This is a genomic window from Robbsia andropogonis, assembly GCF_000970345.1.
Classification (GTDB): Bacteria; Pseudomonadota; Gammaproteobacteria; order Burkholderiales; family Burkholderiaceae; genus Robbsia; species Robbsia andropogonis.
In genome coordinates, this window is sequence record NZ_LAQU01000028.1 from 1 (window position 1) to 57,671 (window position 57,671).

Here is a 57,671-nt window from a genome sequence, read left to right on the forward strand (position 1 = left end):
GATCATCGTGTGCCTGATCGTATACGCCTTGCTGGGGCTGGCAGGTGACCTGATCGTTCGTTGGCTCGAAAACGGCTGCTGGACTGGCGTCCCGCGTTCGACGGCGGCTGACCGGAGACGGGGCGCAGATCGGCGCGTTGGCGCAATCGCCATTGCCTCTGCCGCTTGCGCTCCCTTATGACGAAGTGCGGATGACACGAGAACCGATGGAAAACGATGCGTTGAACAACGTCGATCATTCCGGTCACGGCAACGTGGTGCGAACCCGCGCGCTCAGCCGACGCTTCGGCGAGCGGAAGGTGATCGACCGACTGGATCTCGACATCGCCGATGGCGAATTTGTCGCCTTGGTTGGACGTTCCGGCTGCGGAAAAAGCACGTTGCTGCGCGTATTGGCAAAGCTCGACGAGGCGGACGGTGGCGAAGTGATGGTTCCGGAACGGCGCGCCGTGGCGTTTCAAGCCCCACGCCTGATTCCCTGGCTCAAGCTGGCGCGCAATGTTGCACTCGGTGACGTGGGTAAAGGTAGCGCTTTGGAGCACCGTCAGCGCGTGGACGCGGCCCTTGAGGAAGTGGGGCTGGCGCAGCGGGGGGATGCCTGGCCGCGTGTGCTGTCCGGTGGTGAAGCGCAACGCGCATCACTGGCGCGGGCGCTACTGCGTCAACCGAAACTCCTGCTGCTCGACGAGCCGTTCGGCGCACTCGATGCACTGACCCGGCGCAACGCGCAGCGCCTTGTAAGCCGACTATGGCGCGCGCATCGATGCGCGGTCCTGTTGATCACGCACGATATCGATGAAGCGCTGTTGCTGGCGGACCGGGTTCTGGTCATGGAAGCAGGGCGTATATCGCACGAAGTGCAGGTTGATCTTGGACCCACCGAAGCGCGCGATATGACGGCGCCGCGCTTTGGTACACTTCGTCGCACCTTGCTGGATCGGCTAGGTGTGGAAGAAAAACCAGGAGGCGGATATGGTCAAGCTGCGTGATGGCGTGTCGGATACAACGATTATCGAACGTACCCTCTTGGACGCCGATGCTGATGTGCGGACGGCCATGGTGTCTGCTGCCAATGCATCGGCGATTGGCGGAGCGCCGGAAATCCGCCCGCCCGGATCGACTTCCTTTCGTGCATTCGTCGAGACGTTGACGCGGATTGTCACCACCGAAAATGCGGCACCGACGGTGGCCATGGAAGCGGCTGCTGTTGCCCGAGGCGAAGCCGCACTGCTTGCGCGCTGTACCGACGCGTTACGTCGTTTGATTGCCGTCGATGACTGGCTGCCCGACGCTTATGCGCAGCCCTCGGCCGATCGGTATCAACAGTTTCTGCTTTACCGTGATCCGGCTGCGCGATTCTCGGTGGTCAGTTTTGTATGGGGACCGGGGCAGCGCACGCCTATTCATGACCATACGGTCTGGGGTTTGATCGGCATGCTGCGCGGCGCGGAAGCCTCCGAGTCTTTCGCTCGCACGTCATCCGGCGCCGTAGTCGCTACCGGCCACGATGTGATCCTGCGACCGGGCACGGTGGAAGCCGTGTCGCCGACGATTGGCGACATTCATCGGGTATCCAATCTTTACCAAGATCAGACGTCGATCAGCATCCATGTATACGGTGCCGATATCGGACAAGTCGCCCGATGGGTGTATCCGGAAGACGGTGGGGCACCGAAGCACTTCATCTCGGGCTATTCCAACGGGACGTTGCCGCCGTTGCTTGATACCCTGTGAGGCGATGGTGCCCCGTATCAGCTAGCGCACTTCGAGACACCCCATCACGCACCGCTCGCACGCCCCGGCGACATGCCAGAACGTCCGGGCGGCGATTCCTGGTAGTGGCAGGTCAGGGATTGGTGCCGATGACCTTCGCCGGACCGGCTTCCACGTGCGCGGATTGCGGGGCCGGCATCGTCAAGCCCTTCGTCGACGTGGTGACCGGCACATCCGGCATGGTCGCGGCGGCGGTAGGTTGGGCTGGTGGCGCTTTCATCTGACGCACTGCCGAGGCGGCTTCCGGTGCCAAATTCTGGCCATCCAGGTGCAGCTCGAATGACACGCGCTGCGCCTTCTGACCTTGCGCCACGTCCGCGTGCAATTCGCTGAGGCGGCGTTCATACCAATTCGTCACGCACGCCGCGTCGCGGCAATTCTTTTGCCGCCATTGCCATTGGGCGACCCGGCTGTCTTCCAGCGCCTGGCGATCCGGAGTGACATCCAGCGCATGCTTGTAGGCAGCGGCTAGCTGGTCATCGAGTCGTGACAAATAGGGCGTCTCGCAGACGACCTTTTCCGAGAATGATTGGCCTTTTTTGCAGTCAAAACTGGCTGCATGAGCCGAGATACTGGCCCCGGCGGCCAGAACCAACGCGGCGCCCACGGCGCGGCGAATCAGGGCACCGCCGGCGGCGGGCGAGCGAAAGAGAGTCGAGCGTTGCACTTTGGGTCCTCGTTTTCGAATGGAGCGCGATGCTGCCGAACAATCTTCGCTGCCCGGGCTGTCATTCCATCGGCGGATCACTGCTGTCTTTTGTCCAAGTCCTTACCAATACTTTCCTCTAGTAACAGGCACGAGCATGGCCGCCCTGCACGCGCCGCCGCGCGGCGTGATAATGGTGCAAGTCTTTTCGCAGTGCGTGCGGCGGTCGCCATCATGCGTCGCCGCCCGTGCATCATGCCCATCGGAATGAAGGAGGTACGCAGATGCCAACCGGACACACCAGACCTGGCTACGACAAGCCGCTATATATCCTGCCGTTTGACCATCGCTCGTCTTATATCTTGGGTATGTTTGCGCTGAAACCGCCTCTCACCGCAGCGCAGCATGCGAAGGTGTCGGATAGTAAGCAATTGATTTACGAGGGATTCAAGGCTGCATTGCAGCAGGGCGTGGACCCCAAGGCAGCCGGCATCCTGGTGGACGAGGAATTTGGTGCCGAGATCCTGAAAGATGCGGCAAGGCGCGGATTTCTCACCGCCGTATCGACGGAGCGAAGTGGAAGTGAGGAATTCGACTTCGAATATGGCGACGATTTCGGTGCGCACCTGGATGCGGTCAAGCCCACCTTTGCAAAAGCGTTGGTACGCTATAACCCCGAGGGCGACGCGGACATGAACGCGCGCCAGACAGTAAGGCTGAAGCGGCTCTCGGATTTCTGCATCGAACGCGGATTGCCGTTCATGTTCGAACTGTTGGTGCCGCCGACGGATGCGCAATTGGCCTCCGTCGGCGGCGACAAGGAAGCATTCGACGTCAAGCTGCGCCCGAGGCTGATGCGCGATGCCATCGAACGCTTGCAGGATGACGGCGTCGAGCCGGCAATCTGGAAGATCGAGGGACTCGATACGAAAGAAGATGCGGCGATGGTCGTCAAGGCGGCGAGACGCGACGGCCGCGACAAGGTCGGGTGCATTGTCCTAGGGCGCGGCGCGGACGCGAAGAAAGTGGTTTTCTGGCTTACCACCGCGGCGGCAGTGCCGGGATTTACCGGGTTTGCCGTCGGACGCACGAGTTTCTGGGATGCCGTGGATGGTTATGAGAAGCGGTTGCTGTCCCGCGAAGACGCCGCCGCCAGCATTGGTACCCAGTATCGTGAATGGGTAGCCGCGTTCGAGTCGGCGGCAAAGTAGTCACTTAAATTTTCTGGCACATCTCTTTTGCGGGCACCGTATCGTCGGTCAGGCGGCGGACGATACGGGCCGGGACGCCCGCAACCGTGCAATGCGGTGGTACGGCGGACAGCACCACGCTGCCGGCGGCTACCTTGGCAAACGCCCCGATCTCGATGTTTCCCAGCACCGTGGCACCGGCCCCCAACATGACTCCGTCCCTAACCTTCGGATGCCGATCGCCGCATTCTTTTCCCGTGCCACCCAAGGTCACGTTCTGCAGGATCGACACGTCGTCGCCAAGCACGGCGGTTTCGCCGATGACGATGCCCGTGGCATGGTCGAGCATCACGCCGGATCCTATCCGTGCCGCGGGATGGATATCGACGCCGAACCGCATCGAGGCATCATTGGTCAACGTCAGCGCAAAACCCGATCGGCCTGCATGCCAGAGACGATGCGCAACGCGCTGTATCTGCAGACCATGGAAGCCTTTCTGATTCAGCACGACCTGGAGCGGGGAAGGTGAACTGGGATCGCGGCCGATAACGGCAGCGATATCGCGTGTTGCCGCTGCGAGAATCCCGCCGTCGGCCATCTCCGTGACAAACAGTTCACGCAGCGCCGTTTCCGGCAAATCGGAGGACGCGAGTCGTGCCGCCAATGAAGCGGCTAGCATATGCGCGGGCGTCGACCATTGAAGGATGCGATGCGATAGTCTCATCGACAGCAATGGCTCCGCTTCAGCCAACGCAAACGCTTCTCCACGAATACGATCCCACATGAGGTCGGTATCGGTACGTCCGGGTGCATCGGGGCTAAGCGTGTCGTCGAGCGAGGGAGCAGTCATGAGGCGGCAGTGCGATAGGACCGGCGAGGCCGTATCTACGCATCTTTTGTTATATCGATAGCACGTATCGTCGCTTGTGTTGCGCGATGCGTCAATCGCCGGTTCGGCAACCTTGTTTGCAACAGGGTTGGACGGCTGCGTGTTGCTTCGGGACCGATGGGCTGACAGGCATCGAGAACGGACTCCCGGGTCAAGGCGCGGTGGCCGCTTCCAGCCACAAAAGGCCGCGCATCGCCTGTTCACGCGAGGCGCCACACATCGCCGCACTCGGTTGGAGCGATGCACAGACGGCGGGCCGTCGCGGATCACCGAAGATCATGCACCGTTCGGCGGCGTCGAGCTGCACGCAACGCACGCCTGCGGCCTTGCCGTCCGGCATGCCCGGAATGGGAGAGCTGATCGACGGCGCGGTGCAGCAAGCACCGCAATGATCCCGACAATTCATGGTGCGTGACAGGAAGGGTACCACTTTGACAGACCGACGCGCGGCGCTGGCAAGCGGCTTTTCTGGAAAAAGCGCTATTGTACCGGCAGGTTGCCGAGTGGGCGCATTCGCTGACGAACGACACCTTACGCTGCCTGCGTTACCCGCGCTGCGCGACCAGACGCGATACGGCATCGGCGGCACCACGGAGCGGCGCAAGATAAGTATCGATCAGTTCCTGCGCGTTTTTCCGTTGCGCATTCCCGCTGATATTCATCGCGGCGATGATGCGGTTCTGTCGATCGAGAATGGGCGCGGAGATTGAAATCAGGCCCGCTTCCAGCTCCTGGTCGACGATCGCCCAGCCTTGTTCGCGCACCTGGGTGATTTCGGCTTTTAGCGCCCCGGGGTCCGTTATCGTTTTTGGCGTACGCCGGGTTAATGTCGACGCCGCCAATCGGGCATCAATCTCGGCGTCATCCAGCCCGGACAACAGCACCCGGCCCATCGAACTGCAGTATGCAGGCAAGCGGCTGCCTATCGAAAGGTTGATCGTCATGATCTTCTGCATTGGAACACGCAGCACATACACGATCTCATGTCCGTCCAACACCGCCGCCGATGCACTTTCCCTGACGCTGGCGGATAACTGCTCGAGCACCGGCTCGGCCAGGTTCCAGAAAGGGAGGGATGTGAGAAACGTGAAGCCCAGTTCCAGGATCTTGGGCGTGAGGCGGAAAAGGCGTCCTTCCGTTTCCACATAACCGAGCGTATGCAAGGTCAATAGAATTCGGCGCGCGCCTGCACGTGTCAACCCGGTGGCTTCAGCGACATCCGTCAACGTTTGCGCTTGTCGCTCTGCATTGAAAGATCGGATCACGCTCAGGCCGCGGGCGAACGATTGCACATACGTATCGCCGGGGCGGTCCGCTTCGCGTGTCAGGTCCGGGGCGGCATGCTTGCGCGACGACATCGGGTATTCATTTGGCGCGGTGCGAGAAAAGTCTTCTGTCATAGTCATCGGACATCAGGAAGGGAGCAAAACGCGATAGAGAGGGTACTGCCACGGAAAAATGGACGCGTTACCGCGTGTTCTACAGGCCAGCGGGAGGGACATGTGAACCGTCCTCGCCAGATCCAGTATGCCGCTCAAACGTAACCAAGGGTTATCCCTTGTTGACCACGCAAGCAGGAGAAACCTAGTATGACCGCAAATGTTCGTTTAGCGAATGTATGTTCGATATGCGAACAAGTCAAGCCATGAAAACCCGAAGGTATCGGGTTAGGCGGCGCGAGGACAATGGGGTAAGCGCAAACGGACGAGTGGCGATGCCGGCATGGGTCCCATTTTCGGTATGAAGCGCGTCAATCGGGCGACACCGCCCAGACCGGCTGGGAGTGGCAGGACAGATGATCAATAAAATCTACGAAAGTGCGGCGGCGGCATTGTCCGATATCCGTGACGAATCGACAGTGATGATTGGTGGCTTTGGCAATGCCGGGATGCCGGCCGAGCTGATCGATGCGTTGATCGACCAGGGCGCGCGCGAACTAACGATCGTCAACAACAATGCCGGCAATGGCGACACGGGGTTGGCGGCGTTGCTGAAGGCGCGGCGGGTGAAAAAGATTATCTGCTCGTTCCCGCGTCAGACGGACTCTCATGTGTTCGACGCGCTATATCGCGCCGGGGACATTGAATTGGAATTGGTGCCCCAGGGAAATCTGGCCGAGCGGATTCGCGCGGCGGGGGCGGGCATTGGTGGCTTCTTCACGCCTACTGGCTTTGGCACAAAGCTGGCCGAGGGCAAGGAAGTCCGCGAAATCGATGGCCGCTCCTACGTTTTCGAGAGTCCGTTGCATGCGGATGTCGCGTTGATCAAGGCGTTCAAGGCGGACCGCTGGGGTAACCTCGTTTATCGGAAGACCGCGCGAAATTTCGGGCCGATCATGGCGGCTGCCGCGAAGACGGCCATCGTGCAGGTATCCGAGGTCGTTGAATTGGGGCAATTGGATCCGGAAGCGGTGGTGACGCCCGGCATCTTTGTGCAGCGTGTCGTGCAACTGACGCCGCGTCCGCTGTGACGCTGAAACTAGGAGAACAATGATGAAGCGACTCAGCCGAGACGACATGGCAAAGCGCGTGGCAGCCGATATTCCCGAGGGCGCGTATGTGAACCTGGGTATCGGTGTTCCTACGCTGGTGGCAAACCATTTGGCCGCCGACAAGGAAATTTTCCTGCACAGCGAAAACGGCGTGCTGGGCATGGGGCCGGCGCCGGCGGCCGGCGAGGAAGATGGCGACCTGATCAATGCCGGCAAACAGTATGTGACCCTGCTGCAGGGGGGATCGTTTTTCCATCACGCCGACTCGTTCGGCATGATGCGCGGTGGCCATCTGGATTTCTGCGTGCTGGGTGCCTTTCAGGTGTCGGAAAAGGGAGATCTCGCGAACTGGCACACCGGCGCACCGGATGCCATCCCTGCCGTGGGTGGTGCGATGGATCTGGCGCTGGGAGCAAAGCGCGTATTCGTGATGATGGAGCATTTCACGAAACAAGGTGAGAGCAAGGTCGTGGCACAGTGCGGCTATCCCGTGACGGCCGTGCATTGCGTCAGCCGTATCTACACGGATCTGGCGGTGATCGATGTCACCCCTGACGGACTGGTGGTGCGCGACCTTTTCACCGATATGCCGTTTGATGAACTGGTGGCAAAGACGGGCGTGCCGATGACCTACCAGCCGCAATCCTGAAACCGGAGCAGAGGATGAGTGAAGTCTTTATTTGCGATGCGGTGCGTACGCCGGTAGGTCGCTACGGTGGCGTGTTGTCATCGATTCGTGCCGATGACCTTGGCGCCTTGCCGCTGAAAGCACTGATCGCGCGGTTTCCCAACGCCGACTGGTCGGCAATTGATGATGTCATTTTCGGCTGTGCGAACCAGGCCGGGGAAGACAATCGTAATGTGGCAAGAATGTCCTCGTTGCTGGCGGGCTTGCCGCAAGCGGTGCCTGGGTCGACGATCAACCGTCTATGCGGTTCGGGCATGGACGCGGTAGGCACGGCAGCGCGCGCAATCCGTTCCGGAGAGGCAGACTTCATGATTGCCGGCGGCGTGGAAAGCATGAGCCGTGCGCCGTTTGTCATGGGCAAGGCGATGAGTGCGTTTTCGCGCAGTGCTGGTTTGGAGGACACGACAATCGGCTGGCGTTTCATCAATCCGCTGATGAAGCAGCAATACGGCGTGGATGCCATGCCGGAAACCGCCGAGAATGTGGCCGATGATTATAAAGTCAGCCGTACCGACCAGGATGCCTTCGCGGTGCGTAGCCAGCAGAAGGCCGCGGCCGCGCAGGCGGCCGGTTGGTTCGATGCCGAGATGATTCCGGTGGCCGTGCCGCAAAAGAAGGGCGATCCATTGATCGTCAATCGCGATGAGCATCCGCGCGAGACCAGCTTGGAAACGTTGGCGAAACTGAAGCCGATTGTTCGCCCTGACGGCACGGTCACTGCGGGCAATGCCTCGGGTGTCAATGATGGGGCGGCAGCATTGATCCTGGCTTCCGAATCTGCCGCGCGCAGACAGGGCTTCACACCACGGGCACGCGTGCTGGGTATGGCGAGCGCCGGTGTGGCACCCCGTGTGATGGGTATCGGTCCGGTTCCGGCTACGCGGAAGCTTCTGGCGAGGCTGGAAATGAAACACCATCTGTTCGATGTGATCGAGCTCAATGAGGCATTTGCCAGTCAGGGTTTGGCTGTGTTGCGGGAATTGGGTATTGCCGATGACGACCCGCGCGTCAATCCGCAGGGCGGCGCGATTGCGTTGGGGCATCCATTAGGCATGAGTGGTGCGCGATTGGTGACCACGGCGCTCCATCAACTCGAACGTACTGGCGGCCGTTACGCCTTATGCACCATGTGTATCGGCGTGGGGCAAGGCATCGCCATCGCAATCGAGCGGGTTTGATTGGATTGGGAAACACGGCTGATGGGCTGAGCGTTTTCCAAAATAAAAGGCGAGATATGCGGTTTCCGCATATCTCGCCTTTTACACAAATTGCAACTTACCATCACCACACATTAACACTGGTGGTGTAGTAAATCGCTTACTTCGATGCCGAGTCCGTAGGAACGGCTTGCAGAGGCGCCGCCGGAACCTCTCCGTTTAGCGCCGCCTTCTCTTGCGCGGTGGCATCCTTCTTGAATTGCTTTTGGTCTGTCTTGGCCGCTTTCACTTTGTGCTTGTATTCCTGCTTTGCTGCCTTTTTGTTGGCCCGATATTGCTCGTTCGCCAAGGCGTTATCGTTTCGCTTTTGCACCATGGGATCGGTGGTCGGCGTGACAATGCGTACCGGCGCGGGCGAGCTGTTCATCCCGTTATTGACCGCAGAGTCGGCGGCTGGCTGCGTTTGCGCATACACCAGATTGACCGAAAAAGCGGTGGCGGTGACCAACAGGATTGATTGAATTCGATTCATTGCATTCTCCTTCTTATGCTAACAACGGTACCATCGTAGCGTGGCACCTGTGTTACTTCTGTACTGTTTTGTAAGTCCGAGCGCTGTTGTACATTTTTAGGCCCGGTCCCAGTCAGAGCGATGATGCCTGAATGGGTGTCTTCGTGACCTTGGGGCATTCCCCAAGATTCGACGCGTTTACGTAAGCAAACTTCGGGCCAGGATAGTATTGCTTCGTCAAAAGAATGATTTGGCGAGGTCTTTATGTGCACTGATGGGGTTTGTCGATTTTTTGCGGTAGCATGAAAACCCCACCCAACGGGGTCCTTGCCTGATACCGCGGACCGGGTGTACCGGAGCACGTCCTGCAGGGACGGCTTTTTGCACTTGGCGATTACGGGTCTACGGGCACCACGAGGTCAGCATGCGCAATAGCGAAAACGGTAGTTTCGACAGTAGTACGGTAAAGTCTGCACGCATGTGGCGCGTGCTGCGCACGGCTGTGTGTGCCACGGGGCTAGCTGGCATTCCTTTTCTGGCCGCTTATGCGGGGAGTGTCTCCATTCCGGTGGTGCGCGACAACGTCACCGGGGCCATCTCTTCGACGACCGCGCCTTTGGTGGATCCGATCAATAAGGAAACCGCAAAGATTACTGGCCCCGCATCGGCGATTCAGCCGAAGATCGGTGAAACCACCGCGCCTATTAACGACAGCGCCATGTTCCGCGCGAACACGGCACTGCAGAACCAGGTTGCGAGCGGTAGCGCAGGCTATATCACGCCGTGAAGGGATTCAATCGGTTTTGATTGGCATCATGGCCGAATACTCGTGACCTTCGTCAGTGCGGCAAAGCGTGACCGCCTTTTGTACATCCTGAACGGACATTCCCTCCCTGCCGGTCGTCACGACACACTTCCCATCAATCGCTGATCGAGGATAGGGTACAGGCGTCCGCTGCGATAAACTGCACCCGTTATAGGCCAGAAGTATCTACAGCACCCCAGGACATTCAGAAATATAAAGCTGGGTAAATTCACTCGCCGTCATCGGCTGACCATAAAGGTAGCCCTGTCCCTCATTGCAGGCATAACGGCGCATCAAGTCTTCCTGTTCCTGGGTTTCGATACCTTCAGCCGTCACTTCAAGATTGAAACCAGCCGCAAGGCGAATGACCGTTTCGATGATCACTTGGTCTTTCTCGCTGCGTTCCGCGCCGCTGACAAAGGAGCGGTCAATTTTCAGGCGGGTGACTGGGTAGTCTTTCAGCAGGCTTAACGAAGCATAGCCTGTTCCGAAATCGTCGAATGCGATGCCGACACCGAGTGAACGCAGATGATGTAGCGGCTGCATGATCCTCAGTTCGTTGCGTAAAATAATGTTTTCAGTAATCTCAAGTTCGAGCGCACTGGGCGGTAAAGCGAAGTCGTTTAGAGCCCGTTCAACGACCTCGGAAAAGTCGCGCACGCGAAACTGTGCGGCAAACAGGTTAATGCCTATTCTGAAGCCCGGGTGGCCGGCGCTTCGCCACTTGGCCGCTTGTTCACAGGCCGTTCGCAATATCCATTCACCTACCGGTATTGCAAGAAGGCTAGTCTCCAGCACATTCAAAAAAAACGCAGGGGAGACAACACCATGGGTTGGATGATTCCAGCGTATTAACGCCTCTGCACCAGAAATGCTGCCATCCCTCAATTGCACTTGTGGCTGGTAGTACATTTCGAACTCTTTGTTTTCCCATGCCTGACGCAGCGAGGAATTGAGCGTTCCTTTTCTAGAGGCAGTCTGCCGAAGCTCAGGCGTAAAAACACGGACCAGACACCTACCATCGGCTTTCGCTTGGTATAGGGCCAGGTCTGCATTGCCTAGGATCTGCTCGCTATCCATGTCGTTATCCGTCTTCATCGATACGCCGATGCTCGCGCCAATATAGATAGAGTTGTCATCAAACTCGACTGGCTCTTCAATCAGCGCGACCAACGCGAAACCCAGCTCGACTGCCTCCGTTTGGTCTGCGCTACCGGACATGAGCACGACAAATTCATCGCCGCCGAGTCGAGCCACAAGATGGCAGGCCGGCACGTGTTGACGAATGCGCTGTGAGGTTACCTGAAGGACAAAGTCTCCGGCAGCATGTCCCAACGTGTCGTTGATTTCTTTGAATCCATCTAGATCAATCAACAGGATGGCTGCATTCATGTTTGAACTGCATACCTCCTGCAGATGCCGCTTTAGCAAGGAGCGATTAGCCAGACCCGTTAGGTGATCGTTTTCCGCTGCATGTTTAAGTAGCTTTTCCGCTTCCACCCTGCTGGTGATATCGCGAATGATCGCGCCAAATTGTGCTTCCCCGCCTTCGGTCCAACGCGACAAAGATAGTTCGATCGGTATCTCGTGGCCATCGCGGTGTAGTGCTGTCAAGTTGACCGAGGTGCCTATGATGCGCTCTTGCCCACCGGAGACGACCTTATTAAAGCCAGATATGTGCCGAGCACGCATCCCCTTGGGAATGATGAGGTCTAGAGTTTGCCCGATCGCTTCCTCGGCAGTATGTCCAAAAATCGATTCAGCCGAACTGTTCCACGAAATGATCTGATTCTTGCTATCCGCACAAATGATTGCATCGGGCGAGGTTGAGGTAATGTGCATAAAGCGCATGCGGATTTCGCGATTTCGCTGTTCCAGGCGTCGCAATTCCATGCGTTCAAGCACTAGGTTGGCTAGGTCCTTGAGAATTAACTGGTCGCGTTCTGAGAATACCTCTCTCGGAGAAGTATCTAATAAACATAGTGTCCCCAGCGCATATCCGCCGGAAGTAATAAGTGGTGCGCCAGCATAAAAGCGGACATGCGGCGCCTCGCGCACAAGATCGTTTGTGCGGAAGCGCTCATCCGTCGCGGCGTTGAGAACATAAAATACATTCTCGCCAAGAATGGCATGCGTACAGAAAGATATTTCGCGACTGGTTTCGCAAAAGTCCACACCGACACTTGCTTTGAAAAACTGCCTATCTCTGTGCAGAAGCGAAACGAGGGCAATTTCTGCATTGAAAATCCGCGCGGCCATCTGAACGATCTGATCATAATCTCGCTCAGGCGGGCTATCCATCAGAGCAAACGAATCCAATGCTTGAATGCGCTCGAGCTCATTCGCGGGAACCGGGTAGCCTCTCATCGGGATTCTCTCTTAAAGCGCCTTGCCATGTCGAAACCGTTTTCTAGCCTAACGCGCATTTGCAACGAAACTCTCGGAAACCCATCTAACTAACCGCGTTGTTGCTTAGTCAATGGCGGGTCGCTTTTTAAATCTGTTTGGAGATGAGTAGGGGAATGGTCTTCCCTTGCGTCAGCACATCAACGAACATGCGAGCGACAGCAATGTGTTTTGCATATCGGCATGTCATAAAGCGAATCTTCCTGCCCCCGAAAGAATGAAGCCAGGCAATCGAGCATTCGGCAGGGCAATGCATTCTGCCCAGCCCATTGTCACGACACGCGCCGATTTTTGCGTATATCGCGATCACCACTCTCGCGTAATAATCACCGTAGTCAAACGGATGCCGTGCGAATACATGTCCTATTCGGTTTCGCGCAGACGCGCTAATAACAAGGCAGTTTCCGTGCTCCCTGGAGAATCCCATTCTAGTCGCTCATCCGTCGAATTCTTGAATCCCGTTTTGCCAGTGGTAGTAGATTAAGCTCACTCGCTGCGGCTAAGTGCCCCTTGATCGTCGGTAAGTCAATTGGCGAGTGATGCGGCGGCAACCTCAGCATACGGAACATGACCATCTATACCGCGATCTTCAAGTAGCTTCAGCACGTTGTGTCTAGCCATAGCGTGTTTGACCACGCCCGCATTTGAACTGCGGCAGCAAAACGATAATCTTATAATCAACACCACGCGAATGAGGCACTGGTGCATACAAATATTCTAAAAGGTTTGCCAGTTATTGGCCGACTCCGCTTCCTGAAACAGTGCTATCGGTTGCCGGGGCTTCGCCACGGTAAGCACTTGCATCGGCCTTTTTACTATCGCATTCGTCGCCTTCGTCGCCTTGCTGATCTTTGGGCTGCCACGCACCGCTTGTTGCTGCATCGCCGTACGTGATTCGATACGGAAGATGGCAACCGCGTCTCGTAGGCTCTGAGCTTGATCCGACATGGCCTGTGCGGCTGCAGACGCCTGTTCGACCAATGCGGCATTTTGCTGCGTCACTTCATCCATCTGATTGACAGCGACATTGACCTGCTCGATACCGGTGCTTTGCTCAGTCGACGCCGAGGCGACTTCGCCGATGATGTCGCTTACGCGTTGCACTGAGCGTACCACTTCACTCATCGTATTACCGGCATCGCTGACCAGCCGCGAACCCGCGGTGACGTGCTCGACAGAGGTGCTGATAAGATCCTTGATCTCCTTGGCGGCCGTGGCGCTACGCTGTGCGAGTGTCCGTACCTCGCCTGCCACCACGGCGAATCCCCGGCCTTGCTCTCCAGCCCGCGCAGCCTCGACCGCGGCATTCAGCGCGAGGATATTCGTCTGGAAGGCGATACCCTCGATTACCGAAATAATTTCGGCTACACGTGTTGAGCTCGCCGAAATGTCCTCCATCGTTGCAACGACTTTCTGAACCGCCTCGCCGCCCGCCGCCGCCGTCTGCGATGCTGCGGCCGCGAGCGTACTGCCTTGACGCGCATTGTCGGTATTTTGCCGAACCGTGGAAGTCAGTTCCTCCATGCTTGCGGCTGTTTCCTCCAGGGAAGCGGCCTGTTCCTCGGTTCGCTGCGAGAGGTCCACATTACCCTGTGCGATTTCCCCCGCTGCTACAGAGATGGACTCTGCTGAGGTCTTGATCCCCGATACGATATCGCTTAGATTTTTACGCATCAATTCGAGGGATGCCATCAGGCTGGACTTATCCCCCTCGGTCAGTTGCACTTTCACGGTGAGATTACCGTCAGCGATTTGGCTGGCGACCTCTTGTGCTGCGGCAGGCTCACCTCCCAACTGCCGCAGAATACCGCGGGTGATGACTACTGCCGCTAGTGTTCCGACTGCCAACGCCAATGCGACCACCGACCACGTTATCAAGCGAATCGTTGCATAGGTGTTGGCGGCGTCTGTCGCCGCTTGATCGTTAAGCTCGCCTTCGAAGTTGGCAAGTTCGTCAAGACGACTAATCCATGCGTTTGACTTAATTCGGGCTTGCTTGAGCATCACGTCTGTCGCACCAACCTTGTCATTGGCCTCGCCGAGTTTGATCGCCTTATCCCATAAAGGCTTGGTTGCAAGCTCATCGTCCTTCAGTTGCGCGTACAGATCACGTTCGCGTTGGGTTGTGCCTACTTCCTGTGCGAAGATCTGCCCCAGTTTTCTGTATGCATCTTGATATGCCAGATCCTGTTTGCCGATTATGGCGACCTGCCTGGACACCTCGTCCGGGTCGCTCAGGAGCGCGACATTACGCAGGGCAATGATACGGTCACGCACTGTTGACTTGAGCGCATTCGCAAGTTTCGCCTCCGCGTTATTGACCCGGGCGATACTATCGAGGCGATTGTAAAGAATTCCTTCCGCATAAAATCCAAGCGCTGAGATGATGATTAGCAGCGTGAGCACTAAGCCGAAACCTAATGCCAGTCGGGCTGAGACGTTCATTTTTTTCATTTAATTGATCCTCATCAGTTCTTTTGGCCCATCTATCACCGTTAAACGGCAAGTAAGTGATAAAGTTGAGAAATATTGTAAAAAATACCCATTGTATTTTTCTATGAAATATTTACCGATCCTGTGATTGCTTGGATAAGCGCGCGATGTCTGTTTGACAAACCGTTTTTGCGCGACGTTTTCGGGAAGTGAGTCACGGATTACGTTTATGAAATGGATGGCTTTGAAAAATTGTGGCGGCATGGCACGGCATCAGATGGGATTGCCACGTTAGCGCGTGTGGATTGAACCGTCGTCCTGGCGCAGGCGTTGCATCCGTCTTTGGTTGCGTCATGATGTTGGGGTGTATTTACGCAAACAGGGCGGGCTCGATCATTTATTACAAGCATGTGGAGCGACGCTACGCCATGGAAAAATGGCAAGTCCCGGGGGGGCAAACGCCAGAAAGTACGAGCGCCTGAGCGTCAGCCTTTGGGTAGGGCGTCGCCGGCCGATCAGAGATGGGGGCGATGGGTGTCGTGTTATAACGTACTGACGAAGGCCATGCTAATGATGGCCATGCTAATGAAGGCCTCGATCCCTGTGGGCGATGCCCGGCATGATGCCCTGGTGATTATTCTGGAGTGGGGAAGTGAAGTAACGCGGCGGTGTTTTACGCCAATCCTCGATCGGATTGGCATTGCCGACCCGAGGCCGGGAAATAGTTCGGTCGAAAACGCGAAAATCCTGCGTGATTTCCACGAATGAAATTGGGAGGGCCTGCCATCCGAATGAAAATCGTTGAAACCGAGGCGGTGATCAACGGAAGCGCCATGTTCCACGCGAATACGCCGTTGCAGAATTGGGTCGCCTGCGGTGGCGCGGTTTTATATCGCGCCGTGACGGGGCTCATGCATTTTTGGCCTGCACCAACCGAATCCGCGTGATCTCGGATGGGGCGGCGAAGCGCACTGGCGGTCCCCAATAGCCGGTGCCGCGGCTGATATACATCCACATCCTGCCGCTGCGAACCAAGCCGGCGGTGAAGGGCTGTTGCACACGAACGGCGAAATTCCAGGGGAAGAATTGTCCGCCATGCGTATGCCCCGATAATTGCACGTCGAAGCCGGCCGCTTCCGCAGCTTTGCCAGAGCGCGGCTGATGCGCCAGGAGAACGCGCAGTGCCGCGTCCGCCGGTGCCCCGGACATCGCCTTGACGGGGTCGCTTTTGTGCTTGCTGCTAAAGTGACTAGCGTTGTAATCGGTCACCCCGCCTAGTACCAGCGACGACTCACCGCGTGTCAAGACGACGTGTTCGTTCATGAGCACTTGGAGGCCGAGGCGACGGAATTCGGTCACCCACGCATCGGCACCGGCGTAGTACTCGTGATTACCTGTTACCAGAAAGACGCCATGCTTGGCTTTCAAGCGCGATAGCGGGGCCGTATGCTTTTTCAAAGCGGCGACGCTCCCGTCGACGATATCGCCTGTAATCGCCACCATATCTGCATCTAGCCCGTTGACGGCGTCGACGATAGGGTCGAGATAGCGCTTGCGGATAGTCGGGCCGACGTGAATATCGCTCAATTGTGCAATGGTGAAGCCGTGCCATGCCGCGGGCAGGTCTTGTATCGGAATCTCGATATCCACCACGGGCGCCCGCCGACGTGCGTTATATACCCCGGTAAGCAACATCAGGAGCGCTAATGCGAGCACGGTCTCCGCGCTGCTACGCACAACCACGGGTATGGGGAGCGCCGTCTGCAGCGTTGTTGCAAATGCGAACGGCGTGGCGGCAATGATCGCGTAGATCAGCAGCAGTACGTCGCGGATCAGTGTCAGCGTCAAAAGGAAAGAGAAAAACCCATTTCCAGTAGGCCGACCCAGGTTGCGAAGGCCCGCAGGCCCCTAGCGCCACCGTCACGCCGGAGCATGCCCAGCGGCACGATAAGGCAGGAAAAAACCAGCCACAGTGCCAACGCCGTATGCACGATCACGTTGCCAGGTAAAGCAGGGATCAGGCGAAAACCCACGTAGGCATGTAGAAAGACGCCAATCGTGATGACACGAACAAAAAAACTACGCATGGAGATTCCGTAGGGCAGCAGAGATGGCGGATAGACAGACGAAAGAAACGCGCGACCTCCTGGCGACGCCGTCTATTATCGCCAAGCAAAAATCGAGGCACCCAACGTCAATGGCTGCGAAGTCATTTTAACGGGGTTTAAAAATTGGTGCCGGAAGGCCGATTACATCGGGTCGCTGCATCTGCGGAATTTTTCCAACGTGTTGGCATTGCTTGTCGACTCTATGCAGATTGAAATGCCTGCTTGCTCCGACGTCCACCTGAGTGCACTTTTCTTGAGCATCAATGCGTGGGCCGGACGCCGATTCCTGCGAATCTTGTATGACGAGCGCCGCTGTGGACATTCGTTCGCGCGATCATTGTCGCTTCGCGGTGGGTGCCGTAAATACGCATCATCTGGTTTCCTGAGACAGTCATAAGCCTAGGATGTGTATCGGCATTCTTTTAGAGGCGTCCTGTGATCAGCACTCACATTGATGGTGGTTTTTCTATTGGCGTGGCAACACGCGACATACCTCCCATTGGACTGTCTGACTTGCCGTCGGACCCTTTAAATTATCTCGTAACGATGCTTCCCATCGTGGATGTCGTCGCGCTAAGCATGACGTGTCACAAGATTTCTCACGTGATTGTTGGCAAGATGTCGCTTTATGCAATTCTGCTCCCACAAATCGCACACGCTCTAACGGAGGACGTGGCCGATGCCAATGTCGTAACGGTTCTCCAGGCAATAGCCACGTTACCCTTGCCGTTGCGCCCTGGTACTTTACGGACGTTTGCTTGCAATTTGCTGGGACCGGGGATCGATTCGTACAGTAGAAGCACGGTGTTACAGGCACATGAAGAGTGGGAGCGCATTATCGCGCAAACGCGGCGGCAAATTAGCGAGGATGCAAGCTTTGCTTATTCGGAGAGATTGCAAGTAGACCTTGATATTGCTGCATTGCGTACTTGCTGCTTTACTGGCATTCCTTCGAAGAACCGGCCGTTTTATCAAGAATTTGTATCCCGGGCGCGAGATATCCCAACCCGATACTGGCCTGAATTGCTGGATGCGTCGGTCGCGACGCATCCCATGCTCTCATGGCTCGATCTGGAAGCGTTTGTCAACGATGCATCGATACGATTTCCTTGCATTTCGGATCGCTCGGCAATCGTATTGGCAAACGCAACGCTGTCATTTCTGGGTCCTCGTACTTACGACGTGTTGCAAACGCATTTCGGGGTAACGGCGGAGCAATGCATGGTATTGCTCTATCCGGTCGAAGCCATGAAGATTGCCGCGCAGCGTAAGGAACTGAACGCGGACTATGCGGCGGTATGGAACTTGTATGGTGACGTGCATCCAGAAGTCGTCATGTTAGCCGAGCAAAGCGATCTGGCGTTGGAGCTGGAGTACTTCTATTGCGCGAAACCGTATTGGCAACCACTCGGATCAATTGGGTCGGCAGAATTTATTTCTGAGCAAGCCGCGGCGCGCTGGCGGGCAATGGCGTCAGCCCTTTTTCAGTCCGTGGAGACGGCTGCCATTACGTCGGTGTGGGGAGGGAACGGTTCGCCAGAACAAAAGTGCCAGTCTTTGATAGACGCTTTTACGAAATTAACGCTCGATATGGAAGATCCCAAGAATGTTCTTTCATGTCTGCACAATGTATGGAGGAGTCCGTTGGGGTATCAACCCGCGTTGCTGGACCGCTGGGCAGCGCTTATTGACCAGGACCAAGACAATACTGCATATACCCACATACTAAAAGCGATTTCCGACTGGCGCGTAGAGATGTGCAATACGTTCCTGTTGCACGAGAAAGAGCCTGTCAACGCCGTGCGGGCCTACGTGGCCGAACTCCGTGCCTGGGTGAACATCTCAGGTAAGCGCGAAGTATGGGGGGCAATCGCAAAATCGCTCACGTTACACATGTTCGAGAGGATGCCGACGAATGCTTGGGGCGCCATGCTGGGCTATCTGGGAGAGTCCGCGATCGTGGATGATCCGTTGGTGGAACCAGAAACATTGGCAATGTGGACTGGCGTGTTTCTAAAGGACCCGGCGGTTTCCTTGCCTTATACAACCTTCAACTTCTTAATGCATCTTTGCAAGGTTGCCGGACCCATTTTCGCGGAACTGCCGGATAAGGCAGACGGTCTGAAGACAAAGTATGACCGATTTTGTGAACGGTTTTCCCTAAACCTTGTGATACGAGAACAGATGAAGCAAGAGGTGTTGATGGGGGTGTCCCGGCGTATTGCATTGACCGCACCGCGATTGAGAATGGAAATCAAGAAAGAGCTCGCCAATGCCGGGTTCTATGACGAGGCATCGTTTGTCCAGGTGCTAGAGCATCAGCGTAACCTGCGCGGTGCCAACCGAATCTCTTAAAGTCACGTCCAACCGGGTGTCTGTCTCTAGCCGTGCTTTTTGCCTGCAGCAACTTATCGATGCTTCCCAGTTCCTGAGACGCATTTGAATGCTCACCATTGAACATAGATGCGGAACGATAGGTGGTTGTAATGCACCCACCGGCAATCGTGCAGGTCAAGCGTGTATCTCATGTGTCGTGACTAGGAGCAGAAAATGGATGTTGGAAATCGTGGCGGTGGACATTTTCCAATTGAATCATACGACACAAGTCAATCGCACCCGGATGCGCTAGCAGGCACATCCGGGAAAACGTCACCGATCAGCGATCCACATGCCCGAACGGTTGTCGGCACGCTGAATGACATCCGCGAAATCCGCCTTGCCTCACGGCCGATATTCCTGAGCGGATTCGCCAGTGAACCAATGCAGTCCCCGGTGGATATGAGCAATAGTGATCGCGACGCATGGCGTACGATAATTGCCGAGACGCGCGAAGCCATTGCAAATGACCCGCGACTGGCACAGGCCCCGGAATGTCTCGCCCATCTCGAAGTTGCCGCATGCTTAACGACTTTTCCCTCTGATCCTGCCGACTACGCGGCTTTTGAGCAAAGACTCTATGGCCGCTTGAAGAGCATCCCGCCGTCCTATTGGCCCGACATATTGGATGCCGCCGCGGCGGACCATCGAGGCTTGAACTGGCAGCTGCTAGAAGACGCGATGGAAAATCCCCCTGTCTATCTTGATCACGTATCAGATCGAACGGCAGTGGCGCTTTTAGGCAATGGGCAGAGGTATATTGATGCCGCTCTTTTCTCGACGCTGGTGGAGCGTTTTGGGATCACTGACCGGCAACGAGATCAATTACTGTTTCCAAGAATGGCGATAAAAATCGCGGCGATGGTGATGGAGGGCCCAGGCTTGAGAGAGACACTTGACGGTCTTGGATTCGTCGATACCAGATTGATCGCATTGATTGAGCGTTGCCTCTGCGAAAGTGCCTACACACGGTTTTTGACCGTTGGTGACGATTGGTCTGCAATGGCAACGCCAGGACGACTAAGCGACCTGAAAACGGTTGATCTTAACGCATGGACCGTGACGATTGACAAATACTTTCGTCAGGTAGAACCTCAGGCCTTTAAATCGCTGGACGAAAGTAGTGCGGCGAAGATGGACCAAGTTTTGATGTTTGCCTATTTCGACATTTGTAATGACATGTCTGAGCCTGGTCATGTTATGTCGCAATTGAGCAATATATCTACAATGCCTTTTTCTGCTCAAGCCATCCTTACGGACCGATGGGCGGCAATGGTCGACCGCAGTACAAACGCCCTACCGGAAAAGCCTTCTTTACTAGAGCAGGTGAGAGTCTGGAGAGAGGATTATGCGGCTGTGTCGTTGAATCGCGGCGACCCTGAAAGTGCCGTCCGGGCGCATGTCGCGGAACTGCGTGCGTGGGCCAATGGTGCCAACCCCGCTGACGTGCCGTCGAAAGCGACCGAGATACTACAGCGTGTTTTTGCGTCGTGTCCTGTTGCATCGCGTGGTGCCATGTTTTCAATGTTGAGCGAATTCGCCGCGGCTGATAAGCCTTTGGTGGACAGCGTCAGCTTTTCGACGTGGACCGCGGAGTATGTAATGGATCCGCAGTCATCCATGCCGTATGCGTCGCCCGCTTTCGCTGCGCATCTCTGCAATGTGGCAGGACAGCATTTTGCCGACCTGCCGGATAAAGCCGATCAGGCGCCCGGCACAAGACGCAAACTCGACTGTTTCTTCGACCGCTTTTCAATCCGTCTGGAGGATCGCGAAGCTTTGGAGCGGACCGTGCTGATCAGTATGGCGTTCGGTATCTCTGTTGACCCTCTATATTTGGAAGGTACGATCAGCAAGATGCTAACCAGCGCGGGCATGAACACGCCCGAAGCTTTCAGCCTCGTTTTGCGTACCGTTCGACATCGGGAGGCGCTCATGTCACAGGGTGAGCTTATTCCCTTTGCCTGAACAAGCCCAAAAAAATAAGGTTATTGGCAGGGCATTAAGAGCGGTATGGCGGACTTGACCGTCATGTTATTCCCGGGCAACATCGACCGTTTTCTCCGGCGCATCATGTCCGCGCGTATTATCGCGCGCTAGCGCCACAGGATCGATCGATGGAAAACTTTACGTTTGCGCTAAAGGGGGAGCATATTGCCCTGAATGACTTGTTGAAGGTCACCGGGGTGACGCCTAGCGGCGGCATTGCAAAGATGCTGATCGCGCAAGGGGACGTTCGCGTGGACGGCACGGTGGAAACGCGCAAGACCTGCAAGATCCGCGCGGGGCAAACCATCGAGGTTGCGGGTCAGGCCAGGATCGTCGTCACGGCGTGAATGGTCAGTCCGGCCAGACCGCCGACGATCGTTCCATTGATCCGGATGAATTGCAGGTCGCTGCCGACACTTCGCTCCACCTCTTGGACCAGTACCGCATCGTCCCACTCGCGGACCGTCTGTGCGATATGGGCGGATACCGTTTCCCGCACGGCTGGGGCAATCGCCGCGACAAACGTCGCGCATTGCGCATTCAGCGCATCGCACCATGCCCGCGACGATAGCAGCGTGTCGCCAAACGTCGCTAATGCGTCGGTCAAACCCACGCGCAATGACGATCCTGACGTGGCCAGTCCCAGCAACAGATGTTCGCGCGCGGACTCCCAGATGCGATCGATATGCGTGGACAGGGCCGGGCTGCGGAGCAAGGCGAGCTTTGCCTCGTCTATCCTGGACAGAAACGCCTCATCGATTTTCAATTTGTCGATAAAGCCTTGCACCGCGGCGTCGAATGCCTGGCGCCGTTCGTGTTCGGGGTTCTCACTGATCTCATGCAGATAGACGTGAAAGCCTCGCACCAACGCGCCTGCCAGCTTGACGCCAACCTCTTCGGTTTTCACGCCGAACAACCCTAATGCACTGATGAGCGTCGGATATTCTTCTCCCGCCACTGCGACAATGCGATTGGCGAAGTACTGCTGGACCGCGGGGTCGTCGAGCCAGAGCGCCGCGCGTTTGATGCCCTCGTCCAACAACGACTGATGGCGGCGGTTCTCGGTGAAAAGGTCAAGCATCTGTCCCACCGCGCCGCTGACGTCGACATCTCGCGCACGCTCCCGTACAAGACCTGCCAGCGCGTCTTTCAGCGGGGTATCGTCGAAAGCGCGGACGAATACGGCAATGCCGTCGGCGAGCTTGTCCGCGGCGAGCCGGGCTTGCTTGGGTTCCCGGAGCCAGTTGGCCAGGGCCGCGGCAGGATCGAGCGCTGGAATCTTCGCCAGTAACGCATCGGTGCCGAGGAATTTATCGCGGACGAATACCGCCAGCGCATCGGCAACGCGGGCCTTGTTGCTTGGCAGGATGGCGGTGTGGGGGATCGGCAGTCCCATCGGACGCCGGAACAACGCGACCACCGCGAACCAGTCCGCAAGTGCGCCGACCATCGATGCCTCGGCAAACGCGCTAAGCCATGCCCATGGACCGGCATCGTGGTGAAATTTGGCCAAGGCGAGTAACGCGGCGGCCACGACCAGCAAGCTGGTGGCCACGCGCTTCATCATTTTCAATTTATGTTCGTTTCCAGGCAGCACTTGCATCAAGATTTTGTATGGATAGGGGATAAGGTGCCTTCCGAGGGGCGAATCGGCCAAGGGGGCGCATGACCCATCACTGTCTACTCGCCTTGCTCGTCTTATTATGCAAAAAACCATTACTTTCTACGTAGAAAGATGATTTTACGATATATAAGGGATATCGATGATGCGACCGTATCGTAAGGGAGTACGTGCTTTTCCACCAGCCTGACCGATGGGCCGGCGGCATTGACTTCCCTCGGTCTGTCAACTTGTCTACGCGTACGTTGGCAGTGTGGAAGAACGGATAATCAACTGCCCTTCGAATGACCGATTGCGCGGTGTCGACAGGCCCATGGCATGTGCGCCGGTGTGTGGCATGCGCTTCTCACGTTGCGCATGGGCCTGACCGTCGAGCCGATCGTTGAGCAGGTAAAGCGCCTGGGCGCCAATATCGAAAGTGGGTTGGCGTAGGGTAGTAATGCCAGGCGTCATTATCGCGGCCCAGTCAGGATCATCGAATGAGGCAAGGCCAAGTCGTCCGAGTGGTGCATCCTCGCCGCGATAAACGACCGGTGCATCCACGCCGGACTGGCCGGTGTCGCGACGGCGTGCCAGTTCGAGCGCCAGTGCCAGCATCACCTGTCCGTTTGCCGTGACCACGGCCGTTCGAGATCGCGTAGCGGACTCGCGCACCACATCAATGACGCCGGCGATGCTGGCTTCATCCCCACGATCCAGTTCGAGCGCGCGGCTGGACATACCGTGGCGGTGCGCTTCAGACAGCACCGCTGCCTCGCGTTCGCGGCGCGTACTGATCGATGACCAGGCCTCGCCGACAAACGCGACCGACTGAAATCCGGACGCCGCTAAATGGGCCAGCAACTGCTTGGACGCGGACAGGTTATCCAGGCCAACGCTGTCGCACGCTATCCCGTCGACCTTGCGATCCATCAAGACGACCGGGATATCGCCTTCGACGACAGTACGTAACGCGGATTCCGGCAGTCCCACCGGGTTCACCAGCAAGCCCTCCGCCCGATAGGTGCGAAGCAGATCGATGTAACGGTTTTCCAGTTCGATCTCATTGCCGGTGTTGCAGATGATTGGCATCAAGCCGCAGCCCCGGCACGCCGCCTCTATACCTTGTATCAACGCCACGGAGAAGGGGTTTTGCAGGTCCGCCAGCAACACACCGATCAAGCGCGTGCGTCCGCGTTTCAATCCCCGCGCCATTTGATTGGGATGATAGTTAAGCGAGGTTATCGCATGTTCGATCCGCTCCCGCAACGAGGGCGACAAGGCTGCGGTTTCGCCATTCAAATAACGGGAGACGCTGGTCTTGCCAACGCCTGCCGATTTGGCCACGTCGCTAATGGTCGGTGCACTCATTGTTTTTTTATCAGTGTTCTAAAACATCTGGATTGGCGGCGACGTTGCAGGCGGGGGCGTCTGTCCCGCGCAGCGGAACGACGCCCCCACGAGCGTTTGTCCCCCATTCCTTCTTTGCCGGTCGGCGCACCCGTGTGCTGGCACGCCGATACGTTCGGCGATGGCATCGTGGTTCTGCTGGAGGATTTACGCTGCCTGATCATGCTCCAGACGGGCCAGTTGCTCAGCAGTGGGCAGTCCCTCGCTGTCACCGACCACCTGCACCTGCAATGCTCCAATGAGTGCACCGCGTAATGCTGCTTCACGTGGCGACTTGCCTGCGGCCAGCGCGCTGATGACGCCCACCGCAAAGCCGTCGCCGGCCCCCACGGTATCCACGACTTCCGTGACCGGTACCGCATCCACGTAGCCGCTTGCGCCGGCGGCCGACGCGTAGAACGCGCCCTTTTCTCCCAGTTTCACGACCACACCGGTGGCACCGCGCTTCAGGTAGAAGTCCGCGATGCCTTCGGGTGTCTTGGCACCGGTCAGCAGTTTGCCTTCGCCGATGCCGGGGAGAATCCAATCCGCGAGATCGGCTAATTGATTCATCGTGTCAATCATGACGTGCTCTGACGGCCAGAGCGATGGTCGTAGATTGGGATCGAATGAAATGGGTTTGCCGGTCTCGCGAAAATGCTTCGCGAGTTTGAAGGCCAGTGCGCGCGATGTTTCCGAGATAGCTGGCGCAATCCCTGTCAGATGTAATGCTTGCGCACGTGCGATGTAAGCGATATCAAAATCCGCTTCACTAAGATGACTCGCGGCCGAACCTTTACGAAAATATTCCGTGATCGGGTCGGCCCCTTGCAGGGCCTTTTCCTTGAGTTGGAATCCTGTACGGTAGCGTTCGTCCACCGTCACGCACGTGCTGTCTATATGTTCCTGTGCCAAGGTCGCCAGAACGTGGCGACCGAAACTGTCCTTGCCCACACGGCTCAGATAGCCGACCCGATAGCCGAGTCGGGACAGGCCGATCGCGACGTTCAGGTCGGCGCCGGCGACGCGGCGCGAGAAGCGCTCGACCAGCGCCAGGTCACCTGGCGTTTCGGCGATGAAAAGTGTCATCGCCTCGCCATACGTCAGAAAATCGATTGGGCCATCGTGTAAGGATTGCGTGGTGTTGGCGGGGCACATGGGAATGAAATGGAATCGGTTCCCAGTTATTGTCGAGGCAGTTGCCGGTTCGCAGTATTCGGGATATCCCTGTATCTGTTTAGATAATGGTTATGGTGCCGCTCGCCTTCAGCGCGTGATGACGTGCTTCGCACTGGTTCGGCGATGGGAAATGGGTGACGCCCGGTCTTTTACCCCGCCACGCGCGCCACGCGCGCGGTCACCGCCGTCATCAGTTCGTAGCCTATCGTGCCACAGGCATTGGCAACGTCATCGATCGGCAATTGCGCGCCCCAGAGCTCCACCGGTGCGCCGACGTTGGCATTCGGGCAGGGGGTGAGATCCACGGTGAGCATGTCCATCGAGACGCGACCTACCACGCGCGTTTTTATGCCGTCGACGACGACCGGGGTGTCCACGGGGGCCGTGCGTGGATAGCCATCGGCATAGCCGCAAGCGACCACGCCGATGCGCATGGTTGCCTGCGCGGTGAACGTGGCGCCATAACCAAGGGTGTCACCTGGGCGCAGAGTCTGAACGGATATCAAGCGGCTTTCCAACGACATTGCCGGTTTCAGCCGGCCGGCGATATCACTCGCCACGCCGCTCGGCGCGGCGCCGTATAACATGACGCCAGGGCGCACCCAGTCTCCGTGCGCGTTCGCATGCCATAACGTGGCGGCCGAGTTGGAGAGCGACCGCTCTCCGGACAGGCCATCGGCGGTTTGCTCAAATACCGTCATCTGCGATGCAATACCTTGTGGACCGTCAGCGGTGGCGAAGTGCGTCATCAACGTGATAGCGCCCACGGCGGGCAGGGCGCGGGCTTGCGTGTACGCGTGGCGATACGCGTCAGGCGTAAAACCAAGGCGGTTCATCCCGCTGTTCATCTTCAAATAGATTGGCAGCGGTCGCGCCGGCTTGCGCTCCGCGAGCATGCGTAGATGATCCGGATGATGAATGGCAGCAGTCAGGCCATGGGCCTCGACAATGTCCCAGTCACGCATCTCGAAGATACCCTCGAGCAGCAGGATCGGTCCCGTCCATCCCAGTTCACGAACGCGCACCGCTTCGTCCAGATCGAGCAGCGCGAAGCCGTCAGCCTGTTTCAGACCCGGATAGGCATGTGCGATATCGTGACCATACGCGTTCGCCTTGACGACGGCCCAGATGCGGCTATGGGGAGCGCAGGCGCGGACGACCGACAGGTTATGGGCAAGAGCGTGCGCGTGAATGCGCGCAAGAATGGGGCGAGGCAAGGCAGGTCTCCGAACCGGTATGGACAGCAATGCAGACAGTCACCGGATCGTAACGAAGTTTGCCCCGCAAAAGTTACTTTTATTCGCCGCAATTTCGCGAATAAGTTCGTCTGCGATCATGCAGACACATACGATGCACAACTTCCGCGCCGGTCGCCCGATGCAGGACAAGCGGCACCGCGATCGTCCCCTTAATCGACATGCTCGAGGTAACCCTCACCTGGCTTGGGAATGCGCAGGGAGAAGAAGATGCCGATAGCCATCATGACGCATACATAGACGTAAAACATGGATTCGTTGCCGCCTTGTTTCATCCACAGGGCAACGTACTCGGCCGAGCCGCCGAATACCGCATTGGCAACGGCATAGGACAGGCCCACGCCCAACGCACGGACTTCTGGCGGGAACACTTCCGCCTTGATCAAACCGCTGATCGACGTGTAGAGGCTCACGATCGCCAACGCGATGACAATCAGGCCGAAGGCGGCCCATGGACTGGTGACATTGCCCAGCGCCGTCAACAATGGATAAGTGCAGACGGTGGCCAGCACGCCGAACGTGAGCATGCAATTCCGTCTGCCGATGCGGTCCGACAGCGCACCGAATACCGGTTGCAGAATCATATAGACGAACAGTGCGCCGGTCATGATCGTGCTGGAGGTCTTCGCTGACATATGCGCGGTGTTGACCAGGTACTTTTGCATATATGTGGTGAACGTATAGAAGATCAGCGAGCCGCCGGCGGTATAGCCCACCACGGTAATGAACACACGGCTGTGTTTCATCAGCGCGGACAACGAGCCTGCATCCTTGCGCTGACGTGTCTCGTCGGACACGGTTTCCGTCAGGGAGCGGCGCAGCAGGAGAGACACGACAGCGGACAACGCACCGATAAAGAATGGGATGCGCCAGCCCCATGCACGCAGCTCCGCATCGCTAAGGATGGCTTGCAAAATAACGATCACCAGCACGGCCAGCAATTGACCGCCGATCAGCGTTACATATTGAAACGAGGCCAGGAAACCGCGTTCTCCCCGGATGGCGACCTCACTCATATAAGTGGCGTTGGTGCCGTACTCGCCGCCCACCGACAGGCCTTGGAACAAGCGTGCTAAAAGTAACAGGAATGGCGCCGCGGCGCCGATCGTGGCATAGGTTGGCAGACAAGCAATCACCAGCGAACCGCCACACATCATGGTGATGGAGACCAGCATGGCGCGGCGACGTCCGAATTTGTCGGCAATGCGACCAAAAAACCAACCGCCGATTGGTCTCATCAGGAAGCCCGCGGCAAATACGCCGGCAGTATTCAATAGCTGCGTGGTGGCATCACCTTTTGGAAAAAACGATGCGGCGAAATAAATGGAGCAGAAGGAATAAACGTAGAAATCGAACCACTCCACCAGATTTCCCGAAGATGCCCCGATGATGGCGAAGATCCGTTGCTTGCGGTCGCGCGGCGCCGCGCGATCAATGTACTGCGTCATTTACTGCCTCCGAGATACGCGGCCTGAGATCACCGCTTATTAACTGGTGTTTTCATGCTGCACTGGACGGCCGGAAAGTAATCCGGATGGTCTGCGGCCCAATGATTATGTTTTTTACGATCCTGCGTCATTTGCGCAGAAATAGCATGAATTACAACGTTGTCGCGGCATGGTAAACCAGCTGAAAGTAATTGGGGAGGCGAAAATGACCGATTAATAATCGGCAAGGGTAAGCCCTGAGTTACAGGCAAATCCAGGTCAGGTAAATCGGGAAAATAAGACAGATCGGCTCAGCGCGGGGCATTGCGCGGCGCCACCGCAATTCAATCATGTGTATGCGCTAGTGAAGGCGGCAGGTGGTTGAGCCACTGCGTTGGTCCGCCTTATCGGGCACGGCGGTTGATGGCGGCAGTCAGAACCGCGACCAGGGCGTCGATATCGGCCGGTTTGGTGAGGAAATGTTGGAATCCTTCGGCAAAACTGCGCAGTCGATGGACCTCGTCGTCGTGACCTGTCAAGGCGATGGCGACGGCAGGCTCCACGCCGTGTCTGATTTCGTGTTCGCGGAGCGACTGGATGAGGTAGAAGCCGTCCATGCCGGGCAAGACGATATCGCAGATGACGGCATCCGGGAGGGCTTCGATGGCGGTGGCGCAACCGTCCTCCGCATCCGCTACGGCAAGCACCGTGGCGCCTAGGTCGGATAGCAATGTCGATAATGCTTCACGCGTGTGTGCGTCGTCCTCGATCAGCACGATCGTGCCGCGATCGAGCGGCCTTGCAGTGTTCATGCTCTTGAATTGCTCCCGCGGCGCGGACAAAATTCGATTATAGCGAGCGCGTCCTTTTGTAGCGCGCCGCGCGTTCGTCTATACGGCGGCACGGCGGCGCCATTGTATGCGTAGCAGCCCCGTCCGGCGGTGAATTGTGCAGCGCGTGCTGATGTTTTCGCGTAACGTCTCAATTTTGTGACAAATTATTTGCGCGCTTGCCAGCATGGCGCGCCGGTCTGTACTGGACCTACGGTCCGTTTCGACCGGCTGCGCCGCCACGGCGCGCCATTCCGATAGAAACCATGACAACGCTTTCCTCTGAATCGCTTGCTTCGCCTCGCAGCGGGTCCGCGACCGATGTCCTTACTGGAACCAATGGTTCTCCTGCCCGCGCGGGTGCTGACGGCGCCACGAATTCCGCTGCGGTGCACCGCCCCGCGTCGCTCGAGTGGGTTGAGAGATTGGTACGGTTCGACACCACCAGCCGGGAATCGAATCTCGGTCTGATCGAAACCATCCGCGACGCCGTTCAGCGCATTACGGGCAAGGCGCCGGTATTGACATACGACCGGACGGGCAAGAAAGCCAACCTGTTCGCCACGGTGGCAGCGGCGTCAGGCGAATTGGATGGAGGCATCGTGCTGTCCGGACATACCGATGTCGTTCCGGTCGACGGCCAGCAATGGCAGTCGAATCCGTTCGAGCCGGAAATCCGTGATGGTCTGCTCTATGGTCGCGGTACAGCCGACATGAAGGGCTTTATTGGTACCGTCATGGCGCAACTGCCGAACTTTGCGGCCAAGCCGTTACGGCAGCCAATCCATTTGTCCCTTACCTATGACGAAGAAGTGGGTTGTCTCGGCGCACCGGTCCTGCTGGCGGACCTGGCGGCCCGCGGTGTAAAGCCATCGGGCTGTATTGTTGGCGAACCCACCGAAATGCGGGTGGTCGTCGCACATAAAGGAATCAACACCTTCCGGTGTCACGTACACGGACATGCGGCACACTCGTCATTGACGCCGCGCGGGGCAAACGCGATCGAACATGCGGCCCGTCTTATCTGTTTTATCCGCGATATGGTGGACGAATTCCGCGCGAAGGGGCCGTTCGACGCCGACTTCGATGTGCCGTTTTCAACCGGGCAGACAAGCTTGATCAAGGGAGGCAATGCCATCAATACGGTGCCGGCCGATTGTGAATTCCAGTTTGAATATCGCAACTTGCCCGGTGTCGATGCCGCAGGCATCGAGGCCCGCATTCGCGCTTATATCCAGACCGAGTTGTTGCCGCGAATGCGGCGAGACCACCCGGCCGCGGCGATTGAGTTGATCCGTACTGCTGGTGCACCCGCACTGGACGCCGCCGAGCAAGCCGCGGTGACAACGCTGGTGCGTGCATTGGCACGCGATACCGAGACAAGGAAAGTCGCTTACGCGACCGAAGGTGGTCAATTCGCGCAAGCCGGCATTCCCACCGTGATTTGCGGGCCGGGCGACATTCAACAAGCGCATCGTGCCGATGAATACGTCGCCTTGGAGCAGATCGTGGCGTGTGAGTCGTTTCTCGATAAATTAATGCGGAGCCTCCTTGTTTAGGCGTCGTTTATCGATGTCCGATGGTGCGGAAAAAACACCCTTCAGATAAGGACGTTCTCGTGTTTTCCGGGAAATTTTTCCTTGAAATTGCTGTCTTGAAACATATTGAAGCTGGCGTTTGTGTCAGTTTGAAACATTTGGCATTAGAGCTTGAGGCTAGGGCGTAGGCAGGCTAGTCTTATTTCAGTCATCCGTTTCCTGGATTCCGGACTCGGCGCCGTTCGCTTGTTGAAGGGACGGCGCCGATTGACTTATTGAGCGCCACAATCTCGCTAAATCGAAAAAAAGCCTTGTTGATCCGCCGAACCGACGCCGAGCATGCGCGCGCGTCGCAGCCCGGACACGAATCGCTTGCTGTAGAGCCGTTGGAGAAGACATCGGCACCCCGCGCCGCCGCTCGGCATTTGATCTGGGGCATGGTGGCTTTGGCCATCGCACTGAACGCGATTTTTGCCTATACGCTGCTACGTGAGCGCCACGACGCGCGCGACCGCGCGCTGTCCTTATTGGCTAACGCCAACCGCACGCTTGCAGCCGATTTGGGTGCACGGTTGTCCGTTGTCGACGCGTCGCTGCAGGCAGCCGTTCGAACGCTTTATAAGACAAGCCCCTCAGGGAACGACGCCGCGGCACCGGTTAGCCCGGCGTCGGGGGCCACTGGCATGTCGCCCGACCGCACCGCGGAAGCCGTTGCTGCTGAGTTGGCTGCCGCGGCGGCGCGTGCGGGGGCATCTGGCGCGCCAGTTGGCGCATCCGCCATGCCTGCCGCGATAGGACCTACCGCGCATTTGCTGGCGTTGTTCCAACGCGGGGACGGTTTGCGCCATGCCAGTTCGCTATTGGTCGCCGATACCAACGGCGATCTGGTGCTCGATTCCCGTTCGTCACCGCCGCGGCGCAACAATGTGGCAAATCAGGATTTCTTCAAGGTACATGAGGGCACGCCGGCCGCGCCGCCTGGCAGTGACCGTGATGCCACGGATCAGCCCTTTATCAGTCGCGTGATTCAAAGCCCGCTTGATGGGAAATACTACGTCTGCATGAGCCGTCGCTTATCGACCGCCGATGGCCGCTTCGCCGGGGTCGTGTTTGCATCGATTCCGAAATCGGTATTCGATCGTGCGTTCTCGTTGTTGCCGATCGATGACGAAGGCGCCGCGGCACTCCTTCGCAATGATGGGACGGTTTTGGCGCGGAAGCCGGATACCGGTGTTTCGTTCAATACGAATGTGTCGAACGGCGATCTGTGGCGTTACTTCCCGATGCAGAAGCACGGTTATTTCGAAGGCCGATCCAAGATCGACGGTATTCAACGGCTCTATGTCTATCACGATGTGGACGGTTTTCCGATCTTGCTCGCGCTGGGAGAATCAATGAAGCGGGTCTACGGAAGCTGGCGTGAGCGTGCGCAGTTGCTGGGGCTACTCGATCTGACTTTGACCCTTTGTATCATTGGCTTGACGTTGTTGTTTCGACGCGTGTACGAACACGGTCGCCTGGGTCGGTTGGCGGCGGTGCGCAATGAGTCGCTGTTTCAAGGGGCGATGAACAGCGCATCCGTCGGTATCGCGCTGGTCGAACTGGACCGCTATGTGTCCTACGTCAATCCGGCATTGATCGCGCTACTGGGAGTGTCCGAGGAGCGGCTACTCGGCGACCGTTTGCACGACTTGCTGGGGCCGCAGTTCTGGCATAACGACGAGGCCGGGTTTTCGTCGTTGGAACAAGGCCGCATCAATGCCTATGTGATCGAGCGACGCTTCACGCATCCGGATGGTCGGCTGGTGGACGCGTTGGTGAAGGTTACCCTGGCGCGTACCGAGCGAGGCAGTCCGCGGTTTTTCGTGGCCCAGGTGCAAGACATTACCGAGCGAATGCAAACCCAGCAGTTGCTGAGCGAACAGAACGAGCATCTGCGAGTGACATTGGCGTCGATTGCCGACGGGGTGATCACGACGAATAACGATGGCATGGTGCAGTTTGTCAACCCAGCCGCGGAGGCCATTACTGGCTGGCAGAATAGTGATGCCTTGTCACTGCCCATCGCGACGGTATTCTCGTTGCGCGACCCGGACACCGGGCAGCCGGTCAAGGATGCGGTGCGTCGTGCGTTGGGGACGCCGCGCGCCTCTCACGTCAGTATCGTGGGCGTCTTGATCGACCGGAACGGTTGGCGCCGTGAAGTAGCATGCAACGCCGCCGCGGTGCGCACCGCCGAAGGTGCGGTGATTGGCGCGGTATTGGTGATGCGAGACGTCAGCGAGTCGCGCGAATTGCAACGCAAGCTTGCTTACAACGCCAGCCACGACGCATTAACCAGCCTGCCCAACCGTACTGCATTTGGCGATGCATTGGAACAGGCATTGCTCGAGGTCCAGATGTCGGATCGGCAGCATGCACTTGCCTTCATCGATCTCGACCGATTCAAGATCGTCAACGACACGGCCGGACACCGGGCTGGCGATATGCTGCTGAAGCAGATCGGCCTGCTGGTGCCGGCGCAATTGCGCGCTACGGATTTCGTGGGACGGTTGGGCGGTGACGAGTTGGGCGTTATTCTCCATGACTGTACGATCGATGAGGCCAAGGTCGTGCTGGATAAATTGATTGCGGCGATCAATGCACTGCAGTTTGTTTGGGACGGCCGGACGTATAGCGTGGGGGCAAGCATCGGTCTGACCGCGATCGACCGGCATGCCGAGTCGCCAAACGCACTGCTGACCGAAGCAGATGCCGCTTGCTACTCGGCTAAGGACAATGGCCGAAACATGGTCAGTGTTTATCGCGGAGGGCAAAGTGACGCGGCGGATTGGCATCGAAAGATTGTCCTCGCAGCGGGCATCACCGAAGCGATCAGCGAGGGGCGGATATTCCTCTATGCGCAAAAAGTATTGCCACGCGACGCGCGCGCCGTGCCACGATGGGAATTGCTGGCTCGCATGTTCGATCGTGACGGCACGCCGATTCCTACCTCGGTGTTCATTCCGGCCGCGGAACGCTATGACCTGATGGTGCACATCGACCGTTGGGCATTGTCGAGCGCGCTGGCAGAACTACAGCGCGGGATGGCGGGCGGTGCATTGTGCGCGGTACACGTCAATATGTCGGCGAATTCACTGAATGATCCCGATTTCGTTGGTGATGCGTTGAAGTTGATCTCGGCGTCCAATGTACCGCCAGGCGCGTTGACGTTTGAAATCACGGAAACAGCCTTGATGCGCAATCTCGCGTCCGCGACGGTGGCGATCAACGCGTTACGCGGGGCAGGGGTACACGTGGCCTTGGACGACTTCGGTATTGGCATGAGTTCGTTCGGCTATTTGCGAAATTTTCCGGTCGACCTGGTCAAGATCGACGGCGGTTTCGTCGTCAATATGATCGAGAACGCGGTGGATCGAAATATTGTCAAATCGATTCATCAGATCACACGCGATCTTGGCGCGCGTACCGTCGCGGAGTCCGTGGAAAACGCCGCCACGTTGAGCCTGCTGCGCCAAATGGAAGTGGACTTTTTCCAGGGTTATCACATCCATACCCCTGAGCCATTCCATATGGTCATCGACGCTGAGATCAGCCGTGTCCGTGGTGCCGGTCCGCGTCACAATCTATTGGATGGAATGTCGCCAAATTCCGCAAATGGCGCCAGTTTGTAAGGTTGAAACTTCTACAAAATGGGTTTTCTGGGTAAGGAAGATATTCATTATTTTTAGCAAAACAGTTTTGTCAAGATGCCTTGCTTGCCGTCGAATTGTCTATCCAAATGGTTGTTTTAGCGTTAAATTTTTGTGATTTGCGCCTGTTCCGGTAACGATTTCCGATCAATTGCAGCAACTTCTGCTGCGGCATGTAATAAACACCATCTATTGCTATTCTCCTTACAATAGGCTAGTATTTGCCTATGCACTGACACGAGGTTGGTGTACCGCACGAAAGTTGCAGGAGGATTCCATGTCCACGCCCATCGTCACCGGCGCGCTCATCGCAGCGACGATTGCTGCTCCGGTGTTGACCATTCTCATGGTCATCGCCAACACACCCGCCTTCGCCGGTTAGTTTGTATTTCGGCTCTGGCGGGCTTTTTTGTCCATATGCTGGATAAGCGTGGACGAGGTCAGGTACGCACCGATGAATGAACGGATTCGATACCTGCGTGCCGAACTCCTCGCCCTTTTCCGAGCAGGTTTGGTTAGCGAAGCCCAGATGCGAGAGTTTGATGTATTGTGGCCCGCGCCTATGGACGATTTGTCCGCGAAATCCTGGGCTAGTGCCAGCGTTATCTGATAGCTGTTATACGGATAAAAGCAATTTATCCGTATAACAGCTAATTTGACTTTATCCGTATGACAGCTAAAATGATAATGGCTGAATACCGGATACATTCATGTCTGCTCCCCCTTCTGCATTACGCCTGATGACCCCTTCTCAGCTCGGTCAGTTGCTCGTGACGTCCCGCAAGCGGCACAAGCTCACGCAGGCGGAAGTTGGGCATCGCGTCGGCCTAAGTCAGAATCGCATATCGTATTTAGAAAAAAATGCGGATGAGATTAGCTTCGGGCAGTTACTCCGCTGGTGTGCGGTCATCGGGCTTGCGTTGCATCTTGGAGAACGGAAGGGCGTTGCGTCAACGGACATCTCGGAGTGGTGAATATGGGGCGCCGCTCGCACAGTCAAACCCTGTCCATGTGGGCAAACGGCGATTTTGTCGGACGCTGGACCATCGGTGCGGATGGCAAATCCGAGCTGCAATACGATACGGCGTGGCAACAATCCGCACGTGGGCGACCGATATCCGTTTCATTGCCCTTTAACCTGCACAACGAGCCATTGAAGGGCGCGCGTGTATCCCACTACTTCGATGGCCTGCTGCCGGATAGCGAAACGATTCGAAAACGGGTCGCGGCGCGTTTCAAGACGGGCTCCATCGCGACGTTCGATCTCCTGGCGGCGATTGGTCGCGACTGCGTTGGTGCGTTGCAGCTTTTGCCGGACGACGCCGTGCCGGAGGGAGTGGGCAAGATTGAGGGCATCGTTGTTGACGAAGAAGCCATCGAGCGGCACTTGCTCGAAGTTGTCAGTCCCGATCGTTTCGCCGCGGCGAAGGACCCTGACGACGATTTCCGCATCTCGCTGGCTGGCGCGCAAGAGAAGGACGCCTTTCTCTGGTGGGATGGGCAATGGATGAAGCCGCGTGGCGCCACGCCGACCACCCACATCCTCAAGCTCCCGATTGGCATGGTGGGCGGGCGCAAAGCTGACTTCACGACATCGGTGGACAATGAGTGGCTGTGCCTGCGACTACTGAAGGAATACGGCCTCCCTACCGCGGACGCACGCATTGCGACATTTGGCACACAACGGGTGCTCGTGGTCGAGCGTTTCGACCGCGTGCGCTCCCGCGATGGAACGCAGCTTTTTCGGCTTATCCAGGAGGATTTTTGCCAGGCAACTGGCACGTCACCGCTGATCAAATACGAGAGCGAGGGCGGCCCGGGATTGCAGCAGATGTCCGCGCTATTGCTGCAATCGCAGCAAGCGGTGGACGACATGCGTACCCTCATGGCTTCCCAGATTCTCTTCTGGATGATGCGTGCGCCGGACGGTCATGCCAAAAACTTCAGCATCCAGCTGCTCGCCGGCGGCGTAAGCAGTTTCAAGCTGACGCCATTGTATGACGTGATGTCCGCTTACCCGGTCATGGGTGACGGGCCAAATCAATGGGCGGAGCAAGAAATCAAACTGGCAATGGCGTTGCTCGGGAAAAATAAGCACTATCACGTGCATAAGATTGCGCGACGGCATTTCAACAGCACGGCCAAGAAAATGGGCTACGGTAACAGTGCGGAGCCGCTGCTACAAGAGATCATCACGCGCACACCCGAGGTGGTGGAGAAAGTCCGCGCGGACCTGCCACCGGGGTTTTCCGAGCAAGTTGCGGACAAAGTGTTGTCTGGCGTTCTCGCGGCGATGCGCACGCTGGAGCGTATGCCTACGGCGTCCTGATATTCGGCAGGAAATGGAGTACCACCTCACGCTGATGGGTGGCATGCCGGTGTTCAAACAGATAGACGCCCTGCCAGGTCCCCAGCACCATCCGCCCTTGATCGACGGGAATTGATAGGTGTACCTGCGTCAACGCGGTACGTAGATGCGCCGGCATATCATCCGGTCCTTCGGTATCGTGCTGGTAAAGCGTGCCGGATTCTGGCGCAATACGCGAGAAAAACGCTTCCAAATCAATCCGTACCGACGGATCGGCGTTCTCCTGGATCAGCAAGGATGCCGAGGTATGCCGACAGAACACAGTCAACAGTCCGTCGCTGGCGGGTTGTGTATCCATGAAGCGACGCAATTGCGCGGTGATATCGATGAGCCCGCTTCCTTTAGTCTGCACGCGGATGTGGGCGATCGGACGCGCTTTTTGCGCATCGCTTGCGTGTGATATGGGGCTTGGGTCGTCATGTCGCGCGTTCATGGAGCGCTCCTGGGGCGCGGTGCGATACCGCGCGGTTGAGTGTGGCGGCTTGCGCGTTGCAATGTGACATCCGTTCAGCGCGGCGGACGACGCTCGTAGGGCGCATCGTCGCGGCGATCTCCCGCCCGATTCCGCAGGCGTTGGCGCGTACGCCACGTCGCGGCGCCAATGGCCACCAAAATAATCAGCAATGCGCCGTTACGCAACAAACTGCCGTTGGATGGTCGTCCGTCCTGCGCCGCTTGCAATGCATTCCGCTCGGCGGTGGGCTGTGTGCTGGCATCGGACACAGAGGCAGCCGATGCTGCCGCGCCAGCTGTCTCGCTCGTCGTAGTTCCGAAGGCGGCATCGGGGGATACCGGGACCAGGTTGTTCGTAATTTGCGTAGGCGCGCCAAACTGCGTCTGCGCCGCCGTGGGTTGTGCATTGGGGTCCTGCGCGGGCGGTGGCGGTGGCTGGTTGGACGCAGATGGCATCGATACGGCATTCGGCGCCGCGCCAGCCCCTACCGCTTGCATCCCAGCTGCATCGGTCTGCGCTCGATTAAGCGCTTTTGCATGCGTTTGCCAATCGTTGATCAGTTTCTCTACGCAACCTACATCCGTGCACGCATCACGCCGTGCCCGGAAATCAGCAACTTGGCCTTGCGAGAGCATTCCTGCCGCGGCCATTCGCTGCTGTTCCGCGTAAAGCGCGTCGTATTCGTGACCGACGATCGTGTAATCGCAAATCACACGTTGGCCCGGCACGCGTGCAGTACTGCAATTGACATCTGTCGCCGCATGTGCCGACGCGCTCAATCCGAATACCGTCCAAAAAATACAGCACCAGGTTCGTTGTTGTAACACGGAAAAATCCAACAAAGAAAAGGGAGTCTCTCACGATATCCGATTTGCCGGAGCGATGCAGCTCGCCTATTGACGCGTCGTTGATGCAGCAGCGACGCGCAAGACAGCGCATACTCTCTCGCTATCCAAAAAATCCGGGATAGAATGCTTTGCCGTCGTTGAACCACCTTCGTGATATACATGTCTCGAGAAGGGTAAAAAGCGATCAGGTATTCGTACGACTCGCGTATCCACGCGATGATAAAAGCCCGGCGGCCCCCAGGAGCCCATTTTGCAAGCCAATAAAAGCCTTGAACAATTCTTGACCACTGAAGAAGAGAACATACTGAAAGAGTGGGTGGCGGTGCAGTTGGGGGGGAACGCCCAGCGTGGTTTGATCTCCGAGTCCGAGGTGAGGGAAGCGAGCCGTTCCTTTCTCTCGTTGTTTACCAAGGCAGTGACGCGCGATTACGATGCGTCTCTCAGCGGTGAAAACTGGGATGCGTTGAAATCGCATCTGGTGACCGTGTCTGGGCACCGTGCAACGCAGGGTTTCACGCCGTCCGAGACGGCGATGTTTGTTTTCTCGCTGAAAGAGCCACTGTTCAAGGCGCTGCGTGCGCGTGTCGTCGAAGCCGATGCGCTGACCGATGCGTTGTGGAAGTTGACGATCACAATCGATAAGCTGGGCCTCTTGACGGTGGAGGCGTATCAGGCCACGCGTCAGCGCATCATCGAGCGCCAGCAACAGGAGTTGCTGGATCTGACAACGCCGGTTGTCCGCTTGTGGGATTCCGTGGTTGCCTTACCACTGATCGGTACGCTGGACAGCGAGCGTACGCAAGTGGTTATGGAGAGCCTGCTGGAATCGATCGTTGCCAATGAAGCCGCGATTGCCATTATCGATATCACGGGTGTGCCCACCGTCGATACCTTGGTTGCGCAACATTTATTGAAAACTGTGGCGGCGGCGCACTTGATGGGCGCCGAGTGCATCATCAGCGGTATTCGCCCGCAGATCGCGCAAACCATTGTGCACCTGGGCGTCGACCTTGGTAACGTGGTGACGAAGGCGACATTGGAAGATGCGCTGAAGCTGGCTTTGAAGCGTGTGGGAATGAATATCGTCCGCGAACAGCGCGTGGAAGCCAGATAAGCACCATGGAAAAAATTCCGGTTCTGCGTCTGGGCAATTTCCTGCTCGTTTCCATCCAGGTGGAACTGCATGACGAGCTAGCACTCTCCCTACAGGATGACTTGGCGGCGCAGATTACGGCACACAAGGCGAAGGGGGTGTTAATAGACATTTCGGCGCTTGAAATCGTCGATTCGTTTATTGGCAGGATTCTCGGTCATATCGCGGCGATGTCGAAAATCATGGACGCCGCCACGGTCCTGGTCGGCATGCGGCCGGCAGTTGCCATTACGCTTGTCGAATTGGGCATGCCATTGACAGGGATTTCCACGGCGTTGAATATCGACAAAGGAATGGCACTGTTACGTTCCCGTGTTGGTGACGCGGGAGACCCGTCATCGTCAGCGTAAACAGCGTCAAGGTTGATATCACGACGGCCGAGCAGGCCAGCGCCGCGCGGCGTTTGGTGCAGGACTGGGCAACGAAGCTTGGCTTTAGCGCCATTGACAAGACGAAGTTTGTAACGGCAGCGTCCGAGCTGGCGCGCAATACCTTGGTCCATGGCGGCGGTGGATACATGGATCTGACCGAATGCAACGTTAATGGTCGAATTGGCTTGCAAGCGGTTTTTCAAGACAGCGGTCGCGGTATTGCGAACATCGACCAAGCGCTCGAAGACGGTTATAGCACTGCAAAGAGTCTGGGTTTGGGATTGGGTGGCGCAAAACGCCTTGTCAACGAGTTCTCCATCAGGAGCGAGGTTGGCGTAGGCACTACAGTGAGCATTACGCAGTGGAAACGACGGTAATCGTCGACGACGCGACAGGCGTCGCCGAGGCGCGACGTGCAGCCGCCAAAATGGCTGAATGGGTTGGCTTGCCTGATAAATTGCACGGAGAAGTGGCGTTGGTGGTCTCTGAAGCCGCCAGTAATATCGTCAAATATGCGCAGCGGGGGGAAATACTGCTGCGCGCCACGATGTACTCCGGCGCGGTCACGTCGCTTGAAATGCTGGCGGTGGACAAGGGGCCGGGCATCCGCAATATCGACGAAGCCATGCGCGATGGCCATTCCACGGGTGGCAGTTTGGGCGCGGGACTTGGCACCATGAAGCGCCGGGCGTCGTTTTTTGATCTTTATTCACTGCCCGAGCGTGGCACCGCCGTGCTTGCGCAATTCTCCGCCGGCCGCACCGAATCAACAACGTTGCCGGGCTTTGTCGTTGGTGCGCGGGCGACGCCCCGCGCGGGACAGGACATGTGCGGCGACGCGTGGGCCGTATCGCTTCGCGGCGACGCGCTGTGGGTAACAATTCTAGACGGTCTAGGACACGGCCCACTCGCCCACCAAGCGTCGAATCAGGGGCTTGATTATTTTCGCGGACCTGCCGTTTTCGATACGCCCGAAGCGTTGGCGCAGCAACTGCATGCGGCTTTGAAGGGCACGCGTGGCGCCGTGGTGGGGCTGGCGAAGATCGCGCCGAAGGAGCGATTGCTGCGTTTTACGGGCATCGGCAACATTCTTGCCGGCGTATTTACCGCCCGCACCGCGACACGTCTGCTCTCTACCGATGGTACCGTCGGATATATGATGCAGCGAGTCAGGCCGACGCAGGCTGACTGGAACGCGAAAAGTGTGTACATCGCCAGCACCGATGGATTGTCCACGCGCTGGACCCTGAATGGACATCCTGATCTGTTGGAACACCATCCGAGCCTTATTGCCGCGGTGCTGCACCGTGATTTTGCAAGGGATACCGACGACGCCACCGTGGTGGTCGTTAAAGAGGCTTAGTTCATGCGCCACCGCATTGTGTCCGTCCAGATCACGTCGATCCTCAGTCTCGTCTCCATACGGGACCGGTCGAGGCAGATCGCTGAACTGTTCGGTCTGGAAGAAATCCAGCGCACACGCTTTACCACCGCGATTTCCGAGATCGCACGCAACGCAATTCAATATGCTCAGGGGGGAACCCTGACATTTTTTGTCGGCGAGGCGAGCAGCGCAAAAGGCGTTCAATGTGTCAGCGCGGAAATCATCGATACCGGGCCCGGCATCGACAATGTCGCCTTGCTCGTCAATGCGCGTCATCCATCGTTGATATCCGGCGGAGTGGGAATCCCGGGCACGCGTCGCCTTGTCGATGATTTTTGGATCGAATCTGTTCGCGGTGACGGCACGCAGGTGGGCATCGAGATGTACTTGCCTCGTGAAGTGCCGTTGTACTCGGTGACACAGATCAACGAGATTGTCGGGCAGATGGCGCGCAAGAAACCGCAGACGCCCATCGAGGCCATCGAACAGCAGAACCATGAAATGCTGCTCACCCTTGACGAACTGCGCCGAAGCAAGGCCGAACTCGAAGTCGCCGACGACCGCAAGAACGAATTCCTGGCAATGCTTGCGCATGAATTGCGCAATCCGCTCGCAGCCATCAGCTTGTCATTGGAACTTGGGGCGAAGACGGGCAATACCAAGGACGCGTTTGCCGTCATCGGTCGGCAGACGGCACACCTGTCGCGTCTGGTCGCCGATTTGCTCGATGTCTCGCGGGTCACACGCGGCAAGGTGGATTTACGCACCGAGATCGCGGATTTGAACGCCATTGTCGCGGGGGCGATCGAGATGACCTATCCTGAATTCGAGAGACGGGGGCATTCGATCGCATTCACGCCGCCCGCGTCACCGGTGATTGTTCGCGTGGATGTTGCGCGAATGAAGCAGGTGTTTGGCAATATTCTGCATAACGCCGCGCGCTACACGCCACAGTCGGACAAGGTGTCGATCAACATCACGGTCAACGACAGCGCGGCCTCCGTTACCGTGGAGGACAACGGCATGGGCATCAGTCCGCTGATGCTGCCGCGCGTATTCGACCTGTTTGCGCAGGAGTTCAACAACGTCAACCGACAGGAAGCCGGATTGGGCATTGGTTTGACATTGGTGCAGCGTCTAGTGTCCGATCATGGGGGACATGTCTCGGCATACAGTGCCGGCACGGGGACCGGAAGCCGTTTCACCGTCGAGCTGCCGATTGTGAACGAGTCATTGCCGAAAGCACTTGCGCCAACCAGTTTGCCGCCGTTGCCGACCGGGCTGACTGTCATGTTGGTGGATGACAACCAGGATGCGGTCAGCGCATTGGCCGCCCTGCTCGAGTTGGAAGGTTGCACCTGCCTGACTGCCTACGATGGCGCGAGCGCCTTGGCACTGAATGCGAAGCATCCTGCCCAGGTTTATATTATCGATATCGGTCTACCCGATATGACCGGCTTCGATCTGTCCACGGCGCTACGACAGGCCGCCACCCAGTCTCCGCAACGTTATCCGCCGCGTGCAACCCACATCGCTCTGAGCGGCTATTCGTCTAAGGAATTCCACGTGAAGGCCAGCGAGGTAGGGTTCGATCATTACTTCTCTAAGCCGCTGCCGATAGACGGTATGTTGTCGATCCTGACGTCGCTCTAATCCAGATCGAAAGAAGTGGCGTGACGCGGAGTAGAAAATACTAATATTAATCGGTAATTGAGCATCTATTTGTCTAAAAATAGATAAATGACATCAAATCGGAAAATTTTTTGCTGTCCGCCGGACGTACTATTTTTCGCATGAATCAGCCCATGTAAAAAGGACGCCCCAATGTCATCAAAGCCTGTCTATCTGGACTACGCCGCTACCACGCCAGTGGACCCTGAAGTGATCCCGGCCTTGATTGCATGCCTTGGGCCCGATGGCGTATTTGGCAATCCGGCATCTCACTCACACAGTAGCGGTAACCGTGCAAAGGCGGCGGTCGAGCAAGCGCGGCGGGAAGTTGCGGCGCTGATTGGTGCGGTGCATACGGATGTGATTTGGACTTCCGGCGCCACCGAATCGAATAACCTGGCGCTCAAGGGCCTGGCGGAAAAAGTGCTGGCGGACGGGACTCCTTGTCACATCATCACCAGTTGTCTGGAACACAAGGCAATTCTGGATACGGTCACGCACCTCGAGACGCTAGGTGTCGAGGCCACGCGACTGATGCCAGACGCCACCGGCGCGATCACCGCCGACGCGGTGGCCAACGCCATGCGCCCACACACCCGCATGGTTTCGTTAATGATCGTCAATAATGAAATTGGCACATTGACGGATGTGGCGGCAGTCGCAAAGGTCGCACACGCTGGCGGTGCGTTGCTCCATGTGGATGCCGCCCAGGGCTTGGGCAAGGTTGACATCGACGTGGTCCGTGACGGTATCGACTTGCTCTCCATGTCGGCGCACAAGATTTATGGTCCCAAGGGCATTGGCGCTTTGTACGTGAAGGGCGCCATCAAGGACCAGATTGGTGCGCAGATACACGGCGGAGGTCACGAACAAGGACTTCGTTCGGGTACGCTGGCCACGCATCAGATCGTTGGCATGGGCAGCGCATGTGCGGTAGCACAAAGGCGGCTCGCAGAAGATCATGCACATATCGCAGCCTTGAACCGGCAATTGCTGCGCGGGCTTGCCGATGTTCCGGCAATCCGCCGCAACGGTGCCGCGGCGACCTGTATCCCGAATATTATTAGCTTGTGCATCGATCTGCCGGGGTTCATGCCGATGTTGCTTGGTGGCGAACTGGAGGTGTCGAGTACGTCCGCGTGTAATTCGGCGTCTGGCGCGGTGTCACACGTGCTGACCGGCATTGGTCTGACGACTGAAGCGGCATCGCGTTCCGTTCGGATCAGCCTCGGCCGCTTTACAACAGTTGCAGACGTCGAGCGGGCTGTCCAATGCGTACGCAATACGCTGGCGTTTTGTACGCCGGTGAAATCGATGGCATCGGTGGCATAGTCATGCGCTAGTTTGGTCACTCGTGGCGGGGTCTCGGCCTATTGGCCGTGAGCGGGGCCATAGACGTTGCAATTTCGATTTTTCGCTAAAACGACAGGGAACCACGACCGCGATCTGGGCGCTCACCATAAGGTCATGCGCCGGTCCATGCCAGTCTGACGCTGTCGACCCATCAGTCGCTCGTAAGCGACGAAAAGGCACCAAGCACCCTATTGGCCGTCCTACTCTGTATTGGATATGGGAGAATGGCCCGTCGTTCTTTACCCATCCCGTACAGTGGCGATTCCAAAGATATTCCGCGTCACGCAGCGTGCCGCCTTTGCGTTGCGTCTGTCACCCGGTTTGCGCCGGGTGCGGTCGTCTGCATTGGCACCGCCGCTTGTAGTGTCCGTGCTGATCGCCATGGCGGTCTTTAGGCCGGGCTACGCGTCGGCGGATTGCGTGATGGACGCCGCGAAATATCACAAGGTCAATCCCACGATCCTGCTGGGCATTGCCATTGTCGAAAGCCGCTTGCGGGCGAATGCAACGAACGTCAACACCAATGGTTCGACGGACATGGGAATGATGCAGATCAACTCCATCCATCTGCCAGAGCTGTCGAAGTACGGGGTGAAAAAAGATGATCTCTACGACGGCTGTAAGAATGTCTACACCGGCGCGTGGATTCTGCGAAAGCAAATGGACAAATACGGGAACAATTGGCAAGCCATTGGTTCGTATCATTCCGCCACGCCCGCGTTCCGCGATGCCTATGCAAAGCGCGTGCGTAATGCCGTTCAATGGTTGATAAGGAGTGGGTATGCTTATCCCGCGGATATGCCGAAGAAAGCACAACCTATCGAAAATGCACCGAGCAAACCGATAACCACCAGGACAACGACCGCCACAGCGGAGAAGCCGGTAGGGTGAATGATTCAAGCGAATCGAGGGCCGTGCGCTTAATAAGCGCCTTTCCGTCCGAACACCACGCTTATCGTTTTGACGAGAATGGTCAGGTCACGCATCAGGGACCATGTCATTACATATTCGGTATCCAGGCGCACGCGAGATGTGTAGGTTACGTCGTTTCGGCCACTGACCTGCCATAAGCCGGTGATGCCAGGGCGGGCAGCATAATAATAGTAGATTGCCTTACCGTACTTGATGATTTCTGCCTCTACGATGGGACGAGGGCCTACTAAGCTCATTTCTCCGCGAATTACGTTCAAAAGCTGTGGTAGCTCATCGAGGCTGGTGGCACGTAGGAGTTTACCGATCTTGGTGATACGGGGATCATTACGCAATTTGTGATCCGCTTCCCATTCCGCACGTGCGATCGGATTCGTTGTTAGGATTTTTTCCAGTATTTCTTGCGAATTTGTGATCATGGATCGAAATTTGTATACCTGAAATTTTTTGCCATTTGCGCCGATACGGGTGTGACCATAGAACACGGGGCCAGGCGAGGTTAGATATACGGTGAGGGCAAGCAATATAAATATTGGCAACGTGAGTATTAACAAAAAGCTAGCAATGCTGCGATCAAATATTTTTTTTAAATAACCTTGCACGCCCGGTGCAAGCGTTTGGTTCATCTCGATACTTTGATAACCTAGTACTTCACTGCGTTGCCGCGAAATTAAGTCCAAAGCGCACGGGTCCAACAGCCATCGTATCTTAACTGGCACCGTTTGAAGTTGGGCAAGAATCGCTTGTATCTCAGCGTAAGCCTCTAGCGTAAACATCAACCACACTTCGTCAACATGATTCTCCACGAGAAAGGGACGGATTGTTGTAATTTGATTCATCAGCGGAATGGTTGAGTCGATATTACTAATCTGCAGAGTCGTCGAAGTGGCTTGCCGGTTGTAACAACCAATAATGCGATATCTATATTGGAGGATTTTCTCCGTCTGCAAATGAAGTGATTGACCGAATATTTCGTCCCCTATGATGAATACATGTTTTTTATGTTCACTTGAGAAGCAAAACTGTTGAAACGCGCGCTGGATAGTAAATTTGCTTAGCACCAGCAACAAGCTTACGAAAGCCAACCAAATCAACGCCCATTCTCTGAGAGAGTTGTCGTTCAATTGCAGTATGTAAACGAGGCTAACGCTAACGGACCAGATAGCACTCCATACGAAGAGACTTTGCGTGCGCAAAGTGATGATGGATTCATTTCGGCAATATAAATACAATCTAAAATATTCGAAAATAAAAAGTGCAGGAAGTGCGCTGAATAAAATCAGGAACTGAACAGCCGACATGGTAATAGTTGAGATGTTTTTTAGAATAATGGAATTGGACATATATCCAGATAAAGCAGTTGTTAGTACAAAAATAACGTCTTTCGTGTAATATAATTTTTTAAATATGCATTTTTTAAAATTTCCGCAGGTCAATTAAAGTCCTTCGAAAAATAATAATTAAAATTTATAGGAATATTTAATTATAATTATTTTAAATATTATGATTTATTTTAATATTTATGTTGAATTAAGGCATTTGTCTTATGTCTCACTTTTCAATAAATTAGCATTTTCAATTTTTATCTTTAGTGCATCTATTTAAATTGAAGATTAGCAGCAAAGAGCTGTTGTTGACGCAGCATTTCTTGCAATTTGGCTGATTATTCGGATTTATCTCAAGTATTTCGTGAGTTTGATTTCCAGGGAATGCTGGTTTTTATTGCTGAATGTATCATTGAGAAAATGAGATCAGTCTTATAATTTAAATGTACTTCATGCGAATTAATTTTGTTAGAATTAACTCAATGCAAAAATTCGACCTAGTTTTAGAGCCGATAACAAAAGTCACCCACCAATCTGGAACAAATAATCGCGGCGGCGAGTGAGAGGAGAGCACGATGGGTACTGAGGGCACGTTCAAAACGGATACGCAGCTTTGCGAAACCGGCAAGCCAGGCGTGAGTGCGTTCAACGACCCATTGATGTCGGCCCGGCCACTCCTTGCTTTCAATGCCTTTGCGTGCGATTCGCGCTGTGATGCCACGACGCTTGAGCTCTGCGCGGCACCGCCGACAGTCATATCCCTTGTCCGCATGGAACTTCTCAGGACGTTTGCGGGGACGCCCGTTGAGCCCGCTCACCGCCGGTATGGCCTCCAGCGTTGGCTCGAACGCAATCGAGTCATGTCGGTTCGCCCCGGTGACTATGATAGCCAGCGGTACGCCCCGTGCGTCTACGACGAGATGGCGCTTGCTGCCGAGTTTGCCTTGATCTGTGGAGTTAAGTCCTGTTTCTTGGCCCCCCGGTGGCTGGACACGTTCGCGCTATCGATACTCAGTCGGCTCCAGTCGATCTGGTCGTGTTCGCGTAAGCGCGTAAGCATTGCCAGGCGGAGCTGCTCCCATACGCCACAGTCCTGCTATTCACGTAGTCGGCACCAACACGTCATACCCGAGCCGAAGCCCAGTTCTTGCGGGAGATCTTCCCAAAACACTCCCGTTTGCAGCATATACAAGATGCCATTGAAAGCCGCCCGATTTGAATTCTTTCGCGGCCGACCTTTGTTCGTAAGTCGCATCACCGCCGCAATCAAAGGCTCAAGCGCCGCCTACACTTCATCGCTTACTTTTCGTCTCGTCATGGACCACAAGATATGACCCATCAAATCACGCCGATATTAGACCCGGCTCATTAATGTTAGCCACTCTAATCTCTCCGACGCAATCAATCGAGCCGCGCAACAATCTAGTGCGAAGCTAGCCAGTTTGATGGCAAATTTGACTTTCACCGGTAGTAACAAAGTTTTGGCAAACTAACTTGCAAAACAGCAAGACGCTCAGATTGCACGGCTCCGGACGTTGAAACCGAATGGGCGAGTATCGCTCGAATTGGCGACGAATGCGCATGCGATTTGGGATCTGCCTCTAGAAAATGGGGACTACTGTATGTATCGCCTATGCCGTCCTTTGTAACCGTCGTCGGTGCGGTTAATAACGACAACGCAATCATATGGAAACCAGGCCGCGCCGTTGCTGATGTCTTGAAGGTCGCAGGTGTCCAGACCGAAATTGCTGAACCAAAATCAGCATTCATCTTACGCGCAGATGGTAGTGACTTTGCTCAAGACTTGACCGGATGGTTTTAGTTCCTTCCAATCTACGAAGCTGATGCCAGGCGACACGGTCGTTATGCCAGAAAAGGTCAATCCGAGGTCTACCATGACGCGATTTGTCGCCGGCCTAAAGGACTGGTCGACCGTATTGGCTAATTTTGGTCTGAGCACCGCAGCAATTAAGGTATTGAAGTGATGAAAACCAAGGACGGGACACAACCGTACGTCGACGCACCTGCTTCGCACGACAGGAAAGACGTGAGCACGAACGCCACTTCGGATTTTGCAAACGGAATGGTCGACGTTCTACGTTTTTTTTCAATGATCGGTTCAAATAAAAAGTCGATAACGAAATTTGTCGTTGTTTTCTTTGTATTGGGAATTGTGGTTAGTTTCGTTTTACCGGTCCGCTATCAGAGTAAGACACTCGTGCTTCCGCCCCAACAGGACAAAAGTTCACTTAGCAGCTTGGGTGGATTGTCTGCCCTCGCTGGACTTGGCAGAGTAAATCTGAAAAGCTCTGATGAACTTTATTTCGCGTTGTTAAAGAGCGAGGCGGTGGAAAATCAGATAATTGAAAAATTTTCCCTGCAAGAAAAGTGGCATGCCAAATATTTAGCTGACGTCCGAAAGAGACTCGAGCGCCAAGTTAAATTTACGAGCGATAAGAAGTCAGGGTTGGTAACCATCGAAGTAACCGATACTTCAGCGGGTTTTGCTGCTCAAGTATGCAATGCCTACGTCGAAGCATTCAAAACGCTGCTCGACCATCTCGCTGTGACCGACGCACAGCAACGTCGTCGCTTTTTTGAAGATCAAATAAACGCAACCCTGACAAAGATAAGTCAAGCACAGCTAAAGTTTTCACAAGAGAGTCAGCGTACAGGTGTCGTTAGCCTTGATGGGCAGGTTCAATCCGCCATTCGAGCGTCTGCGGAGTTGAGGACGCGAATTGCGTCTAGTGAGATAACTCTGTCGACGATGAAAACATATGCGACAGATATAAATCCGGATGTCGAGAAACTGCGTGCAGAAATTGCTGCGATGCAAGTGCAACTCGCAAATTTAGAGCAAGGCACTAAGTCTTCGGGGCAAAAGGGGGGCACCGACAGCGCATCCCTTGCGAATATTCGTGCTTTTGCCGATCTGAAATATCAGGAAGCATTGCTGAGTCCATTGCGGGCCCAGCTCGAAATGGCGAAAATCGATCAAGCTAAGGAAGGACCTCTCGTTCAACAGATTGACCTTGCTACCCCGGCGGAGAAAAAGAGTTCACCACAGCGTAGCTTGATTGTGATTGCGTTTTCTGCCATCGGATTTTTCTTAGGGATTTTCGTTTGTTGGATAAAGGAGCAAACAAGAGTAAATCCAGATCTAGCTGAGTATTGGACTTCGCTGAAATTGACGTGGAAGTTACGTTGAAAGTTGAGCCTAGACCAAGTAAAAACGCAAAATGACATCTTTCAAAGTTGCCTGTATCATTCCCACACGGAATGGCCGAGCTTTACTTGAGCGCCTACTTATCTCGTTGTCGACGCAAACAGCCGAATTTACAACTTTTATAATTGATTCGGATTCAAGCGACGGCACACGTGAAGTGGCGGAAAAATTTACGCCCAACGTCAAGAAGATCAAAGCGAAGAATTTCAATCATGGTGGTACTCGACAAAGTGTCGTCAATGAAAACCCCGGGTTTGATATTTACATTTTTCTCACGCAGGACACTTTTTTAGCGTCTTCAGACGCTATCGAGAAGATTCTGGAGCCTTTTGAGAATCCCGTTGTGGGAGCCGTTTGCGGGAGGCAATTGCCGCACGCAGATGCTTCCATTTTCGCTAAACATGCTCGATATTTTAATTATCCCGAAGCAGATGATTTGAAATTCAAGGTAGACATCGCACGTCTTGGTATAAAAGCTGCATTTTTATCAAATTCCTTCGCTGCGTATCGAGGTGCCGCTTTGGAAAGTGTAGGAGGTTTTCCGTCGGACGTCATTTTTGCTGAAGATATGTATGTTGCGGCGAAAATGATTCTGATCGGCTGGGGGATTTTTTACGCTGGCACTGCTACCTGTTTTCATTCTCATAATTATACGCTTAACGAGGAGTTTCGGCGTTACTTTGATATGGGGGTGTTTCATGCTCGCGAGACATGGATTGCGAATACGTTTGGAGACGCGGGAGGCGAGGGTGCGCGATTCGTCAAGTCCGAACTAGCATTTACTAAGGAAAATATCTTCTATTGGCCCGAATGCATCGTTAGGAACGCAGTAAAACTGATTGGATTCAAGCTTGGCCAAAATGAAGCGATCCTACCCTTTGCCGTGAAAAAAAACATTGGAATGTACAAAGGCTATTGGAAAAGATAACAAGATTTGCTTGCAGCTCCCGTCTTGAATATGAAATTTATAACTTGGTATGAAATATGAGGCGGGTGATTGGGAACGCTTTCTCGTTAGGCGCCGTACAAATTGTGAGTCAGCTTTTACCTTTGCTTTCCTTGCCTTACCTCGCAAGGACGCTAGGTGCTAGCGAGCTAGGGCGGCTAGGTTTCGCTCTGTCTATTGGCCAAATAATGATCACTATCACGGACTATGGATTCAATCTGAGCGGAGCGAAGTCTGCGTCAGTGAATCGTAACGACTCATTGAAGCTCACGCGTTTGTTTTGCTCCATCACATCCATACGCATCATATTGGCGATGCTTGGATTTGCTGTTTTCAGCGCATTCTATAAATCCAATTCTCGGTCGGATGAAGATTTTCATCTATTTCTAGCCGCTTATACTGCAGTTTTAGGAAACATCATTTTTCCCTTATGGTTCTTTCAAGGACTGGAGCAGTTGAAGTTCGTTAGCTTGGTGCAAATAATCTCTCGATTAGTGATGTTTTTATTGACTTTCGCGCTGATAAAAAGCCCAGAAGACGTTGTTATTGCATGTCTTCTGCAGTCGATTGGATACGTTATCGGTGCTATTGTCGTTTTACCTCTTTTATTCAGAATTCTTAATGTGTCTGACTTTTCTTGGGCGACGCTACTGGAAATCAGACAAGAGCTAAAATCGGGATGGAATTTATTCCTTTCTACCGCAGCTGTCAGTGCCTATTCTTCATGCAACACGTTCATCTTAGGATTTTTTGTATCGCCGGCTCTTTTAGGGCATTACAACATTGCAGAAAAGATGCTTCGTGGGATTGTGACCGTCTATGGCGCTATCAGTTCAGCAGTGTATCCACACGTTGTTGAGCTTGCAGCTCAATCGAAAGAAAAAGTTGTTAACTTCAACAAAAGATTGCTTTGGGCTTTTGGAGGGGCATCAGCGATTGTCGCGATTTTGATAATTATCTTGGCACCAACTGTAATTCCTTGGCTTTTCGGAGACAAATACTTACAGTCTATTAATATCTTGCAGGTGTTTAGCTTAATGTTTCCGCTGGTGGTCGTCTCCAATATACTTGGAATTTTGACAATGCTTCCATTCGGAATGGAGCGCTGTTTCAGCAGGATATTGATCATCTCTGCACTTCTTAATTTTCTGCTGTTTACGCCGATGATTAAGTTTTTCAGCGTGTCCGGCGCAGTGTGGGCGAACGTAATAATTGAGTGCTTTGTCACGCTGGCCATGGGAATAGCGCTCGTGAAATCCGGGTATATCTTGAAGTCAAAAGCGAGTATGAGGAAATGAATCAAAAATCTTTTTCGATCCAAAAATATGATTTGCTGATCGTTGGTGCTGGTTTTTCGGGTAGCGTTATTGCCAGAGAGTTAGCCGACGCCGGAAAGACTGTCTGTGTTATCGATAAGCGCGAGCACATTGGTGGAAACGCATTCGACAGTTACGATCAGAACGGCATTCTCGTTCATAATTACGGGCCGCATATCTTCCATGCAAATAGCGAAAAAATTGTTCGCTGGCTTTCGAAATTCACAAATTGGCGTTTTTACGAACATAGAGTGTTAGCTGTAGTCGACGGAGGATATTACCCGATCCCAATCAACAAGACGACTATTAACCAGCTATACGGTCTGGATCTAGACGAGTCCGGCGTTGCCGCGTACCTCGAAAGTGTGCGAATTCCAAAGGAGACTTTGAGTTCCAGCGAGGACGTCGTTTTGAATAGCGTTGGTCCCGACCTAGCAAATAAATTCTTCCGCGGATACACGAAGAAACAGTGGGGACTGGATCTGGCGGAATTAAGTGCCGGGGTCGCTGCGCGCATACCAACGCGAAGCAACGACGATGATCGCTATTTCAAAGATAGCTATCAACTGATGCCGGTAGACGGATACACTCGCATGTTTGAACGCATGTTGGATCATCGAAATATCCAGTTTTTCGGTGGACTCGATTTTTCGGACGTCAAAAATGAGTTTTCCTATGAAACATTAGTTTACTCCGGTCCGATAGACGAGTATTACGAGTTTATATATGGGAAATTGCCCTATAGGTCGTTGCGGTTCGAACATCAGCACAGGAGTGACGTAGACCAGCATCAACTGGTCGGTACTATTAATTATCCGAACGATTATGACTATACGCGTATCACCGAGTTTAAGCACCTTACGGGACAGGAAATCAAAGGAACATCGATTGTCGTAGAATATCCGCAGTCCGAAGGTGATCCTTATTATCCGATTCCGCGAAAGAAAAATGAAGAGCTGTTTCAGAAGTATAAAGCTCTATCTGAAGCCGATGAGAATGTTTTCTTTATAGGTCGTCTTGGTCAATATAGATATTACAATATGGACCAAGTGGTCGGTGCCGCGCTTGCTTTGGCAAGTCGGCTTAAAGCGTAATGTGGCTGAAAATATTTAAAATAGGGCACGTTGATGAAGATTGCGCATATACTGTCGGGTTTTCCGGTCGAATATGCTGGTGGCATAACTAACTACGTGCGAACCTTGATTTCGTCTCAAATCGATGATGGTCATGAGATTGTTTTAGTCTCGGCTTTAGGAGCTAATTCAAAAATTGATCCTCGAATCGAATTCATTGCAGTAAGTTGTGAGCGACCAGCCGATTTTTCGCACGTGGTTTCTGCGTGTTCAGAGCAGTTCGATGGTATTTACTCGAATTTGGTGCAAGCGGGAGTTGACATAGTTCATTTCCACACAATTTTCGGATTTTCGGAGAAATCGCTTAATGATTTCTCCTCGGGAACCTTGCCGTATGTAGTGAGCCTGCACGATTATTACATTGGATGCCCTAGAGTCTTTATGATGGATAAATGGGGTGGAATCTGTCATAGCATTGATGTAGAAAAATGCGTAAAATGCTGCGGCGTCTTAGATAATGTGCTCCTCTACAGAAGAGTCGCCCGAAAGATGAAGTTTGTACTGCCTGCCATAAGCGATAATAAAATAAGGCATCGCAAAGATATCATGGCGCGCTTTACGGGCAGCGCCGCCCGTTTGCTTCCAGTATCTGGGCGGGTCTCTGAGATTTACGCAGGCGTCTATCCGAATGGCTGTTATTCCGTAGTTCATATTGGCAACGAAAGCGCCAACGCAGTGGTTTTGCCAAAAATTGAAGCGGAGAAGATTCAAGTTACGTTCTTGGGCACCTTTAACCGACACAAAGGTGCTGATCTCTATATCGAACTCGCCGTTTTTTGTACTGCTAGAAATCGCAATATGGAATTTGGTTTCTACGGTAAATTAGAAGCTAATTATGAAAAACTGATTGAGGAAAGCCCGATCAAATTTCATGGCAAGTATCGCCCATCTGACATTCCGGCGATTCTATCAAAATCGGATATTGGAGTGGCCCTGCCAATTTGGGAGGACAATGGGCCGCAGGTTGTAATGGAGATGATCAATCATACAACGCCGGTTCTGGCTACGAGAAGAGGAGGCATTCCAGACTTTGTTCCAGCAGGAGGTGGGATCCTGTTTAATCCTTCCGATGACCGTGAGAAAATCGCAGCATTTGAACGAATTTCAAAATTAACTCGAGAAGATATTTCGGAAATGCGGTCGAAACTGGTGAAGCTGAAAACTCCAGCGATGCATGGGAAAGAAATCAATGAAGTCTACTCGGTGGTTATTAATGAAAAGAATGATTGAACGTTTGCAAAATTACAGGATCGAAAACGGAAATTGGATTTTTTATCTCTTTTTTCAGCTTTTTTTCAATCGTGTAAGAGTTGGATTTCAACGTTTCGCTCTTGGTGTGCATGATATTTATTTTCAGGGTACACCCAAGATCGTTGCTCGTTCTCACATAAGCTTCGGGGCTTCGTTTCAATGTGGCCGAGGCGCCTGGATCGAAAGCGTCTTCGATCAAAAAACGGGCCAATTCGGCATCGTTGAGTTTGGTCGTAACTTCGTTGCATCGGATAGTCTCCATGTTGCTGCCCTTCGATCGATCAAAATCGGGAACGATGTTTTGGTTGGCAGTCACGTGCTGATTTCAGACCATTCTCATGGATCGTATTCCTTGAGGGGGGATAATTTTTCCGACATTCCGCCCAATGCACGTCCGATTATTAGTAAAGGTGGAATTTCGATAGCGGATAACGTGTGGATTTGCGATGGTGTGAAGATTTTGGCTGGTGTCAGCATCGGCAAAGGAGCCATTATCGCAGCTAATACTGTGGTGCGAGAGGACGTGCCGCCTGGTGCCATTTATGGAAATAAGGAAAAAGCTGAAATAATATTAATTTAATCAAATAAAAATGATGAAATTTTTGCTGACAGTTGCAATTCCGACTTATAAGCGTCCGGATTTTCTTTTTTCCTGTTTGACCAGCGTTTACCAATCGATTAGAGGTGAACCCGTCGAAGTTCTCGTAATGGACGATTCGACAGATTCAACCAACGACAATGTAAAAAAAGCTTTTTCTAAAGCGGTTTGGATATCAAACAAAAAAAATCTCGGTATTGATGGAAATATTTGTGCATGCGTTAAAAATGCATCTGCAGATTATGTCTGGCTCATTGGGGAAGATGATCTTATGCGAAATGATTCTATTTATAAAGCATTGGATGTCATCCGATCAAATAAGGGTTATTCGTTCATTTTCGCAAATTATTCCTATATTACGGCCGATCATAAGAGAGTTCTTCGATCGAAATCGATTGATATTGAAAGCGGTCCTATGCTTTTTCAGAAGTTTTTTGAAAATTATCTATGGTCCGCTGGATTTATTGGTGGTTGCATTATAAATCGGTCAAAGTTTTTGGCAACGGACTACAATGAATTCATTGGTACCTACTACGCGCATGTGGCTGGCATTTGTTTGTCATCCGTCGGTACCGAAATTTACACAATCAGCGAACCAAGCGTTGGTAATCGTGTTGGTGACGCATCTACTTTTACATGGTCAGATGACTCATTTGGTGTTTTCCAGGGTTGGCGTGTGCTTCTGCTACGCTTGAAGTCGGTTTTTGGAGAAAAATCTTTTGACCGTTCGTACGTAAGCCACACCGCTGCGCACGGATACTTAAATGTAAAGTTTCTAATGAATAAAAAAGCCGACGGCGGCCTTGGTGAAATATATCGATGCTCTACGAAAAATCCTTTGGTCGAGAGCGTGGAGAGAATAAAGATCTCATTTGTTCATTATTTCATTCCCCGATTCTTTTGTCGGTATGCGCGCGCCGTTTATGCACGATTTCGCAGAAGAAATTTACTTCCGTTTTCGAAATGAACAATTTGTTATGCTTATGAAAAGTATTGACCCGACTTCAAGGTATGTGAGATTAGGTGTATGGGTCGCAGTACTATGGGTAGTTGCAGCAATGCCTGATATCGTGCAAACATCGTTTGGAAATCGTGCAGATAATAGCATTTCTTTCTCTCCTTCTTGGCTGAAAGCTATTCGCGATCTGGTGACATTGGCAGTTTTTATAAGTGTATCAAATGAGTCGGTGCGTAGTTTTTACATTTTCCGTATCGTTGCCTTATTTGTTGCTGCTTTGTATTCTGTGACAGCGATTGCGCGGGGAATTTCGATCGATATAGCAATACGAGGTGTTGATTGGATCCCGGTATTGGTTTGGTCAGCAACTATGAGCGAAGATCGCGTTGAAGACTCTAAGGAGTTAATACGTGGTTTGTTTAAAATACTGATCCCTGCGTCGTTGCTTGTATCTTTGTTTTTGGGATTTTTCGGTACCGGAATGTATTTTGAGAGTGTCTTGGGCTACCAACGTAATCCCGGCCTATTTCTTACGCCATCTGCGACAGCGTTTGTCTCTTGCTTATCGTTTATATTCTTCCGAACTGCCGGTACAAAATTGAAGGCTCTTGCATTGATTTCTGGAGCTCTGACGTTGAGTGGTGTGTTTTATATTAATGCAATGATGCTTTTTGGGAAGCTACCACGTTATTTTTATTGGATAATAACGGTTTTGGCGGTTTTATTTTGGATTTTTGGTTTGGAAAATGTTATTAAAATAATTGCTTCGATCGCCGGTGGCGTTAGAAGCGATACGGCAATATCTTTAACTTTGCTGACGCGATTTGACATTATTTTTGAGGCAATAAGCAAGTTCATGTTCTTCGGGAATTATCCTGTCGGCCTCAATGTTGCTGCTAATCAAAATTTAGATAGTTTTTATCCAGATAACGCAGTATTGGCCGCGGTTTATGCGTTTGGTGTAATTGGGATTTTAGGTGTCTGTTGGATTGTGTGGATGTCTAGGAATAATAAGGTGGTCGGCGGCACAATCCTATTGCTTATCGCTAGTTTTTTTATGTTTGGTTTGAGAATATGTTATTTGCTGGATTGGTCGGATTTCTAATAAACAGAAATTATATTTCGTTGGATGAAAAAAATAAAATGAAAATGCTTTTTGTGCTTCCGTTCATGCCTGGAAAGAATTCTGATCAGGCGGGCCATAGACTGGCATTTTCTAATATCTTTGATGCTGCTATTGGCGCAGAGGTATCGCTATTTGTGATTTTAACAAAGGCTGAGTTGCCATCGGATGACCTTAAAAATCTTTGTCTAGGAGGTATCCACATTCACCGAATCAGTAGATTAGATTTTATTTTTAATTGTATTTTCCAATTTCCGTCGATTTATTTTAGATTTTTGACTCGTGCAAGTAAGCGTATTTTTAAAAGCTTGCGGCACGTCGTTGATGCTGCGCGTTATGACGAAATTCGATTTGAATTTTCACAAACATTGTTTTATTCAAGCTATTTGCGTCGAACGCTCGGAGATAGATGCCCGGTATTGAATTTGTCAGTGCATGATCTCCAGTTCCAATTGGTCTTGCGTCGAAAGATCGAAGGATTGTTATCAAAATGGGTTTGGTTGACTGAGCGGATGCTTCTGAATTCGGCAGACGTGATCACTGTTCTTTCGGAAAAGGATAAGGTTTTTGTTAATTATCTATTGGATGTTCCCCGTCGGGTGAAGGTTGAAGCGCCAAAGATTAATGTTTTGTTCGATGCTATAAAGGTTCGGCGTGGAAATGTGGTCGCACAGCCCAATACGATTCTTTATTGGGGGGCGATGAATAGAGTTGAAAATGAGGATGCTGTTGTTCATTTTTATCAAACGACCCTAATTCGCCTTCACGAGAATGGTTATTTTTTCAAGCTTTTAGTGGTTGGGTCAAGGCCAAGCGAGCGTTTGAAAGCCCTCGCTTCAAAACTGATAACGGTTACAGGATTTGTGGATGACCCTTCGGACTATTTT

47 protein-coding genes and 4 pseudogenes (1 of these 51 running past the window's edge) are annotated in these 57,671 nt (G+C 54.4%); 32 read left to right on the plus strand and 19 right to left on the minus strand.

The annotated features are described in order from the left end of the window. The 3 genes from WM40_RS31665 to WM40_RS20200 all read left to right on the plus strand — a co-directional run. On the plus strand, positions 1-181 hold a 181-nt coding region (locus WM40_RS31665; RefSeq protein ID WP_046153794.1), incomplete at its 5' end, for a hypothetical protein. A gap of 10 nt (positions 182-191) precedes the next feature. Beyond that, positions 192-989: an ABC transporter ATP-binding protein gene (locus WM40_RS20195; RefSeq protein WP_081764959.1), complete on the plus strand. Its 798-nt coding sequence runs from the start codon at positions 192-194 to the stop codon at positions 987-989. A gap of 202 nt (positions 990-1,191) precedes the next feature. Next, positions 1,192-1,734, plus strand: a complete 543-nt coding sequence (locus tag WM40_RS20200; protein ID WP_046153813.1) for a cysteine dioxygenase family protein — start codon at positions 1,192-1,194, stop codon at positions 1,732-1,734. Between the two features lie 112 nt (positions 1,735-1,846). Here the strand turns inward: WM40_RS20200 and WM40_RS28125 are convergent, their stop codons facing one another. Further along, the gene (locus WM40_RS28125; RefSeq protein WP_024903774.1) at positions 1,847-2,440 is read right to left on the minus strand and encodes a lysozyme inhibitor LprI family protein; all 594 of its coding nucleotides are present in this window, start codon (positions 2,438-2,440) and stop codon (positions 1,847-1,849) included. Positions 2,441-2,703: 263 nt separating this feature from the next. Here WM40_RS28125 and WM40_RS20210 point away from each other — a divergent pair, with 263 nt between their 5' ends. Further along, positions 2,704-3,630: a 2-deoxy-5-keto-D-gluconate 6-phosphate aldolase domain-containing protein gene (locus WM40_RS20210; protein WP_024903775.1), complete on the plus strand. Its 927-nt coding sequence runs from the start codon at positions 2,704-2,706 to the stop codon at positions 3,628-3,630. A gap of 4 nt (positions 3,631-3,634) precedes the next feature. Here the strand turns inward: WM40_RS20210 and cysE are convergent, their stop codons facing one another. The 3 genes from cysE to WM40_RS20225 all read right to left on the minus strand — a co-directional run bounded on the left by cysE (position 3,635) and on the right by WM40_RS20225 (position 5,856). Then, on the minus strand, positions 3,635-4,459 hold the full coding sequence (gene cysE, locus WM40_RS20215) for a serine O-acetyltransferase (protein ID WP_024903776.1): 825 nt from the start codon (positions 4,457-4,459) through the stop codon (positions 3,635-3,637). Between the two features lie 190 nt (positions 4,460-4,649). Continuing rightward, positions 4,650-4,904, minus strand: coding sequence for a YkgJ family cysteine cluster protein (locus WM40_RS28955; protein WP_081764960.1), 255 nt, complete (start codon positions 4,902-4,904; stop codon positions 4,650-4,652). Between the two features lie 139 nt (positions 4,905-5,043). Beyond that, positions 5,044-5,856, minus strand: a complete 813-nt coding sequence (locus WM40_RS20225) for an IclR family transcriptional regulator (RefSeq protein ID WP_046153816.1) — start codon at positions 5,854-5,856, stop codon at positions 5,044-5,046. A gap of 437 nt (positions 5,857-6,293) precedes the next feature. On the opposite strand from WM40_RS20225, the gene WM40_RS20230 reads away from it, so the two are divergent. Genes WM40_RS20230 through pcaF form a run of 3 tightly spaced genes read left to right on the plus strand, consistent with a single transcriptional unit; the run spans position 6,294 to position 8,855 of the window. Next, positions 6,294-6,968: a 3-oxoacid CoA-transferase subunit A gene (locus WM40_RS20230; RefSeq protein WP_024903778.1), complete on the plus strand. Its 675-nt coding sequence runs from the start codon at positions 6,294-6,296 to the stop codon at positions 6,966-6,968. A gap of 22 nt (positions 6,969-6,990) precedes the next feature. Beyond that, on the plus strand, positions 6,991-7,638 hold the full coding sequence (locus WM40_RS20235; protein ID WP_046153817.1) for a 3-oxoacid CoA-transferase subunit B: 648 nt from the start codon (positions 6,991-6,993) through the stop codon (positions 7,636-7,638). A gap of 14 nt (positions 7,639-7,652) precedes the next feature. Then, positions 7,653-8,855 (plus strand): 3-oxoadipyl-CoA thiolase, encoded by a 1,203-nt coding sequence (gene pcaF, locus WM40_RS20240; RefSeq protein ID WP_024903780.1) that lies wholly within the window; start codon positions 7,653-7,655, stop codon positions 8,853-8,855. Positions 8,856-8,994: 139 nt separating this feature from the next. Here the strand turns inward: pcaF and WM40_RS20245 are convergent, their stop codons facing one another. Further along, positions 8,995-9,366 carry a hypothetical protein gene (locus WM40_RS20245; RefSeq protein WP_024903781.1) on the minus strand — a complete coding sequence of 124 codons (372 nt, stop codon included), beginning with the start codon at positions 9,364-9,366 and terminating at the stop codon, positions 8,995-8,997. 403 nt (positions 9,367-9,769) lie between these two features. On the opposite strand from WM40_RS20245, the gene WM40_RS20250 reads away from it, so the two are divergent. Further along, positions 9,770-10,132 (plus strand): hypothetical protein, encoded by a 363-nt coding sequence (locus WM40_RS20250; protein ID WP_024903782.1) that lies wholly within the window; start codon positions 9,770-9,772, stop codon positions 10,130-10,132. A 204-nt stretch (positions 10,133-10,336) separates the two neighbouring features. Here the strand turns inward: WM40_RS20250 and WM40_RS20255 are convergent, their stop codons facing one another. Both WM40_RS20255 and WM40_RS20260 read right to left on the minus strand, forming a co-directional pair. Continuing rightward, positions 10,337-12,517, minus strand: coding sequence for a putative bifunctional diguanylate cyclase/phosphodiesterase (locus WM40_RS20255; RefSeq protein WP_046153795.1), 2,181 nt, complete (start codon positions 12,515-12,517; stop codon positions 10,337-10,339). Positions 12,518-13,273: 756 nt separating this feature from the next. Further along, positions 13,274-15,010 (minus strand): methyl-accepting chemotaxis protein, encoded by a 1,737-nt coding sequence (locus tag WM40_RS20260; RefSeq protein WP_046153796.1) that lies wholly within the window; start codon positions 15,008-15,010, stop codon positions 13,274-13,276. Positions 15,011-15,559: 549 nt separating this feature from the next. Here WM40_RS20260 and WM40_RS20265 point away from each other — a divergent pair. After that, entirely contained in the window at positions 15,560-15,757 is a 198-nt protein-coding gene (locus WM40_RS20265) for a hypothetical protein (RefSeq protein ID WP_157685869.1), read from the plus strand. Between the two features lie 141 nt (positions 15,758-15,898). Here the strand turns inward: WM40_RS20265 and WM40_RS20270 are convergent. Beyond that, a pseudogene (locus WM40_RS20270) lies at positions 15,899-17,076 on the minus strand (metallophosphoesterase). 1,242 nt (positions 17,077-18,318) lie between these two features. Here WM40_RS20270 and WM40_RS30285 point away from each other — a divergent pair. The 3 genes from WM40_RS30285 (at position 18,319) to WM40_RS20285 (ending at position 21,809) form a co-directional block, all read left to right on the plus strand. Beyond that, complete coding sequence (locus WM40_RS30285; RefSeq protein WP_157685870.1) at positions 18,319-19,452, plus strand: hypothetical protein; 1,134 nt, start codon at positions 18,319-18,321, stop codon at positions 19,450-19,452. A gap of 423 nt (positions 19,453-19,875) precedes the next feature. Continuing rightward, complete coding sequence (locus WM40_RS20280; RefSeq protein WP_157685871.1) at positions 19,876-21,441, plus strand: hypothetical protein; 1,566 nt, start codon at positions 19,876-19,878, stop codon at positions 21,439-21,441. Between the two features lie 149 nt (positions 21,442-21,590). Next, positions 21,591-21,809 (plus strand): RNA-binding S4 domain-containing protein, encoded by a 219-nt coding sequence (locus WM40_RS20285; RefSeq protein ID WP_024903789.1) that lies wholly within the window; start codon positions 21,591-21,593, stop codon positions 21,807-21,809. Here the strand turns inward: WM40_RS20285 and WM40_RS20290 are convergent. From WM40_RS20290 to WM40_RS20315, 6 genes are all read right to left on the minus strand, one after another. After that, positions 21,782-23,029 (minus strand): DUF445 domain-containing protein, encoded by a 1,248-nt coding sequence (locus tag WM40_RS20290; protein WP_236693620.1) that lies wholly within the window; start codon positions 23,027-23,029, stop codon positions 21,782-21,784. The genes WM40_RS20285 and WM40_RS20290 overlap by 28 nt on opposite strands. A 288-nt stretch (positions 23,030-23,317) precedes the next feature. Then, the gene (locus WM40_RS20295; RefSeq protein WP_024903791.1) at positions 23,318-24,433 is read right to left on the minus strand and encodes a LacI family DNA-binding transcriptional regulator; all 1,116 of its coding nucleotides are present in this window, start codon (positions 24,431-24,433) and stop codon (positions 23,318-23,320) included. Between the two features lie 186 nt (positions 24,434-24,619). Beyond that, a complete protein-coding gene (locus WM40_RS20300) occupies positions 24,620-25,609 on the minus strand; it encodes a sugar kinase (RefSeq protein ID WP_046153801.1) in 990 nt (329 codons plus the stop codon). A gap of 170 nt (positions 25,610-25,779) precedes the next feature. Beyond that, the gene (gene alr, locus WM40_RS20305; protein ID WP_024903792.1) at positions 25,780-26,847 is read right to left on the minus strand and encodes an alanine racemase; all 1,068 of its coding nucleotides are present in this window, start codon (positions 26,845-26,847) and stop codon (positions 25,780-25,782) included. Between the two features lie 191 nt (positions 26,848-27,038). Beyond that, entirely contained in the window at positions 27,039-28,334 is a 1,296-nt protein-coding gene (locus WM40_RS20310; RefSeq protein ID WP_024903793.1) for an MFS family transporter, read from the minus strand. A gap of 383 nt (positions 28,335-28,717) precedes the next feature. Next, positions 28,718-29,125, minus strand: a complete 408-nt coding sequence (locus WM40_RS20315; RefSeq protein WP_046153802.1) for a response regulator — start codon at positions 29,123-29,125, stop codon at positions 28,718-28,720. A gap of 284 nt (positions 29,126-29,409) precedes the next feature. On the opposite strand from WM40_RS20315, the gene argE reads away from it, so the two are divergent. From argE to WM40_RS20340, 4 genes are all read left to right on the plus strand, one after another. Then, a complete protein-coding gene (gene argE, locus WM40_RS20320; protein WP_082103034.1) occupies positions 29,410-30,702 on the plus strand; it encodes an acetylornithine deacetylase in 1,293 nt (430 codons plus the stop codon). Positions 30,703-30,992: 290 nt separating this feature from the next. Next, positions 30,993-34,355, plus strand: a complete 3,363-nt coding sequence (locus tag WM40_RS28135) for an EAL domain-containing protein (protein ID WP_157685872.1) — start codon at positions 30,993-30,995, stop codon at positions 34,353-34,355. 728 nt (positions 34,356-35,083) lie between these two features. Beyond that, on the plus strand, positions 35,084-35,347 hold the full coding sequence (locus WM40_RS20335) for a helix-turn-helix domain-containing protein (protein WP_046153803.1): 264 nt from the start codon (positions 35,084-35,086) through the stop codon (positions 35,345-35,347). Positions 35,348-35,349: 2 nt separating this feature from the next. Continuing rightward, a complete protein-coding gene (locus tag WM40_RS20340; RefSeq protein ID WP_024903799.1) occupies positions 35,350-36,702 on the plus strand; it encodes a type II toxin-antitoxin system HipA family toxin in 1,353 nt (450 codons plus the stop codon). On the opposite strand, the gene WM40_RS20345 is transcribed toward WM40_RS20340, so the two are convergent. Both WM40_RS20345 and WM40_RS28140 read right to left on the minus strand, forming a co-directional pair. Continuing rightward, the gene (locus WM40_RS20345) at positions 36,689-37,174 is read right to left on the minus strand and encodes a secondary thiamine-phosphate synthase enzyme YjbQ (protein ID WP_046153804.1); all 486 of its coding nucleotides are present in this window, start codon (positions 37,172-37,174) and stop codon (positions 36,689-36,691) included. The two genes, WM40_RS20340 and WM40_RS20345, sit on opposite strands and share 14 nt — an antisense overlap. 74 nt (positions 37,175-37,248) lie before the next feature. Further along, the gene (locus tag WM40_RS28140; RefSeq protein WP_236693617.1) at positions 37,249-37,923 is read right to left on the minus strand and encodes a hypothetical protein; all 675 of its coding nucleotides are present in this window, start codon (positions 37,921-37,923) and stop codon (positions 37,249-37,251) included. A gap of 370 nt (positions 37,924-38,293) precedes the next feature. Between WM40_RS28140 and WM40_RS20355 the strand changes: the two genes are divergently transcribed. The 7 genes and pseudogenes from WM40_RS20355 to WM40_RS20385 form a co-directional block, all read left to right on the plus strand. Further along, the gene (locus WM40_RS20355) at positions 38,294-39,157 is read left to right on the plus strand and encodes an STAS domain-containing protein (RefSeq protein WP_024903802.1); all 864 of its coding nucleotides are present in this window, start codon (positions 38,294-38,296) and stop codon (positions 39,155-39,157) included. Between the two features lie 5 nt (positions 39,158-39,162). Further along, the gene (locus WM40_RS20360) at positions 39,163-39,546 is read left to right on the plus strand and encodes an STAS domain-containing protein (protein WP_024903803.1); all 384 of its coding nucleotides are present in this window, start codon (positions 39,163-39,165) and stop codon (positions 39,544-39,546) included. Positions 39,547-39,563: 17 nt separating this feature from the next. Then, positions 39,564-39,944 carry an anti-sigma regulatory factor gene (locus WM40_RS20365; RefSeq protein ID WP_313905203.1) on the plus strand — a complete coding sequence of 127 codons (381 nt, stop codon included), beginning with the start codon at positions 39,564-39,566 and terminating at the stop codon, positions 39,942-39,944. Continuing rightward, positions 39,929-40,930, plus strand: coding sequence for an ATP-binding SpoIIE family protein phosphatase (locus tag WM40_RS20370; protein WP_024903805.1), 1,002 nt, complete (start codon positions 39,929-39,931; stop codon positions 40,928-40,930). Before WM40_RS20365 ends, WM40_RS20370 begins: the two co-directional genes overlap by 16 nt. Before the next feature lie 3 nt (positions 40,931-40,933). Beyond that, entirely contained in the window at positions 40,934-42,604 is a 1,671-nt protein-coding gene (locus WM40_RS20375; RefSeq protein WP_046153805.1) for an ATP-binding response regulator, read from the plus strand. Positions 42,605-42,775: 171 nt separating this feature from the next. Beyond that, positions 42,776-43,921: pseudogene (locus tag WM40_RS20380) on the plus strand (cysteine desulfurase family protein); the annotation flags it as partial. A gap of 435 nt (positions 43,922-44,356) precedes the next feature. Beyond that, positions 44,357-44,714, plus strand: a pseudogene (locus WM40_RS20385) (lytic transglycosylase domain-containing protein); the annotation flags it as partial. A 181-nt stretch (positions 44,715-44,895) separates the two neighbouring features. Here WM40_RS20385 and WM40_RS28145 read toward each other — a convergent pair. The 3 genes and pseudogenes from WM40_RS28145 to WM40_RS30690 all read right to left on the minus strand — a co-directional run bounded on the left by WM40_RS28145 (position 44,896) and on the right by WM40_RS30690 (position 48,000). Further along, on the minus strand, positions 44,896-46,341 hold the full coding sequence (locus tag WM40_RS28145; RefSeq protein ID WP_157685873.1) for a sugar transferase: 1,446 nt from the start codon (positions 46,339-46,341) through the stop codon (positions 44,896-44,898). A 392-nt stretch (positions 46,342-46,733) separates the two neighbouring features. Further along, positions 46,734-47,485, minus strand: a pseudogene (locus tag WM40_RS28960) (IS5 family transposase). A 206-nt stretch (positions 47,486-47,691) separates the two neighbouring features. Then, positions 47,692-48,000: a hypothetical protein gene (locus WM40_RS30690; RefSeq protein ID WP_162199101.1), complete on the minus strand. Its 309-nt coding sequence runs from the start codon at positions 47,998-48,000 to the stop codon at positions 47,692-47,694. A gap of 214 nt (positions 48,001-48,214) precedes the next feature. On the opposite strand from WM40_RS30690, the gene WM40_RS20405 reads away from it, so the two are divergent. The 9 genes from WM40_RS20405 to WM40_RS28965 form a co-directional block, all read left to right on the plus strand. Further along, positions 48,215-49,441, plus strand: a complete 1,227-nt coding sequence (locus WM40_RS20405) for a GumC family protein (RefSeq protein WP_024903812.1) — start codon at positions 48,215-48,217, stop codon at positions 49,439-49,441. 31 nt (positions 49,442-49,472) lie between these two features. Continuing rightward, positions 49,473-50,387, plus strand: coding sequence for a glycosyltransferase family 2 protein (locus WM40_RS20410; protein WP_036010280.1), 915 nt, complete (start codon positions 49,473-49,475; stop codon positions 50,385-50,387). Positions 50,388-50,443: 56 nt separating this feature from the next. Then, positions 50,444-51,703: an oligosaccharide flippase family protein gene (locus WM40_RS20415; protein WP_046153806.1), complete on the plus strand. Its 1,260-nt coding sequence runs from the start codon at positions 50,444-50,446 to the stop codon at positions 51,701-51,703. Continuing rightward, entirely contained in the window at positions 51,700-52,815 is a 1,116-nt protein-coding gene (glf, locus tag WM40_RS20420) for a UDP-galactopyranose mutase (RefSeq protein WP_046153807.1), read from the plus strand. Before WM40_RS20415 ends, glf begins: the two co-directional genes overlap by 4 nt. Before the next feature lie 33 nt (positions 52,816-52,848). Beyond that, the gene (locus tag WM40_RS20425; RefSeq protein ID WP_024903815.1) at positions 52,849-54,084 is read left to right on the plus strand and encodes a glycosyltransferase; all 1,236 of its coding nucleotides are present in this window, start codon (positions 52,849-52,851) and stop codon (positions 54,082-54,084) included. Continuing rightward, positions 54,077-54,685, plus strand: a complete 609-nt coding sequence (locus tag WM40_RS20430; RefSeq protein ID WP_024903816.1) for an acyltransferase — start codon at positions 54,077-54,079, stop codon at positions 54,683-54,685. Before WM40_RS20425 ends, WM40_RS20430 begins: the two co-directional genes overlap by 8 nt. A gap of 10 nt (positions 54,686-54,695) precedes the next feature. After that, complete coding sequence (locus tag WM40_RS20435) at positions 54,696-55,670, plus strand: glycosyltransferase family 2 protein (protein WP_046153809.1); 975 nt, start codon at positions 54,696-54,698, stop codon at positions 55,668-55,670. A 91-nt stretch (positions 55,671-55,761) separates the two neighbouring features. Further along, complete coding sequence (locus tag WM40_RS20440) at positions 55,762-56,766, plus strand: hypothetical protein (RefSeq protein ID WP_157685875.1); 1,005 nt, start codon at positions 55,762-55,764, stop codon at positions 56,764-56,766. A gap of 20 nt (positions 56,767-56,786) precedes the next feature. After that, on the plus strand, positions 56,787-57,671 hold the 5' portion of the coding sequence (locus WM40_RS28965; RefSeq protein ID WP_236693619.1) for a glycosyltransferase. The gene runs 207 nt beyond the window's last position; 885 of the gene's 1,092 nt are visible here — the first part of the coding sequence; it begins with the start codon at positions 56,787-56,789; its stop codon lies off the right edge, out of view.

Excerpts from the sequence above, each read along its gene's own strand:
- WM40_RS20410 (WP_036010280.1), top strand. The coding sequence starts at position 49,473 with ATGACATCTTTCAAAGTTGCCTGTATCATTCCCACACGGAATGGCCGA.
- WM40_RS30690 (WP_162199101.1), bottom strand. The coding sequence starts at position 48,000 with ATGAATGCTGATTTTGGTTCAGCAATTTCGGTCTGGACACCTGCGACC.
- WM40_RS20235 (WP_046153817.1), top strand. The coding sequence starts at position 6,991 with ATGAAGCGACTCAGCCGAGACGACATGGCAAAGCGCGTGGCAGCCGAT.
- WM40_RS20280 (WP_157685871.1), top strand. The coding sequence starts at position 19,876 with ATGAGCAATAGTGATCGCGACGCATGGCGTACGATAATTGCCGAGACG.
- WM40_RS20245 (WP_024903781.1), bottom strand. The coding sequence starts at position 9,366 with ATGAATCGAATTCAATCAATCCTGTTGGTCACCGCCACCGCTTTTTCG.
- pcaF (WP_024903780.1), top strand. The coding sequence starts at position 7,653 with ATGAGTGAAGTCTTTATTTGCGATGCGGTGCGTACGCCGGTAGGTCGC.
- WM40_RS20415 (WP_046153806.1), top strand. The coding sequence starts at position 50,444 with ATGAGGCGGGTGATTGGGAACGCTTTCTCGTTAGGCGCCGTACAAATT.
- WM40_RS20225 (WP_046153816.1), bottom strand. The coding sequence starts at position 5,856 with ATGTCGTCGCGCAAGCATGCCGCCCCGGACCTGACACGCGAAGCGGAC.
- WM40_RS20430 (WP_024903816.1), top strand. The coding sequence starts at position 54,077 with ATGATTGAACGTTTGCAAAATTACAGGATCGAAAACGGAAATTGGATT.
- WM40_RS20295 (WP_024903791.1), bottom strand. The coding sequence starts at position 24,433 with ATGAGTGCACCGACCATTAGCGACGTGGCCAAATCGGCAGGCGTTGGC.
- WM40_RS20405 (WP_024903812.1), top strand. The coding sequence starts at position 48,215 with ATGAAAACCAAGGACGGGACACAACCGTACGTCGACGCACCTGCTTCG.
- WM40_RS30285 (WP_157685870.1), top strand. The coding sequence starts at position 18,319 with ATGGTATTGCTCTATCCGGTCGAAGCCATGAAGATTGCCGCGCAGCGT.
- WM40_RS20210 (WP_024903775.1), top strand. The coding sequence starts at position 2,704 with ATGCCAACCGGACACACCAGACCTGGCTACGACAAGCCGCTATATATC.
- WM40_RS20360 (WP_024903803.1), top strand. The coding sequence starts at position 39,163 with ATGGAAAAAATTCCGGTTCTGCGTCTGGGCAATTTCCTGCTCGTTTCC.
- WM40_RS20435 (WP_046153809.1), top strand. The coding sequence starts at position 54,696 with ATGATGAAATTTTTGCTGACAGTTGCAATTCCGACTTATAAGCGTCCG.
- WM40_RS20310 (WP_024903793.1), bottom strand. The coding sequence starts at position 28,334 with ATGACGCAGTACATTGATCGCGCGGCGCCGCGCGACCGCAAGCAACGG.
- WM40_RS20255 (WP_046153795.1), bottom strand. The coding sequence starts at position 12,517 with ATGAGAGGCTACCCGGTTCCCGCGAATGAGCTCGAGCGCATTCAAGCA.
- WM40_RS20265 (WP_157685869.1), top strand. The coding sequence starts at position 15,560 with ATGATGGCCATGCTAATGAAGGCCTCGATCCCTGTGGGCGATGCCCGG.
- glf (WP_046153807.1), top strand. The coding sequence starts at position 51,700 with ATGAATCAAAAATCTTTTTCGATCCAAAAATATGATTTGCTGATCGTT.
- WM40_RS20195 (WP_081764959.1), top strand. The coding sequence starts at position 192 with ATGACACGAGAACCGATGGAAAACGATGCGTTGAACAACGTCGATCAT.
- WM40_RS20285 (WP_024903789.1), top strand. The coding sequence starts at position 21,591 with ATGGAAAACTTTACGTTTGCGCTAAAGGGGGAGCATATTGCCCTGAAT.
- cysE (WP_024903776.1), bottom strand. The coding sequence starts at position 4,459 with ATGACTGCTCCCTCGCTCGACGACACGCTTAGCCCCGATGCACCCGGA.
- WM40_RS20260 (WP_046153796.1), bottom strand. The coding sequence starts at position 15,010 with ATGAAAAAAATGAACGTCTCAGCCCGACTGGCATTAGGTTTCGGCTTA.
- WM40_RS20300 (WP_046153801.1), bottom strand. The coding sequence starts at position 25,609 with ATGTGCCCCGCCAACACCACGCAATCCTTACACGATGGCCCAATCGAT.
- WM40_RS20375 (WP_046153805.1), top strand. The coding sequence starts at position 40,934 with ATGCGCCACCGCATTGTGTCCGTCCAGATCACGTCGATCCTCAGTCTC.
- WM40_RS20290 (WP_236693620.1), bottom strand. The coding sequence starts at position 23,029 with ATGATGAAGCGCGTGGCCACCAGCTTGCTGGTCGTGGCCGCCGCGTTA.
- WM40_RS20335 (WP_046153803.1), top strand. The coding sequence starts at position 35,084 with ATGTCTGCTCCCCCTTCTGCATTACGCCTGATGACCCCTTCTCAGCTC.
- WM40_RS20425 (WP_024903815.1), top strand. The coding sequence starts at position 52,849 with ATGAAGATTGCGCATATACTGTCGGGTTTTCCGGTCGAATATGCTGGT.
- WM40_RS28955 (WP_081764960.1), bottom strand. The coding sequence starts at position 4,904 with ATGAATTGTCGGGATCATTGCGGTGCTTGCTGCACCGCGCCGTCGATC.
- WM40_RS20315 (WP_046153802.1), bottom strand. The coding sequence starts at position 29,125 with ATGAACACTGCAAGGCCGCTCGATCGCGGCACGATCGTGCTGATCGAG.
- WM40_RS20440 (WP_157685875.1), top strand. The coding sequence starts at position 55,762 with ATGCCTGATATCGTGCAAACATCGTTTGGAAATCGTGCAGATAATAGC.
- WM40_RS20200 (WP_046153813.1), top strand. The coding sequence starts at position 1,192 with ATGGAAGCGGCTGCTGTTGCCCGAGGCGAAGCCGCACTGCTTGCGCGC.
- argE (WP_082103034.1), top strand. The coding sequence starts at position 29,410 with ATGACAACGCTTTCCTCTGAATCGCTTGCTTCGCCTCGCAGCGGGTCC.
- WM40_RS20230 (WP_024903778.1), top strand. The coding sequence starts at position 6,294 with ATGATCAATAAAATCTACGAAAGTGCGGCGGCGGCATTGTCCGATATC.
- WM40_RS20340 (WP_024903799.1), top strand. The coding sequence starts at position 35,350 with ATGGGGCGCCGCTCGCACAGTCAAACCCTGTCCATGTGGGCAAACGGC.
- WM40_RS20345 (WP_046153804.1), bottom strand. The coding sequence starts at position 37,174 with ATGAACGCGCGACATGACGACCCAAGCCCCATATCACACGCAAGCGAT.
- WM40_RS20250 (WP_024903782.1), top strand. The coding sequence starts at position 9,770 with ATGCGCAATAGCGAAAACGGTAGTTTCGACAGTAGTACGGTAAAGTCT.